At 59.2% G+C, this 57671-nt stretch carries 38 protein-coding genes (1 of these 38 cut by a window edge); 22 read left to right on the plus strand and 16 right to left on the minus strand.

Annotated elements, in window-relative coordinates; all coding sequences use genetic code 11:
* The 5 genes from TBK1r_RS19520 to TBK1r_RS19540 all read left to right on the plus strand — a co-directional run.
* Positions 1 to 161 carry the 3' portion of a biotin--[acetyl-CoA-carboxylase] ligase gene (locus TBK1r_RS19520; protein ID WP_419580166.1) on the plus strand. 631 nt of this gene lie to the left of the window's left edge, so only the last 161 of its 792 coding nucleotides appear in the window; the start codon falls outside the window, past its left edge; its stop codon occupies positions 159 to 161.
* A 350-nt stretch (positions 162 to 511) separates the two neighbouring features.
* Positions 512 to 952, plus strand: a complete 441-nt coding sequence (locus tag TBK1r_RS19525) for a GntR family transcriptional regulator (RefSeq protein ID WP_145214306.1) — start codon at positions 512 to 514, stop codon at positions 950 to 952.
* A gap of 50 nt (positions 953 to 1002) precedes the next feature.
* Entirely contained in the window at positions 1003 to 1920 is a 918-nt protein-coding gene (locus TBK1r_RS19530; protein WP_145214309.1) for an ABC transporter ATP-binding protein, read from the plus strand.
* A gap of 138 nt (positions 1921 to 2058) precedes the next feature.
* Entirely contained in the window at positions 2059 to 4521 is a 2463-nt protein-coding gene (locus TBK1r_RS19535; RefSeq protein WP_145214312.1) for an ABC transporter permease, read from the plus strand.
* Entirely contained in the window at positions 4518 to 5852 is a 1335-nt protein-coding gene (locus tag TBK1r_RS19540; protein WP_145214315.1) for a hypothetical protein, read from the plus strand. The genes TBK1r_RS19535 and TBK1r_RS19540 overlap by 4 nt, the downstream gene beginning before the upstream one ends.
* 294 nt (positions 5853 to 6146) lie before the next feature.
* On the opposite strand, the gene TBK1r_RS19545 is transcribed toward TBK1r_RS19540, so the two are convergent.
* Complete coding sequence (locus TBK1r_RS19545) at positions 6147 to 8513, minus strand: DUF255 domain-containing protein (protein WP_419580167.1); 2367 nt, start codon at positions 8511 to 8513, stop codon at positions 6147 to 6149.
* Between the two features lie 232 nt (positions 8514 to 8745).
* Positions 8746 to 10527, minus strand: coding sequence for a biosynthetic-type acetolactate synthase large subunit (ilvB, locus tag TBK1r_RS19550; protein ID WP_372897683.1), 1782 nt, complete (start codon positions 10525 to 10527; stop codon positions 8746 to 8748).
* Between the two features lie 145 nt (positions 10528 to 10672).
* Here ilvB and TBK1r_RS19555 point away from each other — a divergent pair, with 145 nt between their 5' ends.
* Both TBK1r_RS19555 and TBK1r_RS19560 read left to right on the plus strand, forming a co-directional pair.
* Positions 10673 to 11065, plus strand: a complete 393-nt coding sequence (locus TBK1r_RS19555) for a fluoride efflux transporter FluC (RefSeq protein ID WP_145214321.1) — start codon at positions 10673 to 10675, stop codon at positions 11063 to 11065.
* Positions 11062 to 14124: a hypothetical protein gene (locus tag TBK1r_RS19560; RefSeq protein ID WP_145214324.1), complete on the plus strand. Its 3063-nt coding sequence runs from the start codon at positions 11062 to 11064 to the stop codon at positions 14122 to 14124. Before TBK1r_RS19555 ends, TBK1r_RS19560 begins: the two co-directional genes overlap by 4 nt.
* A gap of 324 nt (positions 14125 to 14448) precedes the next feature.
* Here TBK1r_RS19560 and treZ read toward each other — a convergent pair whose 3' ends face one another.
* Entirely contained in the window at positions 14449 to 16242 is a 1794-nt protein-coding gene (gene treZ, locus TBK1r_RS19565) for a malto-oligosyltrehalose trehalohydrolase (protein WP_145214327.1), read from the minus strand.
* A 165-nt stretch (positions 16243 to 16407) separates the two neighbouring features.
* Here treZ and TBK1r_RS19570 point away from each other — a divergent pair, with 165 nt between their 5' ends.
* The 4 genes from TBK1r_RS19570 to TBK1r_RS19585 all read left to right on the plus strand — a co-directional run bounded on the left by TBK1r_RS19570 (position 16408) and on the right by TBK1r_RS19585 (position 22236).
* Positions 16408 to 17559, plus strand: coding sequence for an endonuclease/exonuclease/phosphatase family protein (locus TBK1r_RS19570; RefSeq protein WP_419580168.1), 1152 nt, complete (start codon positions 16408 to 16410; stop codon positions 17557 to 17559).
* 88 nt (positions 17560 to 17647) lie between these two features.
* Complete coding sequence (locus tag TBK1r_RS19575) at positions 17648 to 18850, plus strand: glycosyltransferase (RefSeq protein WP_145214330.1); 1203 nt, start codon at positions 17648 to 17650, stop codon at positions 18848 to 18850.
* Positions 18851 to 18990: 140 nt separating this feature from the next.
* On the plus strand, positions 18991 to 19974 hold the full coding sequence (locus tag TBK1r_RS19580; RefSeq protein WP_473772440.1) for a DUF1186 domain-containing protein: 984 nt from the start codon (positions 18991 to 18993) through the stop codon (positions 19972 to 19974).
* 234 nt (positions 19975 to 20208) lie between these two features.
* The gene (locus TBK1r_RS19585; RefSeq protein ID WP_145214337.1) at positions 20209 to 22236 is read left to right on the plus strand and encodes an outer membrane protein assembly factor BamB family protein; all 2028 of its coding nucleotides are present in this window, start codon (positions 20209 to 20211) and stop codon (positions 22234 to 22236) included.
* A 258-nt stretch (positions 22237 to 22494) separates the two neighbouring features.
* Here TBK1r_RS19585 and TBK1r_RS19590 read toward each other — a convergent pair whose 3' ends face one another.
* Both TBK1r_RS19590 and TBK1r_RS19595 read right to left on the minus strand, forming a co-directional pair.
* Complete coding sequence (locus TBK1r_RS19590) at positions 22495 to 23886, minus strand: DUF1501 domain-containing protein (protein WP_145214340.1); 1392 nt, start codon at positions 23884 to 23886, stop codon at positions 22495 to 22497.
* Between the two features lie 10 nt (positions 23887 to 23896).
* Complete coding sequence (locus tag TBK1r_RS19595; protein WP_145214344.1) at positions 23897 to 26710, minus strand: PSD1 and planctomycete cytochrome C domain-containing protein; 2814 nt, start codon at positions 26708 to 26710, stop codon at positions 23897 to 23899.
* Positions 26711 to 27088: 378 nt separating this feature from the next.
* Here TBK1r_RS19595 and TBK1r_RS19600 point away from each other — a divergent pair, with 378 nt between their 5' ends.
* Positions 27089 to 28210, plus strand: coding sequence for an aminotransferase class V-fold PLP-dependent enzyme (locus tag TBK1r_RS19600; protein WP_145214347.1), 1122 nt, complete (start codon positions 27089 to 27091; stop codon positions 28208 to 28210).
* A gap of 24 nt (positions 28211 to 28234) precedes the next feature.
* Here TBK1r_RS19600 and TBK1r_RS19605 read toward each other — a convergent pair whose 3' ends face one another.
* Entirely contained in the window at positions 28235 to 29218 is a 984-nt protein-coding gene (locus TBK1r_RS19605) for an amidohydrolase family protein (RefSeq protein ID WP_419580169.1), read from the minus strand.
* A 24-nt stretch (positions 29219 to 29242) separates the two neighbouring features.
* Between TBK1r_RS19605 and TBK1r_RS19610 the strand changes: the two genes are divergently transcribed.
* Both TBK1r_RS19610 and TBK1r_RS19615 read left to right on the plus strand, forming a co-directional pair.
* Positions 29243 to 30415: a M20 family metallopeptidase gene (locus TBK1r_RS19610; RefSeq protein ID WP_145214350.1), complete on the plus strand. Its 1173-nt coding sequence runs from the start codon at positions 29243 to 29245 to the stop codon at positions 30413 to 30415.
* Between the two features lie 185 nt (positions 30416 to 30600).
* Positions 30601 to 33531 carry a tetratricopeptide repeat protein gene (locus TBK1r_RS19615; RefSeq protein ID WP_145214353.1) on the plus strand — a complete coding sequence of 977 codons (2931 nt, stop codon included), beginning with the start codon at positions 30601 to 30603 and terminating at the stop codon, positions 33529 to 33531.
* 28 nt (positions 33532 to 33559) lie between these two features.
* On the opposite strand, the gene TBK1r_RS19620 is transcribed toward TBK1r_RS19615, so the two are convergent.
* Entirely contained in the window at positions 33560 to 35731 is a 2172-nt protein-coding gene (locus tag TBK1r_RS19620; protein WP_419580170.1) for an acetylxylan esterase, read from the minus strand.
* A 192-nt stretch (positions 35732 to 35923) separates the two neighbouring features.
* Between TBK1r_RS19620 and TBK1r_RS19625 the strand changes: the two genes are divergently transcribed.
* On the plus strand, positions 35924 to 38248 hold the full coding sequence (locus TBK1r_RS19625; RefSeq protein ID WP_419580171.1) for a PSD1 and planctomycete cytochrome C domain-containing protein: 2325 nt from the start codon (positions 35924 to 35926) through the stop codon (positions 38246 to 38248).
* A gap of 34 nt (positions 38249 to 38282) precedes the next feature.
* Positions 38283 to 39677, plus strand: coding sequence for a DUF1501 domain-containing protein (locus tag TBK1r_RS19630; RefSeq protein WP_145214361.1), 1395 nt, complete (start codon positions 38283 to 38285; stop codon positions 39675 to 39677).
* Here the strand turns inward: TBK1r_RS19630 and TBK1r_RS19635 are convergent.
* The 6 genes from TBK1r_RS19635 to TBK1r_RS19660 form a co-directional block, all read right to left on the minus strand.
* On the minus strand, positions 39667 to 40179 hold the full coding sequence (locus tag TBK1r_RS19635) for a hypothetical protein (protein WP_419580172.1): 513 nt from the start codon (positions 40177 to 40179) through the stop codon (positions 39667 to 39669). The genes TBK1r_RS19630 and TBK1r_RS19635 overlap by 11 nt on opposite strands.
* Positions 40082 to 40459, minus strand: coding sequence for a hypothetical protein (locus TBK1r_RS19640; protein ID WP_145214367.1), 378 nt, complete (start codon positions 40457 to 40459; stop codon positions 40082 to 40084). Before TBK1r_RS19640 ends, TBK1r_RS19635 begins: the two co-directional genes overlap by 98 nt.
* Before the next feature lie 881 nt (positions 40460 to 41340).
* Positions 41341 to 41532, minus strand: coding sequence for a hypothetical protein (locus tag TBK1r_RS19645; protein WP_145214370.1), 192 nt, complete (start codon positions 41530 to 41532; stop codon positions 41341 to 41343).
* Positions 41533 to 41589: 57 nt separating this feature from the next.
* On the minus strand, positions 41590 to 43338 hold the full coding sequence (locus TBK1r_RS19650) for an amidohydrolase (RefSeq protein WP_145214373.1): 1749 nt from the start codon (positions 43336 to 43338) through the stop codon (positions 41590 to 41592).
* 277 nt (positions 43339 to 43615) lie between these two features.
* Positions 43616 to 44869: a DUF790 family protein gene (locus TBK1r_RS19655; RefSeq protein ID WP_145214376.1), complete on the minus strand. Its 1254-nt coding sequence runs from the start codon at positions 44867 to 44869 to the stop codon at positions 43616 to 43618.
* Positions 44866 to 46311, minus strand: a complete 1446-nt coding sequence (locus tag TBK1r_RS19660) for a DEAD/DEAH box helicase (protein WP_419580173.1) — start codon at positions 46309 to 46311, stop codon at positions 44866 to 44868. Before TBK1r_RS19660 ends, TBK1r_RS19655 begins: the two co-directional genes overlap by 4 nt.
* Before the next feature lie 725 nt (positions 46312 to 47036).
* On the opposite strand from TBK1r_RS19660, the gene TBK1r_RS19665 reads away from it, so the two are divergent.
* The 5 genes from TBK1r_RS19665 (at position 47037) to TBK1r_RS19685 (ending at position 54425) form a co-directional block, all read left to right on the plus strand.
* Entirely contained in the window at positions 47037 to 48950 is a 1914-nt protein-coding gene (locus tag TBK1r_RS19665; RefSeq protein ID WP_145214382.1) for a DUF1592 domain-containing protein, read from the plus strand.
* Positions 48947 to 50287: a DUF1552 domain-containing protein gene (locus tag TBK1r_RS19670; protein ID WP_145214385.1), complete on the plus strand. Its 1341-nt coding sequence runs from the start codon at positions 48947 to 48949 to the stop codon at positions 50285 to 50287. Before TBK1r_RS19665 ends, TBK1r_RS19670 begins: the two co-directional genes overlap by 4 nt.
* Complete coding sequence (locus TBK1r_RS19675) at positions 50284 to 52638, plus strand: HEAT repeat domain-containing protein (protein ID WP_145214388.1); 2355 nt, start codon at positions 50284 to 50286, stop codon at positions 52636 to 52638. The genes TBK1r_RS19670 and TBK1r_RS19675 overlap by 4 nt, the downstream gene beginning before the upstream one ends.
* Before the next feature lie 81 nt (positions 52639 to 52719).
* Positions 52720 to 53595 carry an MBL fold metallo-hydrolase gene (locus TBK1r_RS19680; protein ID WP_145214391.1) on the plus strand — a complete coding sequence of 292 codons (876 nt, stop codon included), beginning with the start codon at positions 52720 to 52722 and terminating at the stop codon, positions 53593 to 53595.
* Positions 53596 to 53636: 41 nt separating this feature from the next.
* Positions 53637 to 54425, plus strand: coding sequence for an SDR family NAD(P)-dependent oxidoreductase (locus TBK1r_RS19685; RefSeq protein WP_145214394.1), 789 nt, complete (start codon positions 53637 to 53639; stop codon positions 54423 to 54425).
* Between the two features lie 285 nt (positions 54426 to 54710).
* Here TBK1r_RS19685 and TBK1r_RS19690 read toward each other — a convergent pair whose 3' ends face one another.
* Entirely contained in the window at positions 54711 to 55139 is a 429-nt protein-coding gene (locus TBK1r_RS19690) for an Hsp20/alpha crystallin family protein (protein ID WP_145214397.1), read from the minus strand.
* A 131-nt stretch (positions 55140 to 55270) separates the two neighbouring features.
* Complete coding sequence (locus TBK1r_RS19695; RefSeq protein ID WP_145214400.1) at positions 55271 to 55699, minus strand: Hsp20/alpha crystallin family protein; 429 nt, start codon at positions 55697 to 55699, stop codon at positions 55271 to 55273.
* Positions 55700 to 55732: 33 nt separating this feature from the next.
* Between TBK1r_RS19695 and TBK1r_RS19700 the strand changes: the two genes are divergently transcribed.
* Positions 55733 to 56431: a hypothetical protein gene (locus tag TBK1r_RS19700; protein WP_145214403.1), complete on the plus strand. Its 699-nt coding sequence runs from the start codon at positions 55733 to 55735 to the stop codon at positions 56429 to 56431.
* A gap of 120 nt (positions 56432 to 56551) precedes the next feature.
* Here the strand turns inward: TBK1r_RS19700 and TBK1r_RS19705 are convergent, their stop codons facing one another.
* Positions 56552 to 57580, minus strand: a complete 1029-nt coding sequence (locus tag TBK1r_RS19705) for a hypothetical protein (RefSeq protein WP_145214406.1) — start codon at positions 57578 to 57580, stop codon at positions 56552 to 56554.
* Positions 57581 to 57671 lie beyond the last annotated feature (91 nt).

The following is a 57671-nucleotide window of genomic DNA, read 5'->3' on the forward strand; positions in this document are numbered from 1 at the left end:
GCGCGCTGGCCGGTCACGACCTCTCGCTGAAACAGAGCAACGAAACGATCACCGGGTACTGCACCGGCATCGCCGACGACGGATCGCTGGAATTGATCGTCGACGGCAACCGGAGACACTTCCGCAGCGGCGAAGTCCAACGCGTCCGACCGGCGTGCTGACGGGCGAGGATATGGGTCTTGTAACCTTCAGGCATGGTGCTGGCAAACTTCAAAGGCGGCGAATGGTGATCGGGTGAGCAAGTATCGGTGGCCGCCGAGCGCAACGGCATGACCGTTCGATCGAAAACACCAAGATCCCGGACGTTAACGTTATTCTCGCCGGCGTGTGGCAAGCGCCACACCGGGTGCGTCGGCAGAGCCGTCGAGGATGGCAAGCAGGATGCTTACCCCACTTCACCCTTGTTCTCAGGCCGCCAATCGATTTCCAAAAATGTCGTTGACAGGCCGCGCGAACCACCGTACTATCTAAATAGCACACTCAATCACTGGTTCCTCCTTCAGGTCCAGCCATGTTTTTTTCGATCGACGTCCACAGCGACGTCGCGATTTATTTGCAGCTTGTTCGGCAAGTCAAATTTGCCATCGCCGCGGGGACGATCCGCCCGGGACAACTGCTTCCCAGCGTCCGCGCGCTCAGCAACCAGGTCGCGCTCAACCCCAACACGGTCGCCCGGGCTTTCAATCAGTTGCAGGCCGACGGCGTGATCGAGACCTTGCGGGGCCGCGGCATGGTGGTTCGCGACGCGGCGGTCGAGATCTGTCGCAGCGAGCGCGAGACGGTGTTGAACGAACGCATCGGATCGGTGTTGGCAGAAGCCTGGCATGCCGGGCTATCGAAAAAGCAAATCAAGACCTTCGTGGACGATCACTTGCGGCAGTTGGTCGACACCGAACCGGCTGTCTTGGTGTCGTCGACCGAGCCGAGTGACAACGGCGGAGCCGAAGAATGAGTAGCCAAGCACCAGTAGCTGACCACCTTCCCGAACCCAACGAAACAACCATGGAACCCGTCATCACCACCGACGCCCTGACGATGCACTTCCGTCGCTGCGACGCCCTGATGGGCGTCAGCTTGGAAATCCAGCCGGGAACGGTGTTTGCACTGTTGGGCGAAAACGGTGCCGGCAAGACGACGATGATTCGCATCCTAACCGGATTCCAAAAACCGACCAGCGGCTCGTGCACGGTTTGTGGCGTCAACCCGCTGCGCGACCCGCAAGGCGTCCGGCGTCAAATCGGTTACGTCTCCGACGCACCGGCGCTCTACGACTGGATGACGGTCGCGCAGATCGGCGGCTTCACGGCGTCGTTTTACGACGACTCGTTCTTGCCGAACTATGAAGCGTCGATCCGCCGCTACGACATCCGCCCCGAACAAAAGATCCGCCATCTTTCCAAGGGCCAACGCGCCAAGGTCGCGCTCTCGCTCGCCCTGGCCCATGATCCGTCATTGTTGATTTTGGACGAACCCACCAGCGGGCTTGATCCGAAAGTACGCCGCAACTTCCTGGAATCGATGATCGACCGCGCCGCGACGGGGCGAACGGTTTTCCTGTCCAGCCATCAGATCAGCGAAGTCGAGCGGGTCGCCGACACGATTGCGATCCTGCACCACGGCCGAATCCGGTTGCACGGCCCGCTTGCGGAGCTTCGCGAATCGATTCACGAGGTGGTCATTGACGTCGACGATCCACTGCGATCGATCGCGCCGCCCCCGGAACCGGCCGAAGTGTTGACCGAAGAGACGTCGGGCCGCTCCCGTCAACTGTTCGTCCGACACTTGTCACCGGAAATGATTCACGCGCTACGCGAAACGCCGGGCGTCACGGAAGTCCGAACCCGAATCGCGACGTTAGAAGAGATTTTTGTCGCCTGCACGTCCCATCGAACCGCACCGGCAATGACCGCGGCGATCTGAAGCCTTCGCTGAAATCCGCCGGAACGCGGACGCGTCCGCGGCGGCCAAACGAGCACCCCTTTGACCAGTCCGTGGGCTCGCGCCCATCGACTGATGCCACCGCCGGCCCAAGGCGGAACACCTCCGACTGATCTGCCCATGAGCACCGAAGCAACACTCACAGCACTGACGACGACGCGGCACGAAGCTTCTTCGACCGCGTGGTTCTGGTGGAAAGAAACTCGACAGCTTGCGCCGTTGGTTGCACTGCTGGCCATCGTTTCGTTGTTAATCGTCGTCATCAACGCAGTCCTCGGCGCTGCGATGGGTTGGCTCCGGCTGCAACTACCCCATGAAGTGACGATGCTGGTGTTCCCGGGGCTGTTCGCGACCGGCGCCGGCCCCTTGTTGGTCGGCCAGGAACGCTCTCAACGCACGATCGACTGGTTGGCCTTGCTGCCAGTTTCATCCAAACGGATCGCCTCGACGAAATTGCTGGTCGGTATGATTGGCCTGGCCGTGATGTGGGTGTTCGCGTTGCTGGTGATCCTGGTCTTTGAACTCGGTCAACGCGACACGTCGCACTGGACGATCGGCGGTCAAACCGGCTATTCGGGAAACCCGTTCAGCTATCCGGTTTGGATCTCGCATTCGTTGTTCGTGTTGTTGGCAGGCTTTTATGTCGCCTGGCGGATCAAGAATCAATTTTATTCCTTGATCGCTTTGATTCCGTTGGCGTTCTCGCCGCTGATCGCGACGTCGCTGGTCTCCGAGTTTGCTAATCGCCCGATGGCGGCCGGGCAGCTGGATTGGATCAACTTGGGATTCACGTTGCTGGGCATCGTGATCGTGACTCCGATCACCTATCGAGCCGCGATCCGAACCCTGGGCGCCGCGGAAGCCCCCTCGGTGAAGCCGCTGTTGGACGTCTCGCCCCATTCTCCGGCACGCGAAACGAACGATGCCATCGCGCCCACGTTCGGAACTCAAACCGCGCCGATCATTTGGCAATCGATTCACTCGGCCAAAGGCATGCTGGCGATTTTGATCGGCATGTTGCTGATCAGCTTCCTGGCCGCCGTTCAACTGGCGGCGGTGGATCGGTATCGCGGGATCATCGGACTGTTGCCTTGGCTGTTATTGCTGGCGCCCTTGGCTGTTTGCTGGCTGGGGATCAGCGTATTCAAACACGACGGGGCATCCGAGCGGGTGCGTTTCCTGGCCGACCTCGGGGTCTCTCCCGGCAAGACGTATTTCGCACTGCATGTGGTACCGATTGCGATCCTGTGTTGCTCGCTGTTGGTGTACGGACTTTGGAATCTGACGGTCATTCACCGGGATAGTGTTTCCAGCTTTGCCGCGGGCTTACCAACGCTGGTGACGATTTCGATGTTCGTCGTTTGGATCTATTCGATCTCCCAGTGGGTCAGCCAGTTTGTCCGCACGCTGATCTTGTCCGTCATTCTTGCCCCAATCCTTGCGTTGATCACGGCTGGCTGGTTGGTGTTCGCGTACGTCTCGCTCGGCTTTCCGATTTACGGATTGATCCTCTGCGGGCTCGCTCCGATGGTGGCAACGTTCGTGATGATGCGGCGTTACATGGACACCGGCGACCGACCGTTGACGTTCGTGGTCGGCGGCGGCGTGGCCGGGTTGATCGTGTTGTTGCCGATCGGCTTTGCCACCGCACACGTGCTCTCTGTCCCCACCATGGATCCAACGCTGCGGGCGGAATTGCTCGGCGAAGCCCAGCGTGACTCCGGGCGCAACGCCCGATATGTCGTCGTGCCGGTCACCGGATTCGCGGACGACTTCGCGTTTCGGCATGATCCGCTGGGCGACAAGATGAAGGACCTGCAGGACCACCTAGGCCAATACAAGCTGGATCCACAGAAGAGCGTTGCGTCGCTGAAGTCTAACGCGGGTGCGGATGTGGTTGCGCACATCGGTCCGTGGGAGTACACACGCTGGCATGGAAACATGATGCGGGCACGAATCCAGTGGCGACAGCAACAGGACGATCCGGCGTGGTCCGAAATGGCCCAATGGCTGGACGCCTCGGCAACGCTGCTGCCGGCGGTCCGTCGCAGTACGTTGCTTTCGGGCCAGGAAATCGCTGATCGCTTGGAAGTGCTGATGATCGACACGCTGCAAACCGACGTGCCCGCAGAACGCGCCGACGAGCCTGCCGTGCAAGCGGCCACGCAAGCCATCGGAACGCCGGCCGGTCGAGCCGCCGCGCGTCGCCGTGCAGTGGTGGTGACCTGGCAACACAATTTCCAAGACGATCGAGGACGCTATCTGAATCACCATCTGACCGTGCTGGAGCATCAGCCGCCGGGACTCGTCGGTTGGATGCAACCCCGTTTCTACGACTCCTTGGTCACCGCCATGCTGGAAGGGATCGACGCCGCGGCCAACCGCAGCGACGACATCGGCTGGCGATGGGAACTTCACCAGCTTCATCAAACCGGGGGCGAGTTCCAGACCAGTCGCTACGGAGACAACCTGCGTTCGCTGCCGGCGATCGAAACGATGACCGTCGATCGCGTCAACGGATACGGCCAGCTCTGGGGCCGAGACTGGGAATACGTCGAATTAAAGATCAGGACCCAACCATGAGTGCTTCCCGAAAAACATTTCGAGACCGAACGATGATCGCAGTGGCGATGACTCCGCCGATCGCGCTGCTGTTGTTCTGCGTCTCCGCAGCCGCAACCTGGAAAGCCGAATCGGCAAAGATCAGACCGATGCTGGAGCAGTCGTTTCCGCCGGAGCTGATCGATTCGCCGGTCGCCCAGGCCGCCGACTATGCGGATCGGACGAGCAGGGAGCACACCCATTCGAGTCGCGAACTGGCCAGTGCAGTCAATGCGATCAACGAACAATATCACCTTTTGTTCGAAGTGCTCGACGAACAGGACGACCTCTTTGAGAATCTCGACGAAGAGCACCCGCTCGACACCTACCTGGACGACTACTTGGCCGAAGCGGCACCGTTGCTGGAAATCATCAAACAGCTCAATCTGAACGAGGCCTCGATTTGGTACGCCAACGAATTCGGCAACCCCAACAGCTATTCCAGCGGACTGATCAACTTCCGCGGATTGCCCGAACTGTTGCGGATGGAATTTCGCGGCGCGGTCCGTGACCAGCAGACCGACCGTGCGATGGAAGCATTCCGACTGTTTCAGGGACTCGGTATTGGACCAACCGACCAAGTCTCGCTCCGTCTCCTTCCTTTGGTCACGCAATCGATCGCCACGGGAATTTGGAGTGAATCCGAACTGGATGAAATCGTCCAACTGGTCAAGGCGTCACCGGATTTGAACCAGGCGTGGCAAAGCAGCATTCGCTCGACCACGCTGGCGCAGGCACCTTGGTTGCTGCGTGGCGAAGTGGTCGAGACGTGGCGTCGTGATCCGACACCGAAAACGTTTGCCCCGAGTCTGCGACTCCAATGGCTCCAGCGCCAACAAGCATTCTCACGTGTCGGCGGGATCGGAACGTTTGACGCGATCAAACGTGTCATGAAATTGCAAGAGACGTTTCGTCGGGAATCTGGCTCTGGGTTGGACCTGGCGCTCCAAATCCCCACCTACAAACAATCCTACAGTCCGGGTCAATCGAAGGACTACTTGGCGACCGTCTACACCCGAGTCGCAAACGAGCGCCGACACGCGCGAACAGCCGCCGCGGTGGCGAAGTACAAGCTGAAGTTCGGCCAATACCCGGTGACGCTCGACGATCTGATCAAGGTGAACTTGCCCGCCAGCGCCGCGCTTGACCCGTTGGGTGTCCCATTTCACTTCGAGTCCGATGGAGAGACGTGCGAATTGGGAAATGCCGCGATCTGGTTCACCGATAGCCGCGGATACAGCGGTTCGTTCGAAACCCGCGAAGGAACACTCTCCGCGATTCTGAAACAGTTTGTGGTGCTTCAGTTTCGGTAGTCACCGTGGCGGGCTGTTGATCTGATCGTCACCGAAACAATCGTGAGCCGATGGCGCTAGCCACGGGCCTCCAAGGGCAACGTCGCCACCACTAGGCCCGCGGCTAGCGCCGACGGCTCACTAAATCAACAGGCCGCGAACCGTCCGGTTTGACATTGAAAGACCGGAGGGCTCGCGCCCTGCCGCTAACAAAAGCCCCTCGTTTATCCCCAAAGTATGTGGCATTGGGCGCTAGCCTGGGCCGAGCTACTTTGGCAGTGCCGATCCATAGCCTGGGGCAAGCAAACCGAGCATTTAGTCCCTGCGAATCTCCAACCCCAACTCAATCGTCGTTTTCTCCGGCTCCAAACACCTCGAGTCATCACACGCTTGCGAATCGACGACCACGGTGAACGTTGCCGCTCCCGCCTTCGCGCCTTCATCGATCGTGACGGGAATTTCGAAGCTGATGTTTCCCGCGTAGGTGTTGAGCTTGGTTTTCAGGATCGGATCGACGCGCGACTCCGGTTTCGGGGCGATGACCTTGCCGATCGTGATCGCGGCATCGCTTTGGACGGAGACCTTTGTCGGAATCAAAAACTCCGCATCGGGATTCACTGCGTAGAGATGCCAACCTTCGTCGATGTCCAGCGTCACCGTTACCATCAGCGCCTCGCCCGGTCGGACCTGAGACTTCGACAATCCGACCGTGAACGTGATCGGATCGACTCGCTTGGTGCGTTCGCCGTTAGCAGCTTCAGCGGTGACCGCTGAGGCGGTGGCCAGATAGCGAGACACTCCGATCAGCAGGTGCTCGGTCGTGTGCGGCTGCTTGGCCATCACACCGGAAAAGGACTGCAGGGTTCTTGCCGCGGATTCACGGTACTTGTCCTGGCCGGTCAACTCGGCCAGATCGATCAGCAACTGCGCCGCGATGCCGTTGGCGTTGGGCATGTTGCCGCCACCGCCAAGGTTTTTGGAACGCACGATCAAGGCTTCGTGCGAGTCTCCGGTGAAGAAGAACCCGCCATCGGCGTCGTCTTCAAATTCACCGAGCATGAAATCAGCCAGCCCAGTCGCTTCGTCGAGCCAGCGCCGTTGATCGGTCGCCGCGTGCAGTTCCAACAGTGCCTTGCAAAAGTAGACGTAGTCGTCCAGATAGCCGGGCAACTTGGCCGTTCCGCTGCGGTACGTGCGGAGCAACTTTCCATCGCGAACCATCGATTCGAGAATGAAGTCGGCTGCCGCGGCGGCGGATTCGATGTATTTTGGTTCGTCCAAAACTCGACCGGCGTGTGCCAATGCATCGATCATCAATCCGTTCCAGCTGGTCAGAATCTTGTCGTCCTTGTGCGGCTGGGGCCAAGTCAGCCGATCGCGCAACAGCATTTCCTCAATCGCTTCCATTCGATCGATCAACCCTTGCTTGCCTAGCGGATGCGATTGGGCGATCGCTTGGAGAGGCTGATTCAGGTGGGGGATATTTTCGCCGGTCTTGTGTCCGGTCGACTCTTCCAAGAAGTTGCCTTCGGGAACGATGTTGTAGACTTGCGAAAACAGTGCCGCGTCTTCTTCGCCGAGCACTTCTTTGATCTTTTCGGCGGTCCAGACATACGCTTCGCCTTCCTTTCCGACTTCACCGGAATCGAGCGCGCTGTAAAACGCTCCTTCGGGCGATGTCATTTCACGCCGCACCCAACGATCAATGTCTTCGACGGCGTCACGGTAGCGCTCGTCGCCGGTGATTTGATAACCGTCGGCATAGAGACGCATCAGTTGTGCGTTGTCGTAGAGCATTTTTTCGAAGTGCGGCAGCAGCCAATCGGAATCGGTCGCGTAACGGTGAAAGCCGCCGCCGAGGTGATCGTGCATGCCGCCGAGCCACATCGCATCGAGTGTTTTGGTGATCGGCTCCAGCAACGACTTGTCACCGCTGCGTCGGTATTGGTCGATCAGCAAGGCCAACGTGCCGTGGGGAGGAAATTTTGGTGCCCCGCCGAATCCGCCGTTTTGAGCATCGAACTGTCCGACCAGTTTCGCGCAGGCCTGGTCCACCAGTTCCAGCGACAGCGGGACCGCTTGGATGGCCGCGGTGGTGCTGGACCGCTTCGCCGCGTCGGCCAGCGCGTCGGCTTGGCGATTGACGTCGTCGCGGCGATTGACCCAAAACTCGTTGATCTGTTTCAGCACCGAGATGAACGTCGGCTTGGGAAAATACGTCCCCGCCATCCAAGGCTTGCCGTCGGGGGTCAGCCAAACGGAATTGGGCCAGCCCCCGCGGCCGGTCATCATCTGTGTAGCCAGCATGTACTGCTCGTCAATATCCGGCCGCTCCTCACGATCGACCTTGATGGCGACGAAGTACTTGTTGATGACCGCCGCGACTTCGGGGTCCTCGAACGATTCGACTTCCATCACGTGGCACCAGTAGCAGGTTGAATAACCGACCGACAGGAAGATCGGTTTGTTTTCCCGCTTGGCTTTGGCGAACGCTTCTTCGCCCCAGGGGTACCAATCGACCGGGTTGTGGGCGTGCTGCAGCAGGTACGGACTGGTTTCGTTGATCAACTGGTTCGTGTGCATGGGCTCGGGCTCCTGCGTGGAAACCGGTCGTCCGAGAGCGAGCAACGCCATCACGGTGGCGAGCAGAGGGATGCGCATGCGTTGACGCCGATCGATCATGACCATCACTTCACAAAGTCGTCCAGAACGGGTGGGGACCACTCATTGTAGCGGCGATCGTCGACCCCATCGCGCCCAGCGGGACGCGTGAGCGACCGGCACCCCAGCGGGACGCGTCAGCGACCGGCATCCCAGCGGGACGCGTCAGCGACCGGCGCGTGGTGAACTCTACACCCACACGCGCCACTGGCTCACGCCACGTCCGGAGACGCGGCATCGGCTTGATCGACTGCTACTGCAGGATCATGTCGTCGACGGTCATGCCGCCGGGGATCATCGGCAAGACGTGCTCTTGGTAGGGCACTTCGACGTCCAGGACGTAGGGGCCGGGATGGGCGATCATTTCACGGATCGCACCTTCCAAATCGGCTTTCTTTCTCACCGTCGCCGCACCGCACCCATACCCTTGCGCAATTTTCACAAAGTCGGGATAACGCTCGGTGGCGTAAGAGAACCGTTCCGCGTCGCTGTTGCCGCTGGCTTCGTTGTGACTGATCGGTCCCAAGTAGGTGTGGGCCCGATTTCGATCCATGAAGCGATCTTCCCACTGAACCACCATTCCCAGGTGCTGGTTGTTGAGCAAGAAGACTTTGACGGGCAATTCTTCGCAGAAACACGTCGCCAGTTCTTGGACGTTCATCTGAAAACTGCCATCGCCGTCGATGTCGATGACCAATGAATTCGGCAGCGCCGCTTGAATCCCCATCGCACACGGCAATCCGAATCCCATCGTGCCCAGTCCGCTGCTGGAGTGCCAGGTGCGGGGGCGTCGGAATCGGTAGAACTGTGCCGCCCACATCTGGTGCTGTCCGACGCCGACGGAGATCTGGGCGTCCATGTCCGCGGTGATGTCACTGAGCGTGCGGATCGCGTGTTGCTGCAAGATCCCGTCGAACTCGGTGTCGTACTTGAAGGGGTACTTCGCCTTGAGTTCTTTGCAATGCTCGCGCCAGGGTTCGATGTCGCACTTGGTGACGGTCTTGTTCAGGGCGTTGAGCACTTGTTTGACGTCGCCGCGAACCGGGATGTGGGCTTCCTTGTTCTTGTTCAGTTCGGAACCGTCGATGTCAACGTGGATGATCTTGGCGTCCTTGGCGAACGCTTCGACTTTCCCGGTCACGCGGTCGTCAAAACGAACGCCCAACGCGATCAACAGGTCGCAATCCCGGACGGCATAATTGGCGTACGCCGCGCCGTGCATCCCCAACCAGTCCAGGGAGTTTTCGTTGTCCGGCGGTACCGCACCAATGCCCATCACGGTGGTCACGGTCGGAATGCCCGTCTTGTTGATGAACTCGTTGAGCTCTTCGCTGGCGTTGCCCAAGATGATTCCGCCGCCGGCGTAGATCATCGGACGACGGGCGAGTCGGATCGCGGCGGTGAGCTGACGAATCGTCTCGCTGGCCACCGGCGGGGGCGCCGCTTCGTAGCCGGGCAGATTCATCGGCGGATCCAAATCCAAGTTGCTCGTCACGTCGGACAATTGGACGTCCTTGGGCAAATCGACCAACACCGGCCCGGGGCGACCGCTACTGGCGATGTGGAACGCCTCCTTCATCACTCGCGGCAATTCGCTGATGTTGGTGACCAGGTAGTGGTGCTTGGTGATTCCGCGGCAAACCTCGACCATCGGTGTTTCTTGGAACGCGTCCGATCCGATCGCTCGGGTGGGAACCTGGGCGGTCAGACAGACCATCGGAATGCTGTCCAGTTTGGCGTCAGCGATGGCGGTGACCAGGTTCGTGGCGCCCGGACCGCTAGTAGCCAGCACCACGCCGACCCGACCGGTCGAACGGGCGTAACCTTGGGCGGCAAACGCCCCCCCCTGTTCGTGACGCGGCAAAATTGTCCGGATCGAATCGCCGTAACGCGTCAGGGCCTGGTGCAACGGCATGCTGCATCCGCCCGGATAGGCGAATAGTACATCGACCCCGTGATCTACCAGTGATTTGACAATGATGTCGGCTCCGGTCATCACGCGGTTTTCAGTGTTGGCAGCTTTTGCGGTGCTCATGAGTGGGAAATTGCTAGGACGAAATGGAAATGGAGACGTCGAAAGTAGAAAAACTGACATTTACGTGGCAGGGAGAACTTCCGAACCTAGCTGCTAACGTAAGTGGGGGCCGAAGCTTAGGCAATGCGAAAAACACCCGGCAAAGATGACTAGTTGGTTCAATTTGGCAGCAATCGCCTTGGGCGGAGCGATCGGATCGCTCTGCCGATACGGCCTGACACTCACCGCGGCGGCGCTGCCGGGCGGGTCGACGATGCTGGGAACCACGATCGCCAATCTCGTCGGATGCGGCCTCTTGGGGGCGTTGTCTTCCCTTGACCCGACGCAATCGGAGTCCATTGAGCGATTAATGCTTGCCCTCCGGGTCGGATTCCTGGGCTCGTTGACCACGTTTTCCACGTTCACGGCCGAGTCGTCGATGCTCGCCGGCGAGGGACGCTGGGGGGCATCGGGCATCTACGTCCTGGCCAACTTGATCCTCGGCTATTTGGCGCTGATTCTCGCGGGCCACCTGGTCAGGTGGTGGATTCAAACATGAACGGCGGAACTTTGATGCACCAGACAGACCACAACCATGGACGCCGCCACCCTCATCCGAGGGCGGAGACACCCACCGCAGCCCCCCTTCCCACCACCGCCGTTGCCGGTCGCCTCGGCATTCCACGGCCTCCCCGCGAGTGGGCCACTTGGATCGCCGCGATCCTGTTGTTCGCGCTCGTCGGCACGCCGTCAGCCCTTGCCCAGCCAGCTCCCAACGGCCCCGACACCCTGCGATCGCTGCCGCCCATTCAAGCCATCCCGATCACGTCAGGCGCCGGCTCCAAAGGCACCGCCCCGACCGCGCTGACGTCTCCGCCCTATTGCGATAGCGACACCCTACGAGCCTCCGCGACGATTCGAGCCTTGCAGTTTTGGGGCCAGGATCGTGGCGTTGCAGTCGGCGACCACGGCAGCATCGTTGTCACTGCCGATGGCGGACGATCATGGAAGGAGGTGGAAAGCGGGGTGCAGTGCCGACTCAATGACGTCCTGTGGGTCGATGACCGTCGAGTCGTCGCCCTCGGCGGCGGCGTGGACGTGGTCACCCGAATCAGCCGCGGCGTCATTTTGGTCAGCCAGGATGCCGGAGCGTCGTGGCGTCGATCGGGCGATTCCGAGCTGCCGTTGCTGCACTCGATCGAACGCACCCGTGGTAACCACTCCGGCGACCGGCGTGCTTCCATCACCGCCGTCGGCGCCCCGGATCCGATCACCGGCGCCACCTCGTTTCAGTCGCGCGACGGCGGACGAAGCTGGCAATCCATGCTCGACCCGCAAGCGACTGCAACGACCGACTCACTGTCACGCAACACACTGCCACGCAACGCACTGTCAGGCTCGTCGATCCGGCCGACCGCGACCGCGGAACAGTCGGCGAGCTTGTCCGACCGAGTCAACACGCGATCGATCATCCGCGCCTCGTGTCGTCTGGACGATCAAACGACCTTGTGTGCCGGCGACCATGGAAACATTTTTCGATCGACCGATGGCGGACGAACCTGGTCGGTCGTGCGGTCGACCGACGCGCCGCAAGGCCCGCCCGGATCCTGCGCGATGTTGGTGATCGCCGCCAACGAAGACCAGATCCCGTGGACGTTGATCGGACGCGAAACATTGGAAAAACGATTGCGTTGCAATCTGATCGTCGGGACGCGCTCCCCACCGACGTCTCATTCATTGGACCAAGCCGCGATGAGACTCGGTGTCGCGGCGGTGGACTCGTTTCCGGCCGCTGACGAAAACGATTCGCTGGTGACACTGCGACGTTGGATCGACGTCCACCAGCCACCGATCCTTGCCCTCAGCGACGCACTGCCTGCGGAAACCAAAACGGCGCTGCTGCAACACGCTGTCGCCGGCGGTACCGAAAAAGTGGTCGAGTTCGCATTGCACGGACGCGGCGAGACGCTTTTGCACGACAGCGCGATGCTTCCCGACAGCGGCGTGCTGGCGGGTGACTTCGCCGCAGACGGCTTGATGTTGGTGTCTGATTTCGAACTCGCCACCGGCGCCGAAGCCGCAGAGAACCCTTGGGTCGCCATCAACACCCGTTACAGCGGAGGTTCCCAACTCGCACGCGGCGACAGTCTAGGTCTGGGCGTTCGCCTGAACCGTGGGCATCGCTTGCCGCCGCGCCAGAGCAAAGCCAGTCGCCGAAGATTGAACATCATCCAAGGGAGACTGAAACAGCAGGCGGCCATCACCGAGTTGCTGATGACGCAAACGGGCGCATCACAACAGGTGACGCCCGATGAGTTCGCCGAAGCGCTGAGCCGACTGCTGGATCAAACCAGCCGCGAAGATCAATTTCGGTCCGCCTGGTCGATCGCGCGACGGTCGATCGGTCAACCGAACCCGATCGCGGTGTGGAATGAGATCGCGCGCCGATTCAGCGATTCCTCCGCCGCCCAGCTTCTGGGACTCCACGCCCGCGCACGCCAACAGAGCCAGGAATGGGACCGGCATCGGGCGCTGATCAACCGCCTGCGTTCGGCGGGCGAACCGACCGCCTCGGGCGAACCTGCCGCAACGCCCTTCAGCAACGTCCAATCGCTGCCCGACGCTGCCCAAGAACTGTTGCCGACCGGCGGCGGTCATGCAGCTATCGTTTCGCCGTTCCAATCCAACCGCAGTGCGACCCCGGATTCGCAACCGGCCGTGATCCAAGCCTCCGCGGCACTGCCCCTCGGCAATCACCGATTCAACGGCCTGCACCGACCCAATAGCCTGCTCACCCCCTTTCGCCAGGCATCCGAACACACGGCGGATCACCAAATCGATCTGGCCTGGCAAATGCACCCGGTTCGCTTGATCGTCGAAGACGCGTTGGCTCGGCACCCGCGAAACGCAACCGAGCAGGCCGCAAGCGAGCAGGCCACAACCGAGCAGACCGATGAAGCCCCCACCGAAGACCCCGTGGCCGAACACGACTTCTCCGCCGACGTGCGTCGTATCGCCGATCACCGGTCGCCCTGGTCCAGTTTGCTTCAGCCGTCTTCACGCCAAACCGCGATCGCCGCAAGAACCGTTGAACCTCCGCGGTTGGACGGCCGGCTCGACGAATTGCTCTGGAACGCCCCAGGGATCCGATCCGCGCAAACACGAGGCCGGAGACCACTGACGCTTCGGTTCGCTTGGGACGAACAGTATCTGTACGTCGCGGTTCAGGGTCCCGCCGAACACTTCGTCTCGACGGATGATTCCCAGCCGGTGGGACGCCGCGATGCGGACCTGACGCAATCGGATCGCGTCACGTTGGGCTTCGACATCGACCGCGATCTGCTGACCGCGATGAACCTCAGCTTCACCCGCCGGGGGCAAACGCACGACGACTTGGACGGCTCGGACCGCTGGAACCCCACGTGGTACGTCGCAACCCATGCGTCCGACGACGGCGTCCTGACCGCCGAAATCGCGATCGAACAACGCAGTCTGGCGGTGTCGCTGCGAGAGGGAGACACCTGGTTCGTCGAAGCCCAGTCGCTCGCCGCCGGCCGACCGAGACGCTACCACCTGATGCCCGATCCGCTAACACGCGTGCGCGTCGATTTTCGCTAAGACGGCTCGCGCCGTTCCGCCATCTTCATCAGTTTTTGTTAGCGGCAGGGCGCAAGCCCTCCGGCAGTTGTTGTTAGCGGCAGGGCGCGAGCCCTCCGGTCCTTCAAGCTGCTTTGCAACTGCCACCGGACGGCTCGCGCCGTTCCGCTAACACTGGTAGTTGTTGTCATCGGCATTGGCTCTACGCCAACTGGCGGATCCCCTACTAACCGCTAACCGCTAATTGCTAATTGCTAATTGCTAATTGCTAACTGCTAATTGCTAATTGCTAATTGCTAACCGCTAACCGCTAACCGCTAATTGCTAACTGCTAACTGCTAACTGCTACCCCCAATAAACCCTGGCGTGGTTGGAATGCAAACCACCGTCCCCCGACTCTGCACGCGAATCCAGAATCAACTCGCCATCGAAATCAACGTCGATCGCATCATCTGGTTCGATCAGCGGTGAAAGCCGAACGGCGACGGTTAGCATCTCGTTGCCGTCGGCATAGCGAAGCAGGTACAGACTCTTTTCCAAGTCGGTTTCGACCGTCAAGTTGGCATCGACCAGCAAACCACTTGCACGACACCGTTTCCGCCATTCGATCAACCGGCGATACCACTGCAACGTCACCGCATCGCCGTCGGCACGGGAACCAATCTTGGCGGCACTGAACGAAGCGGGATCGGTTGGCAGGACGCCAAAATCCCAGTCGTGTTGCGGATACTCACGGCGACGCCCCTTGACGACCGCGTCGCGCAACTCTTGATCGGAAAAATCGACGAAGAACCGAAACGGATGTTCGCATGCGAACTCTTCGCCCATGAACAACATCGGGATCGCCGGCAACAGCATCATCAGCGCCGCGGCTGCTCGCTGGGCGTCGGCGGACGTGAGCTGGTGCAAGCGGACACCGAGGGGATGGTTGCCGATGAAATCGTGGTTCTGAATCGAATACACCAAGGCATGCGTGTCGACACGGCTGGAGGGCGTCGATCGTCGGCGTTCGTTTCGCAGCGTGCCTTCGTAAACGTATCCGTGCCGCAACGTGTGGTCCAAATCGGTTTTGGCGACGTAAGGACGATGGCAAAGCTGTTCGCCGGGGCGGAGAACAGAGAACGTGCTGTGCAAAAAGTCGTCGCACCACATCGCGTCAAAACCGATCCCGCCGCTCTCACGTGGGACCGTCATCTCGGGATCATAGACGTTGGATTCGGCGATCAGCATCACGTCGCGTTGATTTTGCCGCGACCAGAACGCCACTTCGTCACGGATCTCGGCGGCCACATGTGGCTCACGATCATCCGCCATGCAATGAATCGCGTCGACGCGCAACCCATCCAGGTGAAATTCGTCCAACCAGTACACCGCGTTGGCGGCAAAGAAGCGTCGCACCGCGTCACCGTGAACGGGATCATCGAAATTCGGAGCATCGCCCCAAACGGTCCGATGTTTCGACGAAAGGTAAGGACCAAATTCAGACAAATAGTTGCCTTCCGGTCCCAGGTGGTTGTAAACGACATCCAAAAACACGGCCAAGCCCGCCGCGTGTGCGGCGTCGACGAAGCGGCGAAAGTCGTCTGGAGTCCCGAAGGCGTTCATCGGGGCAAACAACGCGACGCCGTCGTAGCCCCAATTCCAGCGGCCGGCTGATGCCGCGACCGGCATCAACTCGATCGCCGTGATCCCTAATTCCACGAGTTCAGCAATTCGATCGATCGCCGCGGCAAACGTTCCTGCGTCGGTAAAGGTCCCGACGTGAAGCTCGTAAATGATCAGCTCGTCGCGCCTCGGGGCGCGATAGTCGTGGTCGGTCCAGTCAAAGCTCGGATCAACGACCTCGCTCGGTCCGTGAACCCCTTGGGGCTGAAATCGTGACGCCGGATCCGGTCGCCGCGGCCCGCCGTCGACGCGATAAAAATAACGCGATCCCGCCGTGACTCCGGCGACCGTGGCGTGATGATAACCGACCGAATCCTTGGTCATTTCGATCGCTTGCGGCCCATCGACCACGTCGATGTTGACGCGATCGGCCAGCGGCGCCCAAACCGAAAAACTCGTTGACCCATCGGCCAACGGTCGAGCCCCCAGGTGTTGGTGCACTTCGATCGCAGGGCAATTATGAATATCAATCATCGGTTCTGATTCAGCGTGATAAAATTGGAACCGCTCTCTTAGCGTCAAGCAGCGTCCGGGGTAGGCTACGGGTAGGTCCACCCGTCTGTATCCATGGCAAACGGCATCGCAAACGTCGTTGACGGTTTCGCGACCCGCACACGATTGAGGTCCAAGCGACAAACAATGTATCGAAAGACCACGTGGATTCGAATGACCCTCGCGCTCTCGATCGCGACCTTCCTGGTGCCCGAGGTGGCGGCCCAAACGTCGTCCACGGAGACTCCGATGACGGAAACGTTACGCATCGCGACCTTCAACGTCTCACTGTATGGAAAACGCCAAGGGGAAATCCGGGAGCGACTTTCCGCTCGCGACGACCGGCAAGCCAAACGGATCGCGAGCATCGTTCAAACCATACGACCGGACGTGCTGCTGATCAATGAACTCGATCACGAACCCGATGCGGCGCCGGCCAGGCTGCTTGCGGAAAACTATTTTGCCGTCGCCCAAAACAATGCCAATGGCGATGGCAAACTGCCCCCCGTTATATTCCCGTACATCTACAGTGCCCCCAGCAACACCGGAATCGATTCGACATTGGATTTGAATAACGATGGACAATTGGGTTCCGGAAACGACGCCTGGGGTTACGGCATTTACCCCGGCCAGTACTCGATGACCGTCTACAGCCGTTTTCCGATCGACACCGCATCGATTCGCTCGTTTCAAACACTGCGTTGGAAAGATCTGCCCGGCGCGATTCGTCCGGTGGATCCCGCCACCGGGCAGCCCTATTACGACGACGCGACGTGGTCCAAGCTGCGGCTGAGCAGCAAGAATCACATTGATGTGCCGATTCAAATCGGTGATCGCGTGCTCCACGTCCTCGCCAGCCACCCGACGCCGCCGGTGTTCGACGGGCCCGAAGACCGAAATGGGGCTCGCAACCATGATGAAATCGAGTTTTGGAATCACTATCTGTCCGACGATGATGCCGCCGACACGTGGCTGATCGACGACGACGGCCGCGCCGGCCCACTCGATGCCGACGCAAGTTTTGTCGTGATGGGCGATCTGAACGCGGACCCGATCGACGGCAGCGGCCGCCGCGAAGCGATCACCCGACTGTTGAATCATTCCCGCACCCGAGACGTCCAGCAGAGCAAGACCGCCGATTTCGGACGCAACGGATTGATGCGAGTCGACTTTGTCCTGCCCAGCAAGGATTTGAATGTCATCGACAGCGGGGTGTTCTGGCCGACCGGCGATGACCCACAGAGCACGTGGATCAAAGCCAGCGATCACCGACTGGTCTGGATCGACGTGAAACGATAAACAGTGGGGTACGCTGCCAGCTTGCCGTCGAGCGTAAATCGCAAGCTGGAAGCGTACGCCACGTTTTCAAACGAGAAATGGAAACCGCATGCCGAATCAGCGCAAACGAGTCTTGTTGATGGTCAGCTCGATGCGCGGCGGCGGCAGCGAACGGCAGGTGTTGCTGCTTTCGCAATCGCTGGATCGATCGCGATTCGAACCGCATCTCTACTTGACCGAAGCGGCGGGTGAATTCCTGGATCAGGTTCCGTCGGATGTCCCGATCCATTCCTTTGACACCTGCCCGGATTCCGGTGGCGTCTATTTCCCCGGCCGACAACTTCGTCGACAGACCGCATTTTTGCGCGGCGTGATTCGCGACCACAAGATCGACGTCGTTTACGATCGGACGTTTCACATGACATTGATCGCCGGCAAAGCGGCAGTTGGCATTCGCAGGGTTTCGACGATTGTCAGTCCGCCGCACCTGGCGCTACCGCTGGTCGAAAAACGCTTCGTCGCACTCAAGCGTCGGCGGCTGGCGGAGGCCTATCGCCGTGCGGACGTGGTCGTCGCCGTCAGCCGACAAGCCGCGCTGTCGGCGGAATCCTACTACGGCCTGACCACCGATAGCGTTGTCGTTGTCAAGAATCCGGTTGATGTAGCAAACCTTCGCAAGTCCGCCGGCACGCCAACACAACCGTCCCATGATCAAACCGTGTTGGTCTGTGTCGGCCGGATGACCGAGGAGAAAGGGCATGCCGATTTGATCGATGCGTTGGCGATCGCGAAATCGCAGTGGCCCGCGACGCGTTCCCCCTGGACCGTGCGGATGATCGGCGACGGCCCGCTGCGTCGTGAATTGGAGGCACGCTCCCGATCACTCGGTTTAGCTGATCAGATTCAATACGTCGGCAGCCTCGCCGGTGCGGCGGCGGAGATCAACGCCGCCGACGCGTTGGTGTTGCCGTCCCGATTCGAAGGCATGCCGAACGTGGTGTTGGAAGCGATGGCGCTCGGCACACCGGTGATCGCGACACGCGCCGGAGGAACCATTGAATTGCAGCACGACTCCCCGACGGCCTTCTGGGCAGAACCCGGCGATCCGCCGTCACTCGCCCAAGCGATCCTGCAATTCACAGCCAACCCCCAGCAAGCCGAACGACAACGACTCGCAGCGCAGCGTCTGGTCGACTCCGACCATCACCCAGACGCAATCACCCAACAGATCGAAATGCTGCTATCCCCAACGCACACTCCGAATCATCCACCAAAGCATAATACGTCAGTGGTGAGTGATGACGGCGAGTAGTCGAACCACGAAATACACCAACAACACGAAAGGCATTTTCAAGCGTCACCTGCTTCCAGGTCTTTGGCTGGATGCCGATGTGCTACACAATGCGGACATGAATAACCCATCGAGACATTGAAACAAGGATTGAGCGAATCGTGGACGCTGCAACATCCAGCCTGGAAAGCAAGACAGATGCGGAGCTACTAGACGAACTGAGAAACGTCCCCATGGACGTTCTGCCAAAACCCCTGCTGCGTGAACTCCAATCTCGCGGCGAATCCGTGGTCCCCGGATTGATCGAAATCCTGCGAGCCGAAACCGAAAACGCGTCGAAAGGGATCACGATCGAAACAAATGGTGCATGCTTCGCTTTTAGTTTGCTCAGTGCCATCGGTGACGCGCGCGCCCTACCGGCAGTCATCGACGCGATTTCATTGCCGCAAGAAGCCATCCATTCGCTGCTCGGTGATCTGATCCACGACGATTTGCAACGGCTGATCGTCAAACTGATCGGTACTGATTTCAATCAAATCGGACAGCTGATCGAAAACCAGGACCTGTACGAGTACGTGCGATGGTCGTTGGCCTGCACCTATTTCTTGCTGTTCCGGCGAGGACGCCTGAGTCGCGAAGAAGGCGCCGAGAGGCTCGAGCGACACCTGAATCGATTGATTGAATTCCCCTGCGACGAGTTGAATGCCGGTCTCTGTATGGAGCTGGCTAATTTTGGTATGCCGGCATCCCTGGAAACCATTCGGCGAGCCTATGCGTCGGGGATGGTCAGTGAGGGGATCGTGTCGCAGGAAGAGGTTGAGGAAACACTAAACGGTTTTGACGAAAACTCGATCCGCGGGTCAGATGAAATGCCGCCATTAGAGTTTGATGTCGCGGAGGAACTGAGCGGGTGGGCCTGTTTCCAACCGACAAACCGACCGAATAATTCAGTTCCACAACCGTCCGTCACAAAGCCTCAAGCCGTCCCGATTTCTATGACGACGAACGATGCTCCGCGTCCCGCGCCACGTCCGCCCGTCGGGACCATTCGGAATACCGATAAAACGCCCGGACGCAACGATCCTTGTTCATGCGGAAGCGGGAAGAAATATAAAAATTGTTGTCGGCTGAAGTCGAGGGGCTAACGCGACCTGCCACCAGCAAACGACTTAGACGAGCAGAAGGACTCCCATCCGAGAAGGCATGGTCATAAGTGGTGTGTTTAGCCTTTTGGCGATTCCCGGTCGCTGCCACGCAGCGACAGTGGGCGGCTAAAGCCTGCACACCAACACTCATGACCGTACCATGGACCTCCTTCTCCTTAATCGTCCGCCGCCGATCCACCAGGGCGAGTTTGCGTTGTGAAAAAACTGCGAAACATGCATTCCCGATGGATCGGATCGGCCTCGGTCATCCTCATCGTTGCCTGTGCCTTGGTTTGGTTCACAACTTCCAACACGCAATCTCCGGTCGACTCGAGTGCATTTCTTCCCCAAGGGGCCGCAGACCTTGGTTGGCCGACCATCCGGGGCCCCCATCTGAATGGGCACAGTGACGAAATTCATCTGGCCGACGCGTGGCCGAACCACGGCCCGCCGGTGCTGTGGCGCCGTCATCTTGGCCAGGGCTACTCCTCCTTCGTGGCGTTCGACGGCCGCGTGTTTACACAATACCAAACACTCGCGGGGCAATTTGTCCTCTGCTTGGATGCCACCACCGGTTCGACCCTTTGGCAGCATCGATACGATGATCCTTACGAACTCGATGGAATGTATCCCGGACCACGAAGCACGCCGACGATTGACGAGAAACACATTTACTTCACCAGTCCCGACTTGACGGTCGGATGTCTGAATTGGGAAGGCGAGGAACTCTGGACGGTCGATCTATCGCAACGCTTTGAGTCGCTCGGCACTGGATTCGGATACGCCTGCAGCCCAATCATTGCTGGCGAGAAAATCCTACTTCCGGTCGGAGGCAGAAACTCCGCTATGATCGCATTGGACAAACGGACCGGAGAGCTGATTTGGAAATCAGGGGATGATCCGGCCAGCTATTCGTCGGCGCTCCCTACAACTGTTCTCGACAAACAGATGGCCATCGGACTTTTGCAAAATAGTTTTTGTGGATTTGATCTACATTCGGGGTCGCAATTGTTTCGCGTCGCGCTGTCGCGCGGCTATGACGAACATTCTGCCTGGCCGATCCTGCGGAACGATCTTGTCTGGATCTCATCACCCTTTCAAGGCGGCAGCCAGTTGTATCGGATCACACCCGATCAGTCGCCAGCGATCGAATTGATCGGCGAATACAAATCGATGTCCAATGATGTCGCATCCAGTGTTTTGGTTGGCGAGTATGTCTATGGTTTTGATTTAAAAGAATCCCAGTCGAATGCGCGACATCCTTCGCGGGGAAGTTTTCGCTGCGTGAATTTCTATACTGGCGAAATCGCTTGGTCCAATGGAAACACGAAGCCGCGCCGCAACGTGGAATTCGAGACGATGAAACAGTCGCAAACGATCGGCCATGCGTCGGTGATTGTTGCCGACAAAAAGCTGATCCTGCTCAATGACACCGGCGATCTCATCCTCGCTAAAGCGTCGCCGGAGCAATACACTGAACTGGCAAGGGCACGTGTCCTTGCTGGTAAAACCGCGTGGGCGACACCAGCGTTACACCGCGGGCTTCTTTTTGTTCGCAACCATTCAGCAGCAGTCTGTGTCTATTTGGGCGACGACGATCGGGGCGATGCGGCTATCTTGCAACGGTCTGTCCGATTGAGGTCGAAGCCAGCCTCCGACTCCGAAAGGAATTGGATTGGGATTCGGTCAGAGGACACACTTCGAATGCCGACCGTTCGGACGATGGCTTACAGTTGGATCGCGACAACGGTATCAATGGCCTGTGCAGCGATCTTGACCGCGATTGCCGTTTTGATAGGTCCGCGAACCCTGCGTTTGCATTGGCATTCCGTTTTCTTGACGCTCAGTATGACTTCCTGCATGGCAGCGGGACCGCTGCTTTCCCATGCGTTCAATGAATTCATCTTTACCTGGCCCGGATGTCTTTACCTGGTGTTTCAGCATGCGATATTGGTAGCGCAGTTCCGGCGAAGCGACCAGCATGCTTCGCGATGGCATGGCCGAGCCACCGCCTTCGGGTTCATCGCGATGTGCTACGTTTACTTTGTGATCTGCCGTGAGCACAACCTTGTTTCGGCTTGGGTGTTTCTCTGTGCGTTCCCGGTCGCCATTCCGAGTGCACTTGCGACACGATGGTTTCACAACCGGGATGGGTTCGGAAATCTTGTTGCCGGGTCGACCGCGTTCGTGGTTTCACTCTCCGTCTATTACGCTGGCGCCGCGGCAATACTTTGGTGGCGCTACGGACTGCCCCTAAACTAGCATTCCGCCGCACCTTGGTTTTCGGGTAGGCGGTAGTGGACGAGGCGACGAGTCCTCTGTCGTTGGCATATTGGCAAGGACTCGTCGCCTCGTCCACTACCCGAAAATTGAGCTGCGATAGACGACGAGTGCTTCAACCACATCTAATTTGGGTTGTGGTTGTCGAGCAGAAAAGTGGCCAGGATTTGCGATCACTAAAATGACGAAGATCGCGATCGCGTCCATTACCCGATGACAACTGTGGAATGCTGATTTCCATCAAGCAAAGATGTCTTTCGCCACCACGCCTTCGACATCGGTCAAGCGAAAGTCTCGTCCCGCGTAGCGATAGGTCAGTCGTTCGTGGTCCAGCCCCATCAAGTGCAAGATGGTCGCGTGCAGATCGTGAACGTGCATTTTGTTTTCCACGGCGTAGTAACCGTAGTCGTCGGTCGCACCATACGCATAGCCTCCCTTCACCCCGCCGCCGGCCATCCACATCGTGAACCCGTGCGGGTTGTGGTCGCGACCGTTGCTGCCCTGAGCCGTCGGTGTGCGTCCGAATTCGCCGCCCCACAAGACGAGCGTGTCTTCGAGCAGCCCCCTTGCCTTTAAGTCTTGCAGGAACCCTGCAATCGGCCGATCGACTTCGGCCGCGTTCTTGGTGTGACCTTGATACAGCCCCGAGTGTTGGTCCCACTGCACGACGCTGTCACTGTGCGTCACCTGGACAAACCGAACACCTTGCTCGAGGAACCGTCGGGCCATCAAACACTGTCGGCCAAAATCTTCGGTGACCGGATCATCGATCCCATACAGACGCTGCGTCGCCGCGGACTCTGACGCCAAATCCTGAATCTCCGGCATCGCGGTTTGCATGCGATAGGCCAATTCGAACGAGTTCAACCGTCCTTCGAGCGCTTGGGCGCGACCGGCCATTTCGAGATGCTCCCGATTCATCGACGCGATCAAGTCCAGTTGTCGACGCTGGAGATCGGGAGCGATGCGATCGTTTCGAATGTGCTTGACCTTGGCCGCCGTCGCCGGCAAGCTGGCATTGCCGATCGGCGTGCCCTGGCAATGCGCCGGCAAGAACGCAGTGCCCCAGTTATTGACTCCGCCGTGGGCCAACGTCGGACAAATCGTCACAAAGGCCGGCAAGTTTTCATTCTCGGTCCCCAGCCCGTAGACCAACCAAGACCCCATGCTGGGCCGGACGAATTGATCGCTGCCGGTGTGCAGTTTCAACAGCGCCCCGCCGTGGGCGGGATTGGTTCCATGCACCGATCGCAACACGCACAGGTCATCCACGTGACGGGCGACATTGGGAAACAGCTCGCTGACCGGCAACCCACTCTCGCCGTATCGCTTGAACTTCCATGGCGACTTCAACAAGTTACCCTGCTTGGCGAACGTGACATCGGGCAAATCAAACGGCGGCGCTTTGCCATCATCCCGGTCCAATTGAGGCTTGGGGTCAAAGGTGTCGACGTGCGACGGACCGCCTTTCATGAACAGAAAAACGATCCGCTTGGCGCGAGCCGGAAAATGGGGCCCCTTGGGAGCCAATGGATTTTCCGCGGCCAAGGCTTCCTGACCCAACATCGCGGAAAAGGCCAAGTGACCGAATCCGATCGCCGAGTTTCGCAGAAGCTGTCGTCGGGATTGCATCACAATGAACCTAACGTAGATAAATGAATTCGTTGCTGGCCATCAGACTTTGACAGAACAGCGACCAGGCTTGCTCGTGCTGTCGGTTTGCGTTCGCATCGGCACCGTCGGTCAACTGCGAGATGAACCGAAGCACGCGTTCGGTCTCGCGTGGCGACGGATCACGTCCGACGGCCCGTCGATACGCATCGGCGACACGGTCGGTGTCCTCCTTCGACTGCGACAGGACGGACCTCGCCAGCGCATCGGCCGACTCCATTACCAAAGCGTCGTTCATCAACAGCAGGTTCTGTGGCGCAATCACGGTGGCGTTGCGTGAACCGGTGGGCATCGTCGGATCCGGGTAATCAAACTGTGTGAAGAACGCGTACAGGTTGTTGCGGATCACGGGCAGGTACAACGCACGCCGAACGCTGTCGTATTTGGTGTGGTCTTCGGACGTGTGGTTGAACACGAATTGTCGATTTCGCAGCGGCAACGTTTTTCCGCCGATTTCAAGATTCAAACGTCCGCCGACCGCCAAGATCGAATCGCGGATCTGCTCGGCTTCCAGTCGCCTCAAGTTCGCTTTCCAAAGCAGCCGGTTTTCCGGATCGATCGTCGCGTAACGCTGTTCCTCCGGATGCGACGACGCGAGCCGATAAACGTTGGACCGAAGAATCAGACGATGCAGATCTTTGATCGACCAACCGCCGGCCATGAATCGTCTGGCCAACCAATCGAGCAAGTCCGGATGCGACGGGCGATCGCCCAGACGTCCAAAGTTCTCGGTCGTCCGCACCAACGCCTCGCCGAAGTGCCATCCCCAGATGCGATTGACGATCACGCGGGCCGTCAAGGGATGCCTTGTGTCGGCCATCCAACGAGCCAATTCCAGTCGACCGCTTTGCCCGCTAGGAAAGATCGGCCGGACCGTGGAGTGTCGCATCACTTCGGGAAACTCTCGCGCGACCGGGTCGCCCAGGTTCTTGTAACTGCCACGGATGTGGATCGGCAACTCTGCCACCACCGTTCCTTCGCCGACCCCCATCGCTGCCGTTTCGTCGGCGGCGACGCTTTCAAAGGCCCTCGCCTCATCCATCAACCGGTAGTATTCCGCGAGCGTTTGCTCGTCGAAGGCGAACGCTTCTTTGGAGGGAACGGCCAACAACCCCGAGGGGTCCAACAAGGCGGATCGGGCGGCCAGCAACGTCGGATCGTCCAGCGTTTTCGTTTTCGGATCCTGCTTCTTCGCCTCGGCAGACGCCTTTTCCGCGCTCTCAAACAACTCGCCATAGTGCCGACGGATCTCGTCGACGTTTCCTTCGGCGGCCAATTGATGCCACCGGACCAACAGCGGATCATCCCGATGGAAATCCAAATGCATGCGGCAGTGGTGCAGGATCCTGGGATGCAGCCCGAGTGGCTCGGCAATGTCCGCGACAGTAGTCAGGGGCGCGGAGACCTCGAATTGTGCCGCGGCGGCCAGATAGTCGGCCACCTTGTCTCGAGCTTCGGCTTGAATCTTGGCGATCGCCGCGTTCTTAAAACTCGCCGCCGCTTTTTTCTTCTCCGCGATCTGGGCGTCGATTTCCTTCAGCCGCGCCGCTTCCTCGTCCGACGCAAAGGAGTGCTCATACCAATGTTTGATCGCGCCGGTGTTCGTCTCACCGAGCGTCTTGGTGCTCTTGAAGATCGCGGCCAGCGCGTAATAGTCGGATTGCTTGATCGGATCAAATTTGTGGTCGTGACACCGGACACAGCCGAAGGTCATTCCCAGGAACGCTTTGCCGAGTGTGTCGAGCTGTTCATCAATGATGTCCATCTCCAACTTTTGCCGATCCGGTTCGGCCAGCACCTTGGCGCCCAGCGATAGAAACCCGGTCGCCGTCTTGGTTTCACGATTCGCTTCGGGCAGCAGGTCACCGGCGACTTGCTCGATCAAGAAACGGTCAAAGGGTTTGTCGTTGTTGAAGGCATCGACGACGTAATCTCGATAACGCCACGCTTGCCCGAACCCCAAGTTTTCATCCAGTCCGTTGGAATCGGCGTAGCGTGCGACGTCCAACCAATGCCGTCCCCAGCGAACACCGTAATGCGGTGAATTCAAAAGTCTTTCGACGACCTTATCATACGCCGTGGGTGATTCGTCGGCGACGAAGGCGTCGATCTCTTCGGGCGTGGGCGGCAAACCGATCAGGTCTTGGGTGATGCGGCGAATCAACGTGATCTTGTCCGCCGCCGGTGCAGGCGACAGGCCGTTGTCGTGAAGTCGCGCTAACACAAACGCGTCGATCGGGTTTTCGGTCCACTGCGTCTCGGCAAGCTTGGGAATCGCGGGATCACGCACCGGCCGAAACGCCCAGAACTGCCGGCCCTCCTCGATGCTCATCCCCGACGGCCCGCGATCTGGGGCTGAGCTTGGCGGCGCCGGCTCACGCGGATCGGGGGCACCGTCGGCGACCCATTTCGTCAGCGCCTTGACGGCCTGTTCGGGCAACCGATTTCGGGGCGGCATTTGCAGATCGTGGTTCTGATACCCGATCGCTTCGATCAGCAAACTTGCAGCGGGGTCGCCGGCGACGATCGCCGCCCCCGAGTCGCCTCCTTCAAGCAGCCCGGCGCGGGTATCCAGCCGCAGCCCACCCTTGACGCTGCCTTCGGCGGAATGACAGTCATAACAGTGCTCGACCAAGACCGGCCGAACTTCTTTTTCGAAAAACGCAATCGCTTGCGGTGACGCATCTTGGCCAACTCCGATCGATGCCGCGAAGGCGAAAACGACCGCGGCGAGGCGACCGGTCAAGCGTTTCAACGCGTCCAGCAGAGAACTGGGCAAATGCATGGTCAAGGTAGGCAGGGGAGAGAGTCAGAGGCGGGCGGGAAGTTCATTGTAGCCATTCGCCACCCGGCCGTCATCAAAATACCTTTTCGGCTAGCGGGGTTCAACAAACGACGCGGCGCGATCGGATGACGCAAACGGAGGCGTGAATTGGGCGAATTGTGTTAACCTGTTCAACCCCGTTGGGGTTGGCGGCCTGATGGTGATCCAATCTTGGGGTGCGCTACCGCGACCCCAAGCTTTGATGTGGCACGCCGCTGGCGTGAAAGCGCGACGTGGTTCGCGCCAGCGCGAGCTGCCCTCTCATTGATGTTAACTTAGCGGTATTGGGCTAAAGCCTGGACACCAACCTTTCCCCACCAGACGCAACCGATTTCCCCCATGCTGACCGAGTCCTCGCGACAACGCGACTTCCCCGGCCTTGCCGGCAAAGACTATTTCAACACGGCCGCCGAAGGCATTCCCCCCACCGCGGTGCTAGATGCGCTTCAAACCTATGGCCAAGACAAATTGCTGGGGATGGACGGACGCGACTGCCACGCCAAGGTTTGGGAGAGTGCCAAACAGCAAATCGGATTGGCCTACGGTTTAAGCGCCGGCGAAGTCAGCCTGTGCTCCTGTTCGTCCGAAGCGTACAACCTGGCCGCGATGGCACTGCAGTTGCGCGAAGGCGACGAAATCGTGATCAACGATCTGGATTTTCCCGCCGGCGCGACGCCTTGGTTGCACGCCAGCTGTCCCGCGACCGTCAAAGTCTGGAGGGCTCGCGACTGGTCACTTCGCATCGAAGACCTGATTCCGCTGCTCAGCCCCCGCACTCGGATGGTCACCACATCGCTGGTCAGCTTTTTCAATGGGCACAAAATCAATCTGCCCGAGCTGACGCGCGTCGTCCGACGTCATTGCCCCGCACTGATCTCGGTCGATGTCACGCAGGCACTCGGCCGGATCCCGCTCGATCTGAGCGATGTCGATTTGATCGTCAGCTCCACGCACAAATGGATCCTGGCCACGCACGGAGGTGGCTTGGTCGGGATTCCCTCCGCCAGTGCCGAACGATTGACCGCACCGGCGGGTGGATGGTTTCATTTGGAAAACGCATTCGATGCCGATCGATTTGAACGCGTCGTTCCCAAACACGGCGCTGCAAGCTTTTCCGTCGGGATGCCCAATTATCCCGCCGTCTACGCCATCGATGCCGGGTTGAAATACATCCAATCGGTGGGCGTCGAACAGATCGATGCGCATTGCCGACCGCTGGTTCGACACTGCATGGACGAACTGAAACGATTGCCCGTGCAATGCATCACCCCCGACGAGCCAGACCACTTGGCCGGCATCATGGCGTTCATGCATCCCGATGCGGACCGGATCTACGCCGCGCTGCACCAGCAGAACATTCACGTGATGTGCCACGCCGGACGCCTACGAATCGCGATCCACGGCTACAACGATCCGGCGTCGATTGAACGATTGATCGATGCGCTCCGCGGTGCCCTTTGATCGGACAGCGCGACGTTGACGTCGCTATGAAAAGAACACCTTCTCGGCAGTCTTTCGCAACATCCAACTGCGATCGCGATCGCTCAAAAAGTCCAACTTGGATCGAATCAAATCCAAGGACTCGTGATACGTATGCCCGTCCTGTACCTGGTAGGGGCAATCGGTTGCCCACATCAACCGATCGGTTCCAAAGGCATGGGCCAGTCGGTGAATCATCGCGCCCAGATCCGTGTACGGCGCGGTTTTCTTACCCAACGCGTAGAACGCTGATGTTTTGACGTAGGTGTGTTGGTGTTCTGCCAAACGACACAGGGCATCAAGATCTTGATCGTGTATCGTCCCGTCGATCCCGATGCGGGCAAAGTGATCGATCACAACGTTTGTCTCAGGATACTGCCGACACATCTTGTCGACCGACGGCAAATACTCCGGATTGATCAACGGACAGATCGCCATGGATTCGTCCGCCGCGCAGGCCCACATCTGTTTCATCCCTTCGCCGGTCAGCCAACGGTCGGGATCCTTTTTTCCCGACACGATGCGGAACCCCCGCACCCCTTTGGACTTCAGCGATTTCATGGTTTCGACCGGATGATCCTCGGGATCGATCACCGCCACGCCCGAAAACCGGCCGGGATGGTTTGCGATCACATCCAACATGTACGAATTGTCAAACCCATAGAAGCTCATTTGAATCAAGACGATACGACTGACCCCCAGCGGCTCGGCAAGTTGCATCAGCTGTTTGGGAGTAAAACTCGGCGGCTGCATCGCCGAAACGTCATAGCGATCGTCCAGCGGATACGTTTTTGTGTCCGGCGTCCACACGTGCACGTGCGCGTCGATGTACCCTTTATCATCCGACGATTCCGCCGCAACGGATTGGCGTTGCATTGCCATCGTGCCGGCCGCTGCCGCGACACCCGCGATCCAATGACGCCGCCCTATCGATGGACACGGTGTCGCGCGGTCCCGTTGCCCAGTGTCGGCTAAATCGAATTGACTCATGATGTTTCCTGCGAGGCTCCCTGGATGGACGACGATACACCGCTAGCGATCTTGAACCAGCTGATTCGGATTCCGAGTCAAAACCCGATGGGACATGACCATCGGGGACCGGAATGGTGCGAACAAGGCGTCAGCGATTGGCTTTGCCGATTTTTTGCAAGTCACAACATACCTCATCGCTACGACCAAATCGAACCGGGCCGTGGAAATGTGATCGCCAAATTGGCGGGCCATCCCGATCGGCCCACGATCTTGCTGGACGCACATCAAGACACCGTTCCGGTTGCCGGCATGACGATCGATCCCTACCAGGGTATCGAGCGGGACGGCCGCATCTGGGGCCGCGGAGCCTGCGATGTGAAAGGCCCGATGGCGGCGATCCTGTCGACCGTGGCACGTCTCAATCGCGAACAAACTCGATCCCACGCTAGCCTGGTCGTTTCGATGACCTGCGATGAAGAACTCGGACAGAAAGGGGCGATCGATTTGGTGAAACGATTTGACTCCGGTGACAGCTTCTTAACGCCCACGCCCGATCTGGCGATCGTCGCGGAGCCGACGGAGTTGAACGTCGTGGTCGCGCACAAGGGTGTCTTGAGATGGAGAATCCAAACGACAGGCGTCGCAGCCCATAGCAGCCGACCCTCGCTCGGGCAAAGTGCGATCTACTCAATGGCACGCCTCATCAGTGGATTGGAACAACTCGCCGATGAACTCCAAACCGCCGGCCCCGACCATCCATTGTGTGGTCGCCCTACGCTCAGTGTGGGAACGATCCATGGCGGCGAAAGCGTCAACATCGTTCCAGAACGCTGCGTCATCGAAATCGACCGCCGCGTCGTCCCGGGAGAATCGTTTGAAACGATTTTGCATCAAACCCGACAGGCATTGAAAAACCGATGCGGAATCGAGTTCGAGATGTTGCCGCCGGACACGAGCTGCGAACCGCTTCGGGACGGAGAAAACGGAACGCTCGCCGAGACCCTGGTCCGACTGACCGGACAGGTTGCGGGGTCGTCCCGAACAATCGGCGTCGCGTTCACGACCCAGGCTCCCAAATTCGCCGCCGCGGGCCTGCCCACCGTGGTCTTCGGCCCCGGCTCGATCGATCAGGCCCACACCAAAGACGAATGGATCGAAATCGAACAGCTCAATCAGGGCGCCGAGATCCTGTATCAAGTTGCCAAGCAGCTGTGACGTCCTTGTCCCAACACGGATCCCCCGACTCGGTTTGGGAACACGCGTTCCGCCGAAACGACACCTCGCGGCACCCGGCCGGCGGCGGCGAATGACGTTGGATCAAACGTAATCATGCTAGAATGCACCGAGCGTCGGCCTAGAATAACGGCTGTCGCCTTTTCGATTTTGTGGAGCCCTGCATCATGTTCACCGTTTCCTGCCATTGCGGCCAACGTGTCCAGGTGCGGCCGTCAAAGGCGGGGGCGACGATCGAGTGTGAATCCTGTGGCAAATGCTTCAACGTCCCGTCATTGGGCGAGATGAAACGCTGTCAGCAGCGCGACGAACCGATTCAGGGACAACCGATCGCCCCGGTGGAGACCGCGGCGGACAACCAACTGTCCGAGATTCCAACTTCTTTTTACGTTCATTTCTGCGGCGAAGTCGGATCGACCGGACGCGTCTCGACAACGGCCATCGAAAACTATTCCGGCATCGTTGTCGAGGCGATCGATGCGGTCCTCAATGAATCGCAATCGGACGAATCGCAATCGGACGACGGGTTCGAGCTGATGGTGTCCCTGGCAGTGCTCCCCGGCGCGACGCGGCTGATGCAGATCGAAACCGCGGCGACTGACAGCGACAAGGACGACGACGGGGCGCGGCGGCGTGTCGTGGATCAGATGACTCGACGGATCGAATCCTTTGCCGTCCCGGATGTTCAAGACGGGCCGGTCGCATTCCTCGTGTATCGCCGCATCAATTCGGCCGCCTGCACCAAGATCGGCATCAAACCCTTCAGCCTCTATCAGAACGAAATCGAAAAATGCGGCATCGATGAAGCATTGATGCGGGCGGCCAAGCTGACCGACCCTGCCCAGGAAACGTCTCACCAGGCAGCCTCTTGGTGGAACGCGTGGGTCGACCGCCTGCGACAACTGATCTCCCAACCGTCGGCACCAGAGGAACCGCCGCCGACGCCCGAACAGAAGTTTCGGGAGATCGGCGTCTGGATCGAATACACCGAAGAACTCTATGCCAGCACCTCGGACGCGGAACTGAAACGGCTGTTACGAAAAAGCCCCTTTGAGCTGGCACTGCACGTCGCGGTTGCGACCCGCCATGCGGGGAACGAGGAATTCGAGAACGCGATCGAAGCCTACTCGGGCGCGATCGCCCTGGCCCCCGAGTGCGCTCCGTTGCTGGGACGCCGCGGCTGGTACCACCTAGTTGTCGGCAACCATCAAGCCGCCCTGATCGACCTGAACCGAGCGATCGAACTGGCGCCCTTCGCCCCGTGGTTCTACTTTCATCGCTCCAAAATCTTCTCGGGGCTGGAGGCCTGGGACCAGACGCTTTCGGATTTGGACACCGCCGTCCGATGGGCACCACGTGAACCGGCCTTCCGATTTCGTCGCGCCGAAATCCTGCTCTACCAAGACCAGGGCACGCGGGCGATCGAGGAACTCAATGAGATCCTTCAGCTCGATCCGCACAACGGCGCCAGCCACGCCATGCTGGGATGGTTGTACCAGCAAGACGAACATCGTGACGAACCGCGAGCACTGGAACACTTGACCCGCGCGATTGACGTGATGCCCGGTGCCGTCGCGCCTCGGCTGCACCGAAGCATGCTCTACACATCGCAAAATAAGTTCGCGCTCGCACTCGATGACTGCGACAAGGCGATCGAAATCGATGCGGACGAGGGACAGTCCCATGCACTCCGCGGGCGAATCCTACAAATGCAAAGCGAATTCGAGGAGGCCATCGACGCATGCAATCGCGCGATCGAACTGGGCGTCGACACGCCGGCGGTGTTCTTGACACGCGGATTCTCCTACGCGGCAACCGACCGACGTGACCTGGCCCTAGCCGACTGCCACGCGGTGCTGGAGTTGGACCCGGAGAACCCGATCGCGTTGCACTTGCTCGGATCGCTCAGTCTGCAACAAGGCGAACTGGAAACGGCGATGGAAGCCTTGACCGAAGCGAGCCGACTGGCGCCCCAATGGACCGAGCCCCGCGAACAGATCGCGTTGTTGCACCGCATGAATGAAAATCCGCAGGCGGCCATCGAAGAGCAGTCGGCGTTGATCGAGCAAGAACCCGAACAACCGGCCCATTATGTCAACCGAGCGTTCGCGCACACTCAAGCGGGCAACCACGACGATGCCCTCCGTGACTACCAGCGGGCCTGTGAACTCGATCCGGAAAATGAACATATCTTTTTCCTCCGCGGCTGCTTCTTCATGGATCGCCAGGAAGACGAATTGGCGTTGGAAGATTTCAACCGCACCCTGGAACTCTCGGGCGTCTACGACGGCGCTCGGCTGCGGCGGGCCACGGTGCTGATGCGTTTGAAACGCCACGACCAAGCACTCGAAGACTACGAGAAACTGATCGAAAAATTCCCCGACGATCCCTACGCCTACTCCGGACGCGCCTACGCCCATCAGATGCAAGGCGACGAATCAGCAGCCGAAGCCGACATCGATCGCCTGGCCGAAATCGCACCGGAAAGTGCCCAGGAAGCGGCGATCCAGTCGCTGCACGCGAAAGTCAATCGCCTGGAAAGCGAAGAACGCTATGACGACGCAATCGGTGTCGCCGAAGAAATCATCGCGATGGCGCCCGAACACACCGCCGGGTACCGACTGCGTGGATGGATTCGCTGGTACACCGAACAACACGTTGAAGCCTGCGATGACTACACGCAACTGCTGGAAATGACTTCTGAACAACCCGATGCAGATCTCTTGAGTTCACGCGGACAAGTTTACGCCGAAATGGGCGAGTGGAATCTTGCCTTGGATGACCTGGACTCCGCGATCGAGTTGAGCCGAACCGAAGGGTTGCACCAAGTGCTCGCCTTCGCACTCAACGGCCGAGCCTTTGCACTGGCCGGACTGGATCGAATGGAGGAATCCGAACGCGACTACCAGGAATCCGTCGGCTTGTGTCCGACCAATGCATGGGCCTACTACAACCGCGGTATCGTCTTGTACCAACGCGGCGATCACGATCAAGCCAAGCCATTGCTCCAACGGGCGCTCGAACTGAATGGCCCACCGCTGACCCAACGCAAACGACAACGCGCCAAAGCCGTGCTCGGCGGGCTGACAGACGGCTGATCGCGGCCGGCGCGAACGAGCAACCGGATCAACGCACGGCCCAGTCCCCGATCGCCGACAACAGTTCCTCGCCCGTTTGATGCCAACGAACTCCCTTCGACGTCCCGCTCGCCCGCTGCACACGATCCACAATCGGCAAGTCGGGTGAAACGATGTCCAACGCCCCGGGAACACACAGCGATAACAATCCGTCGACATCCAGGTATTTGACCGCACCGGGGACGAACATCGGATCGTCTTGCCGCTGCAGCGACGCGAACCGAAACCCTTTCAAATCGATGAAGGTCCTGCCGACCGCGTCACCGGCTTGGCTGCGCGCTGCCGCAGCGATCGCGCCGGCGTGATCGCCGATCCCGACCAGATGAATGTGCCGATTGCCCGTCGATGTAGCGTGTTGGATGGCCGACAGCACGTCGTGGACCCGCTGAACGAACAGGGGATGGTTGTAGCCATAGGTGTACCCGGCGAAACGATGCCAAGCCTGTTCGCCACCCCGCTGGTACCACATTCGTTGAGTGTCGAGCGACTCGCCGCCGGAAACAAATTCGCCCTGCCCGATCAGATCGACGGAGACGACGCGGTATCCGGCGCGGGCGATCTTCGCGACCAGCGGGTTGAGGCGATCGCCATCCCAAAGGCCTTGTTTACCTTCATCCGTGATCCACACGATCGTTCCCTTCGCCCCGGAATCACCGACTTCAACGATCGGCAACTGCTCGCCGGCGTGATCGAGCAGCCCCACCGTGATCGACAATCCCTCCTGCTTGATGGCCTTCACTTGATGAAACGAAGTCGCTTGAACCTGATCCAACCGGCGTCCGAGAATCGTTTCCCAAGCACCTCCGACCACACGTTGATACTCCTCAAGTTGGTCGTTCGTCGTGGGAATCAACGCGTCCATCTGTCGCCGAGAATCTTCCGTGGCGAGTTGTAAGATTCTGACTTCGTGGGGATCGCCGATCGCGTCACCGCGGGGCGCCGGATGCTCGTCCGTCCACACCGTGGCTTCCGAACGGGAAAGCGGCACGTAGTCTTGTTCCAAAATCGGCTCCTTGAACCCGAGCTGGAAGTGCCGATTAAAAAACGCGTACATCACCGCACGATTGACATGGTTGTAATTGTGTTTGAAGTGCAGATGGAACGCCGCGGTCAATCGATCCTTGTGTCCAAGATCGGTATACAACTGACGCAAGTCCGGGTAGCCCTTGGTTTCCAATTCGACCGTCCAATCGTCGGCGGCGGTCAGCCCCAGCGGTCGCGGCGCGATCGCCGCGGCGATGTCGACGTTGCCCTGATCGATCCGCATGTACGGCGCGTTCTCGCACGTGCATCCGCCTTGCATCGATGTCGACACCATCACGCACGGCATCGCCGCGGCGATGCGATCGTCGATCGCACCCAAGATCATAGATTGTGTTCCACCGCCACTGGCACCGGTCACACCGATGCGGGTCGGGTCGGTTTCGTCCAGCTCCAACATAAAATCGACCGCGCGAATCGAGTTCCAGGTTTGCAGTCCCATCATGTTTTGCAAACGAAGCTCCGCCTGCGCGCTGAAGAACCCCCAGTCGGTCGCGCGATCCAGATGTGCCGCTTTGTCGGGGCGATGTCCGATCTGGATCGAATCGGCGTTTCCCGTCATGTCGTAGACGAACACCAGGCATCCCATGCGGGCCAACTGAACCGCGCGAGCCTGGATCGGAAATCGTCCGCCGACTGCAAAGCGTTCGGCGCCGCTGGCCAAGTCGGCGCGGATCTGAGCTTCACCGGCGTCGTAAAACCGACCGTCGCTCCAATGCCCGTGCGGCGACAAGATCGCCGGAAACGGACCCGACTTGCCTTTCGGGCGATACAGGCTGCCGGTCACAAAGTGGCCCGGAATCGATTCGAAATAAACGCGATCCACAACGTAGTCGTCTCGCTCGACCCGGCCGTGGATCACGGCGTTCAAGTCGGGTTTGCTGGGCATCGGCCACAGCCCTTGCGATAACAAGATCCGTCGCTGAATCTCCGCACGTCGCTGCGGCCAGGCTTCAGGATCCTCAACCGGCTTGAACGGAAAGTAGCTGTTCAGGTTTCGCAGCTCGCCCAGTCGCCGGTCGGCTGGACGCGTCGCCTCGGGCAGTGCCCGGAGCCCATCGGCCGAGGCAGCGATCGTGCAGGCAATCCACAGCAAACATGTCAAACAATATCGCATCATTTTGGCAGGGGAATGTCGGGAACAAATGGACAGACGCCCCATCAGCATACTCAAATCAAGCGTCCAGCTTGCAAGTGGCGTACGCTTCCAGCTTGCGACCCAGGCCCAACGCAAGCTGGAAGCTTACGCCACGGTTTTTGGTAGAGTACAATGGCGGACCCCGCCTTCCTCCCACCTCCCGCGACGCCCGCCATGTCTCGCATAGCGAAGCGACTGATTGTTCTGCTCGGACTCCTGGTCGTTCACGGAACAGTCAACGCCGACGACTACGAAACGTTTGAGCGCAAGGTCCGCCCGTTGTTGGTCGAGCACTGTTACGAGTGCCATTCGGCCGGGGCCAAGACACTCCACGGCGGCTTGCGACTGGACACCGCCGAAGGCGTCCGGCAGGGCGGTGATAGCGGTTCGGCCGTCGTCGCCGGAAAGCCCGACGAGAGTCTATTGATCGAAACGGTGCGTTACGACGGTGACATTCAAATGCCGCCCGACGGAAAGCTCGATGCGGACGATCTGGCCACGCTGACGAATTGGGTCAGGCAGGGCGCCGCTTTTCCACCGTCCGAGCAAACCGAACAAGCCCGTCACGGCGCGATCGATTTTGACGAGGGGCGGCGATTTTGGTCGTTTCAACCCGTCCAACGTCAACCGCTGCCGGACGTCGGCGGATCCGATTGGCCGCAAACGCGTTTGGATTCGTTTGTCCTCGCTGCGATGCAGCGGCAAGGGTTGGCGCCGACCGAACGCGCCGACCGCGTGACACTCCTGCGACGGCTTTGCTTCGACCTGACCGGTCTGCCGCCGACTCCGGCCATGGTCGGTGACTTCGTCCAGGACGAATCCCCCGACGCGTACCGACGGCTGGTCGAGCGACTTTTGGACTCGCCCCAATACGGCGAAAAATGGGGCCGCTGGTGGCTGGACATGGCGCGGTACACCGATCGCACTGCGAGCTGGCTGTACCAGACCGGGCAATCGCACTTCTATCGTGATTGGGTCGTCGACGCGCTGAATCAAGACATGCCCTATGACGATTTCGTTCGCCGCCAGTTGGCCACCGATCTGATGCCCGAGACGGAGCCGAGCGACCTGCCCGCCCTCGGTTTCATCAGCCTCAGCCCGACCTATTGGAAAGAACTGAAACTACCCTGCGAGATCATCAAGGTGATCGTCGCCGATGAATGGGAAGAACGCGTCGACGCAGTATCGCGAACCTTCTTGGGGCTGACCGTCGCCTGTGCCCGCTGTCACGATCACAAATTCGATCCGATCAGTACCGAAGACTACTACGCGTTGGCCGGCATCTTTGCCAGTTGCCGCCAAGTCGAACGGCCGCTCGTTCCCGAAGAAGAATACGAACCGGTGCGACGGGCGCGTGAACGAGTTGCCGAGCTGGAAGCCGAGATCACCAAACGAAAACGCGAAAAACCGCTGCCCACCGAAACGATCGAGAAACTGACCGCGGAAATTCAATCGATCAAAGCCTCGACGCCACAGTACGACATGCCGATGGCGAATGCGTTGTCCGAAGAATCGCTGTTCGTCGTCCGCGCCGGAAAGACAGCACAAGACGGAACGAAACTGGAGTATCGTGCACAATCACGCGATCTGCCGGCGTTCATCCGTGGCAATCCCAATCGCCCCGGAAACATCGTCCCGCGGCGGTTCTTGACCGTGCTCGCCGAACAACCCGAACCCTATCAAAACGGCAGCGGTCGACTGGAACTGGCCGAATCGATCGTGACCGAAGCGGCTCCATTGACCGCGCGTGTGATCGTCAATCGCATCTGGCTGGCCCATTTCGGAACCGGGCTGGTCGACACACCGAGCAACTTCGGCACCCAAGGCAGCCGCCCGTCACACCCGGAATTGCTGGACGATCTGGCCGCCCACTTCATCGATTCGGGCTGGTCGCTGAAACAGCTGCATCGCCAAATCCTGCTCTCGGCCACCTGGCAACAATCGTCGTCGGCCGCGGCGGAATCCTTTCAGCGCGATCCGGAAAACCGTTGGCTTTCTCGCATGAATCAACGTCGATTGACCTTTGAAGAGTGGCGGGATTCGATGCTGATGGCGACCGATGAGTTGACCCAGGTGATCGGCGGTCCGTCCATCGACCTGGATGCAAACGGGAATCGACGACGCACACTCTACGCAACCGTCCATCGCCGCGACATGTCGCCGACGCTGATGGTCCACGACTTTCCCGATCCGACCCAGCACAGCCCCAAGCGGACACCGACGATCACGGCACTGCAAGGGCTTTACGCCCTCAACGGTCCGCTGCTGCTGAATCAATCGCAGTCGCTGGTCACGCGGTTGGAACGCGAAGTCCCGCACGATCCAGCCGCCCAAATCGATCGGCTCTATTGGCTGCTGTTCTCTCGACCACCCGACGATCGAGAGCTGCGGATCGGAATGCAGTTCTTGAAACCGGCAGACAACGATTCACCCGCCACGCGTTTGCAACAATACGCCCACGCGCTGCTGGTTTCCAACCAGGCCCTGTTTGTCGAGTGAGCCCAACTGCGTGACCAGACGAAGAGACCGACCGATGCCAAACGAAACGAATTCAACGATCGATCGCCGCCAGCTACTGGGACAACTCGGTGGCGGGATGGGAATGCTGGGTGCCGCCCATCTGTTGGCATCGGAATCGAGTCCCAACGCGGGTCCACATTTCCCCGCCAAAGCGAAACGTGTGATCCACCTGTTCATGAACGGCGGGCCCTATCAAGGCGACTTGTTCGATCCAAAACCCTTGCTCGAAAAGTATGCCGGAACGCGACCACCCGGCGCGGACCTTTTGACCGAGCGGCCGACGGGAGGCTTGCTGCCGTCACCGTTTCAATTTCGCCGACGCGGTGAAAGCGGCATTCCCGTCAGCGAGCTGCTGCCCAAACTCAGTCAGCACATCGACGACATCTGTGTGCTTCGCTCCCTGCATGCCGACAATCCCAATCACGGGCCGGCGTTGCTGCAGATGAACAACGGCACGATCACGCCGACGCGTCCCAGCATGGGAGCCTGGTTCCTGTACGGCCTGGGCAGCGAGAACGCAAACCTGCCCGGCTATGTCGTCTTGTGTCCGGGACGCCCCGTCCGATTCTCGATTTTATGGAACAGCGCGTTTCTGCCGTCGGAATACCAGGGGACCTACATCAATCACTCGACCATCGATCCGGAGAAGATGTTGCCCCATCTGCGGAACGTTCGCTGGGACCGCCAGACCCAACGCGAACAACTCGATCTGTTGCGGCAACTCAACGCTGAAACAACCGCCGCGCAAGCTTCCACGCATTCGGCGCCCCATCGCGACCGGTCGATGTTGGACGCCCGCCTGGAGTCGATGGAAACGGCATTTCGCATGCAATTCGAAGGCAGCGAAGCGTTTGACTTGAATCGTGAAACGAAGCAAACCCGGGCGGCGTACGGAGACGGACATTTTGCCAACGGCTGTCTGCTGGCGCGGCGTTTGGCAGAACGCGGTGTCCGCTTTGTCCAAGTGTATTACGGCAACGGGCAACCCTGGGACACGCACAGCGGGCATGACGGCACGGTGCCCAAGCTTTGCAAAAATATCGACCAGCCGATCGCCGCGTTGATCGCTGACCTCAAGTCACGCGGCATGTTGGAAGACACGCTGATCGTCTGGGGCGGAGAATTCGGACGGACGCCGACGTCGGAAAACGGCAACGGGCGCGACCACAACCACCATGGCTTTTCGATGTGGATGGCCGGGGGTGGAGTCAAGGGAGGCATGACGTACGGCGAGACCGATGACTTTGGGTTCCGAGCGATGGTCGACAAGATGCACGTGCACGACCTGCACGCAACGATTCTGCATTTGCTGGGACTCGATCACGAGCGGTTGACCTATCGTCACGCCGGCCGCGATTTCCGCCTGACCGACGTCCACGGCCGCGTCGTCGACGAGATCATCGCGTGATCTCTTCTACCGGAAGAATCTCGCGTTTGAGGGCGTAGTATCCTTCCCAGTCCTCATTGTAAGTCATGGATTCTATCGATCTCTCAAAGCGAAAACGATCACCAACTTGCAGCCCAAACGGATTGCCGACGAAACAATTGTCGAAGAGCAATTGGATTTCCTTGTCACGGCTCAAACAACGCATGCCAAACGTGTAGTCGTCGAAGGGTTCACCCGTTTCCTCGATCTCGCCCCACATGTGCCCAAGTTCTACTGGGTCGTCCACAACCATCCAAACCCCGTCGGGCAATGCTTCCCGCGTGAAGCTCCCGCGTTCGCTTGCTCGTTGATGACAACCGGCGAGCAAGGCGAGCAATGTCACGACAATTGAAAGTGGTTGGTTCACGGCAAGGACCAGTCGTTCGTTAATTCGTGCCGGCGTCGTCCAGCGGGTTCCTTTTTCCGTCCTGCACGACGAATAGATGGCACCGCTCCAGATTCCTGCGTAGGCGATCGCGATCATCCGCCGTCAAGCCACAGTCTTCGAATGCAATTCCCACCCAGCCGCGCATCTCGTTGGCGATCTTGAGTTGGTCTAATTGTCCTGCAGTGGGTATGGCTGTCAATGTAATGCGGTATTCAGTACCGAGTGGCCAAAAAGGAATCGAGCCATTGCGCCCACCGATTTGTGACACGGCAATGGAAAGCCGTTTCTCTTTTCGGGTGACATTCCAGTAGTCGATCGCAAGTGCAGCAGCAGCCATCGCCGCAAGAATCAAAAGGTATTTCAAGAATCGTTTCATCTCAGGAAAAACCCGTCGAATGAACGTTGCAGATCACTTAATCGTTCAGTTGGCCAGAGTCGACATTGTGGCTGTCTGCGGCAATGCACACACACTCGTCATTCTAAAGTATCTCAAAACGCGTTGACATTCTGGGAAGTTTCTCCGTTGGTGGCAGAAAGAATTCTAGCCGATCGTAGCGGTCGAGTGAGCCGTTGCCGGCGGCGAGTCGACGAGCCGAAACGGAAATGAACAAGGAGGTCCCTCCGCCCCACGCCCCCGCTTCTCCCCACGCCCCCGGACGGGCTCGCCGGGTCACGCCAACGGCGTGCCACAGCAGAGCTTGGGGTCGCGTTAGCGCACCCCAAGATCCGGCTGTGAAGCATTGATTCCCTGCGTTTGACGAGGTGTTAGCGGCAGGGCGCAAGCCCTCCGGTCCCTCATCGTTCCCGAAACACCGGAGGGCTCGCGCCCTACCGCTAAGAAATGCTTCACAGCGTTGCCCAATCGGGGTTGAACAAGACAGGCTCATGCGAAGCGCCCGCCTGCCCCACGATGCAAAAGCCCAGCGGGCTGACAGAGTGCTTGCCGGGCCCGTCAGGACCCGGAATTCGAATGCAACGCCGGCGCAGGCCTGGAAGGCCGACACAGTGTGTCTGCTGAGCCGCGTGTGTTGCTAGAAGCTGGGAAATTGTGTCGGCCCGCTGGGCCTCAGCGACTCCTTAAAATCATTTCCGGTGGCTCACGCCACCGGCATCCGCTCTGCCGGCCCTCCGGGCCTAAAGGACCTCGCTTGTCCGTGATTTCAGAGATCCTGCGAGCACGTCGCGTGCGGCCTCGGACGCATTCGTGATGTGCCGGCGGGAATCGGGTCGGGCATCGAGAATGACTGTTTGTCAAAACTACTCTTCATCGAGTACTTCGCCGAAGTGTTTCATCACGAAGCCGCCGGCGAATTCGGCGAGCGATGACCAGCTCGATCCTGTCAGACTGGTGTCCCACAGACTCGTGGTGGCCACGTCGACGACCGCGAATCCGATCAGCGCAACCCCCGTCCATGCAATCGTCTTTGCCAGCCACATCGGAATGACCATCGAAACTCTCGTCGGTACGTGTTGAAGGTGAAAAGCGGGGGCAGGGTCACGGTCCGATCAATCCAGTGATCGGTTGCTTTGCGACTGCGATTGAAACACTCTCTGACCGTCCAGCCAAGTGGACTGAACCACGGTGTCGCGGATTTCGTCGTCGCGGCAAGTCAGCAGGTCGCGGTCGATGACCACAAAGTCCGCTCGCTTGCCGATTTCCAATGACCCGATCTCCTCTTCAAGCCGCATCAACCAGGCGTTGTTGATCGTGTAAAAGCGTAGCATCTGCTCGCGAGTGAGCGCTTGTTCGCGATGGATCGGAGCGTCGTGCCAGCGGGCGGTTCGGGTCACGGCGACCCACATCCCTAGAAACGGATTGTACGGATTCACGCTGCGAAGCGATCCGATCTTTTGCATGTGATCGCTGCCACCCCCGGCGACCACCCCCGCGTCGAACAGACTTCGCAACGGGATGAAATGCTTGAGTCGATTTTGACCGAACTGGGCCACCAGCGTGCGGGCATCCAAGTACAACCACGCCGGCTGCAAATCGACGCCGACGCCAAGTTTCGCCGCACCCGCAATGGCTTTTTCACTCATGAAACTGCTGTGGGTGATCGATGACCGTGTCGGGGCGATCGGGATGTCGTGATTGACTCGGCCATAGGCAGCGACGAGTGCTTCGACGGCGGCGTCGCCCTGGCAGTGCGCGGTGAATGCCAGCGAACGACTGGCGCACAACCGAATTAATTTTTCCAACCGATCGTCGTCGATGAACTGCATGCCACGATAACGCGGATCGACAATGCCATAGATGCTGCTGGTCCCCCAGGGGCGAGTGAAGTAGGCGCTGCCGGTCAGCATGCCGCCGTCTTCGAACACCTTCACGCCGATCACACCGAGCCTGGGATCGGGCGACTTGAACAGCGGGTCGGATGCGATCTCGTCGAGCCGTTGTTCGATTTCCGCCAGATCGGCATTGGGGGTCAGCGAACGTGACAATCGCGTCCGCGTCGTCAAACGTCCCGATTCCAACAGTCGGGCGTATTGTGCCCGAGCAGAATCACTGCAGTTGCGATCGATGATCCCCGTGATTCCCCAGCGGTTGTAGTCGCGGATCAACTCCGCGAGTCGATCATCGAGTTCATCTTGCGACAGCTGCTTGCGGCTTTGATCACGACGCGTTTTCAAGACCGACGATGACTGACGGATCACTCCAGTCGGCTCGCCGCTGGCGGGATCGACCGCGACGTGCTGCGGATGCTTGGCGGCAAAGGCTTTGTCGATTCCGTTCTCCGCCAGCGCCAGCGAATTGGCGCTGCCGTCGGGGCCGGTGCGAAACCAGACCGGGTGATCGGGAGCGACCGAATCGAGTTCGGCGCGTGTGGGAAAACGCTGTTCTCGCAACCGCGTGATAAAAACTTGCTGCAGCACAATCCATTCGCCCTTGGGGACGACGGCGACCCGCTGGCGAAGATAACCCAATACGTCCTCGATCGTTTCCATCGGCGGAATCTCGTGGTCCGCTTCGTATTGGCTGGCACCGGTCGGATGGACGTGGGAATCGATCAGCCCGGGCAGCACCATGCGGCCTTGCAAGTCGACGACGTGCGTCTGGGGATCCACATGGCTGGCGATCTCTGCGTCGCTGCCCAGCTGAATGATTCGTCCATCCCGGACCGCCATCGCCTCGACGACGCGAAACCCCGGATCGACCGTCACGATCTTGCCGCCCCGTAGAACCAGATCAGCCGCGCGGGTGCAATGCGATACGAGTAATAGCGTCAATACGACAAAGGCAGCTCGACGGGACATCAGGGTTTCTCGCGGATTGGGGCTGTGTTTGCGTGTTACGGAGAGGGTCAAAAAATGGGGTGGTCAAAAAATAAAGACAACAAAGGACAACTGAGGCGCGAGCGGGCAATCAATTTTTTGACCAATCCATTTTTTGACCAACCTATTTCCTGGCCCCTATTCTATCGCCACGGACGTATGAGTCGGTTCGGCGCCCCATGCATTCGGTGCGTCCAAAGTCTCCTCAGCGGAAGAGCGATACGTTTTGCAAGGAACACTGAAAATCGCCGCGCATTGCTTAACCGATCGCGTCGATCCATGTCTGGGGGCTCGCCGAAGTGTCAAAACTGACCATTGGCAATTGTAAATCAGCCAACCCTTCTCGAAGGTTGGACTCAATCTTTCCCGAAACGATTAGCAACCATTTCACCGTATCGCCCGCATGACCTTCGCTCGGCGTCATTCCAGCGAATTCCTGCAATCGGCAACACTTTTCCTCCAGGTACTCCGGCGTCCAGAACCCGACGACTTCGACGTACACCAAGAGGCCGCGCTGTTGATGATGCAACGTGAAATCGGGCGTCATCACGGTTTGCCCGCGGACAAGCAACAGGGACTCGCGTTTCCAAGTCCAGCCTTCCACCGGTGCCTTCTGCCAGGCGGCATCGACGTCCGCCTCCAATGACGAATCGAAGGCATCCGGAGCACTGAGTGCGGCTGACAATCCATCGGCCGGGGAAAGTTCCATCCGAAAGCGTTGCTTCCGTGGCCCCAGAATCTCGGCCGTCATGTGCCATCCACGACAGGCCAACAGCTTTGCAGCCAGCGCCGCGAACCGCACGCCGTAGCGAGTCGATTGACGCAAGCTGCTTTGCGGGCCGTCGAAGATAAATCGGTAGCGCGGTTGTTCGGCCGACCAAATCAGATCGATGCGGTGCATCAGCCCGGCCAGCTTGGCGTGCCGGACGATCGTTTTCAAGTCGTCGGTGGCGTCGATACGGACGCGTGTCGCACGATACAACGCGGCTTGGGTCTGCGCGACGTTGTAAGCCGAAAGCAATTGTTGCGGCGTCCATTCTGAATCAAAGGCCTGCAGTCGCTGTAGTTCCAGGACGTCGCTGAACAAATCCGCTTCGATCTCTGGCCACGTCCGACCGAGCTCTTTGGCCAGTTCACTGCGGACTTGGTGCACGTCATGGTCAAAAATCCCCTCGCGATGTTCCACGATCGGATGCCGGTCGGCGGCGAAATCAAAGACCTGACGTCGCAGCTGTAATGCCGCTTTGCGGTTGGAGAGGTATTCGGATTGATCGTCCAGCAACTTGCAGAACGCGGCGATGCGTCGTGGCGGACAACCGGACAATCGATTCAGGCAGGTTTCGATCCGTCCGTGCAGCACCTGTCGCGGATCACCGATTCCGTCGCGATAGATCCGCAGCATCTGCTTCGCCGCGGCGACATAATCGGCATCGGTGCCGCGGCGGAGTCGGTCGGGCCGGACGATCATCCGTTGAAAATCGTAGTGGACGATACTGTGTTCGCTACGGATCATCGTTTTTGCCGGTAGGCTTCGTTCCGGCGACGATCGCGGCTACGGGTGACTTCACGTGTGTCTTCGACGACGACTTCGTAGAGTTTTGCACGCCGACCGCCGCGCCCCTTTCGCAGAACACGTCCCAGTCGCTGAATGGCCTGACGCTGGCTGGACAATCCGCCCAACACGATCGCCGTTTTGACCTCCGGCAAATCCACGCCTTCGTCCAACACCCGATTGGCCACCAAAACACGGTAGCGTCCTTCGGCGAAGCCTTCCAACCATTGCCGGCGTTCTTTCTTTCCACAGTGGGACAGCAAGCAGGGCACCAGGAATCGCGTCGAGATCTTGCGTGCCATCACATTGGATCCCGTGAACACGATGATCGATTCGTCACAGTGGAGCCGAAACAAGTCTTCCAGCATCCGCAGTTTGGCATCGGCGTGTTCTTCGATCTGTCGTTTTAATCGAAACGCTCGCATCGCAATCACGGCGTCGCGGGCGCGGTCGGGCTCTGCTTCGGTGGCTGCGGAAAGCGCGTAGGTGTCCTCCCATTTGAACTTTGGATCGATCGTCTTTTGCTCGAAGACAAATTTCTGGATCTGCTGCCCATAGTCACGATAGCGATGTTGTTCCTCGTCGGTCAGTCGGACGGCGATGCGGTGCACGCTGTAATCGGCCAACGATGTGCCGGAGGCTTCGGCGATGGATTGTTGGTACAGCGTCGGCCCGACCAATTCATGTAAACGGGTCATGCGTTCGTCGTCACCGGGAAGCGTCGCGGTCAAACCGAGGCGATGGGCCGCGATCGACATCCGCGCCGCGTCACTCCGCCAGGGGCCGGCCAGGTGGTGAACTTCGTCAAAGATAATCAGCTGAAAACGATCACCGATGCGTGGCATGTGGATCGCGGCGCTGTCGTAGGTCGTCACACTGATCGGGCTGACGCGATGGACGCCGTCACCGATCAATCCCGCGTCGATGCCAGTCGCTTCCAAGATCTTGGCATGCCACTGATACATCAGGTCGCGGACGGGAACGACGATCAGAGTGCTGCACCGATTGCGGATCATCAATTCGATTGCGACCACGGTCTTTCCGGTGCCGGTGGGCATCACGATCAATCCGCGCCGACCGCCGGTTTCGAAGGCCTCGACCGCTTGCTGTTGATCGCCCCGAAGCGTCATTTGCCGCAGGTCCTTGATCGACAACGAGCGAAACTCCGCCGCCCCGGCGTCGCGTCCGACCTGCCAATCGAATCCGCCGGCCAGCGAGTGGTCCAAGGCTCGCCGGATGGCATCGGCGTGCATCGCATCACCGCGAAAGCAGTCTTCACGCTCGTCCCAGACCAGCGAAATGTCAGCAAGCGTCTTCTCGACAAATCGCGGCGACAAACCGAACAGCCGTACTGTCCCCTGATGAAAATCGACGGCCGGTCTGGATGGGTCTGCGACTGTCATAACAGGGTTCTGCGAAGCGGATGACCGGCGACTGAGCGGCTTGTTGATTTTAGCCCGCACGCGTTGGCAAAGGGCCACGCGGCGCCCCTCGCTGACGCGTCGCACCTGACCTGATCGCATTGAATTCAGAAGATCGACTCAATCTACAAGCCGTAAGGGCCAGCGCAGGCAGAATGATACCCTCCAGGCCGCTGCTGTCTGCAAGTTCAATATTTGGATGGAGGTGGCAGATCGGCTAGACTGGGGTGACCATCCTGCACCGATTTGACGGATTTGTATGATCGAACCCAATGGACGCGAAACGAACGCTGAGTATTCGAGCCCGGTGCCGATACTCAACAGCGGCGACGTTTTGGACTCGGATGAGTTTTTCAGGCGCTATGCTGCGTCGCCTGGGAATGTCGCTGCCGAACGGATCAATGGGAGGGTCTATTTGATGTCGCCCCTGCGTGCGGCCAGTCATGGTGATCCGCATGCCTTGTTTGCGACTTGGCTGGGCACCAGAATCCGACGTGATTTGCGTTCCGCTGTCCGAGCGGTGATAATGAACTGCGTCTGGCGGGGGACGTGAAGACAATGACAGGCGACACGCGTTGATTTCACGTCCCACGCCCGGCGATTCCTGCCCCGCCGCTCTCCCGGCGATTCGTCCCAGGATGTTTGATTCGGTCAAGATGCCGATGCCAAGCCGAGGGTCACCCGCCGAATAGACAATCCCCCGCCCCATGACTGTTTTGCAAAGCACCACTCGATGGATCTGGTTCGCCTCTTTGTTGGGGCTGACGACCGGGATGGCGTTGGCGGAAGATCATCCATCGGAAGAGACAAAAGCCGAATTGGCGGCGGAGAATTTTCAAACGAACATTGCTCCGTTTCTCGAGAACCACTGCGTCGTCTGTCACAGCGGGGATGATTTCGAGGGCGAAGTCAGCTTTGATCGCTTCGAGGACTCGGCCGACATCCAAGAGAATTACGAGTTCTGGGAGAAGGTGTTGCGGTTGGTCGTCGAGCACCAGATGCCACCGGCCGACCAAACGCAACCGACCGATGACGAAATCGCCTCACTCGGCCGAGCGATCGAATTGGAGTTCGATGCCTTCGACTGCACGTCGGTCAAGCATCCCGGCCGTGTCACGATTCGTCGCTTGAACAAATCCGAATACGACAACACGATCCGCGATTTGCTGGGTTTGGATTTACGTCTGGCCGACAACTTCCCTTCCGACGACGTCGCCCACGGATTCGACAACGTCGGCGACGTGCTGACCATCCCTCCGATTCTGTTCGAAAAGTATTTGGAAGCCGCCGCGACGATCGCCGAAAAGGCGTTGGCCGACGAACAAGCAAGAAAACGAGTGCTGCCGCGGGAAGCGGCCAATGACGACGAACAGGTCGCGGTCGCGCGCGAGAACGTTCGCCAATTCGCCTCCCGGGCCTTTCGGCGACCGATCACCGAAGACGAATCCGAACGGCTATTCGCGATCATGCGGAACGCCTTCCAGCGAGGAGCACCACGAGACGAAATCTTCCAGACCATCGTCGCCGCGATCCTGATCCATCCGAACTTCTTGTTCCGCGTCGAACAGGACCCAGACCCCGACGATGAAGACGGCATCCGCGCGCTCGACGGTTATGAACTGGCAACGCGACTGTCGTACTTTTTGTGGAGCAGCATGCCGGATGAACGATTGTTCGAACTGGCCGCCTCCGGCGAACTGACCAACAAAGAAGTGTTGTCGGCGGAGGCGAAACGGATGCTCGCCGATCCCAAGTCGCGGGCCTTGGTGGACAACTTTGCCGGACAATGGCTGCAGCTTCGCGACGTGTCACTGTTGATGCCCGATCCGGTCCGGTTCCCCGATTTTGATGAACCGCTGCGTCAGGCGATGCGCCGCGAGACCGAAACGTTTTTCGAGCAACTGATTCGTCAAGACCGCAGCGTGTTGGAGTTTTTGGATGCGGATTACACGTATGTGAACGAACGCCTGGCGCGGCACTACGGGATCGATTCGATCCAAGGCGATTCCTTTCAACAGGTTTCCCTGCCGGCGGGGCGTCGCGGCGTGTTGACCCATTCGAGCATTTTGATGCTGACGTCCAACCCGACGCGAACGTCACCGGTCAAACGCGGCAAGTGGATTTTGGAGAATTTCCTGGCCGAACCGCCGCCACCACCGCCGGCCGATGTGCCGGACCTGGAGGAGGGCGGAGAGGTCCTGGGGTCGCTGCGGGAGCAAATGGAACAGCATCGCGCCAACGAATCTTGTGCGGTCTGCCACCGCAAGATGGACGCCCTGGGCTTCGGGATGGAGAACTTTGACGCCGTGGGCGCGTATCGCGAACGCGACGGTGCCTACAAAATTGACGCCTCGGGCGAGTTGCCCGGCGGAGTCGGGTTTGACGGGGCCGATGAGCTGATGCAGATCTTGGTGCAGGAAAAAAGACAGCAATTCTGCAAGTGTCTGGCCAGTAAATTGCTAACTTATGCGTTGGGGCGGGGTTTAACCTCCTACGACCGGTGCACCGTCAATTCCGCGCTGGCGGCAATGGAAAACGATGGCTATCGATTCAGTTCACTCGTCCAAGCCATTGTCACGAGTGATCCCTTTACGATGCGTGAGAGGAAGCGAGACCAATGAGTATCCAAACGAGCCGACTGTCACGACGAACCGTCCTGCGTGGGCTAGGCGTTTCACTGGCATTGCCGTGGATGGAATCGACGGCGCCGAAAGCCGCCGCCGCCGCCGCCGCGACCACTCCAAACCGCATGGCATTCATTTTTGTGCCCAACGGCGTCCACCTTCCCGATTGGACGCCCCAGTTGGAAGGCTACGGGTATGACTTGCCCTACATTCTCTCCCCCCTGGCACCGGTCCAGGATGACGTGCTGGTGATCAGCGGGCTGACCCATGACAAGGGGCGTGCCAACGGCGACGGACCGGGTGACCATGCGCGAAGTGCATCGGTCTTTTTGACCGGAGCACAGCCGCGAAAAGAAGGCGATTTGCGTTCGGGGATTTCCGTCGACCAGGTCGCCGCCCAGGCGGCCGGTCACGCGACCCGGTTTCCATCGATCGAACTGGGAATCGAACCGGGACGCAGCGCCGGAAATTGCGACAGCGGTTACAGCTGTGCCTACTCGTCTAACATCGCCTGGTCGTCCGAGTCAACGCCGGTCAGCAAAGAGATCAACCCGCGGTTGGTCTTCCAACGATTGTTCGGCGACGGAACGCCTGTCAATGCCGATCAAAACGCACTTCGTCGCGAGGCGTTGCGCCAAAGCGTTCTCGACTATGTCGCCGAAGACGCCAAGCGGTTGCAGTCCAAACTCGGACGCAACGATCAGCGCAAACTCGACGAATACCTTGATGGTGTTCGCGACGTCGAAAAACGCATGCAGCGCAAAGACGATGATTTCGATGTCTCCGAAGACGTCGACTATCCGGTCCCCGAGGGCACACCGAAAGATTACGGCGAACACATTCGATTGATGTGCGACATGATGGTGTTGGCCTTCCAAACCGATCGGACCCGCATCGCGACGTTCATGTATGCCGACGCAGGCAGCAATCGAAGCTATCGTCACATCGGTGTCGGTGAAGGGCACCACAACCTGTCTCATCATGGTGGTGATGCCAACAAGCACGACAAACTTCGAAAGATCAATCAATTCCACGTGGCTCAATTGTCATACTTGTTGCAAAAACTGAAATCGACACCCGACGGTCAGCAAGGTTCGCTACTGGATCACACCTCGGTTTGCTACGGCAGCGCGATCAGCGATGGCGATCGGCACAACAACGAAAACCTTCCCATCCTGCTGGCCGGCGGCAACCAGATCGATTCGGGACGACATGTGCGTGTCGCGCCCGAAACCCCGATGTGCAACCTGTTCATGTCGATGTTGGACCGATTCGGAACGCCCGTCGATTTCATCGGCGACAGCACCGGACGCATTTCGGAGCTGCAGCTTTGAACGCGACCGCGCAACGATTGCTGTCAGGCATGTTCGTGCTGGCCGTTTGCGTCGCGTCCGCCACGGCTGATTCACCGACCGATGGCAATCAAACATCCGAAATCGATCAGCTGGCGTCGGCGTTGTCCAGTGTCGAAATCGACGAGCGGCGGGACGCGGCCTATGCGCTCGCAAAACTCGGCCCCGATGCTCTGCCCGCGATCGATGCGTTGATCAAGGGATTGGGCGATCGCGACGATCAAGTTTGGATGCAATCGGCGATGGCGGTCGCTCGTATCGGCCCCCAGGCAGAACCCGCGATCGACGCCCTGGTGCACAGTTTGGGCGATGATGACGAACAACGGCGCTACCGTTCCGCCTGGGCGCTCTCACGCATCGGCACCGCGACAATTGAGGCGCTGGTCGCCGCCGCCGGAGATGATTCGACGCGGCGGCGAATCGCGGCGCTCGACGCGATGGGTTGGATGGCGGCTGATGCCGATCGTCTGCTGGAAAGTTTGGACGATGCGGTCCGCGACCAGAATCCCGACGTGCGACGCCAGGCAACCGCGTCCCTGTCCCGGTTGGGTCCGGTAGCTGCCGATTCGCTCGGAGCGGCGTTGAACAGCGATGACGAATCGGTCCGCGCCATTGCGGCCGAGGGACTGGCCAAAACAAAACAACGCGCCGCCCCCTACCGAGATCGTTTGATCGAATTGCTCGGCGACCCGGCCTCGGCGGTCCGCGCCGCAGCGATCGTCGCCGTTTCCGTCGCGGCGGAGCCGGATGATCAGATGATCCAATGGATCATCGATGCCGTGCTGGACCCCGACGTCCAAGTGCGCAGCGGCGGCGTGATCGCGCTTCGAAATCTGGATGATGCGTCGGATCGAGCAGTCGACCGATTGATCGAACTGCTGGAACAAGACGACAGCCAACAACGTGACGCCGCCGCGTTCGCGCTCGGCACCTTGGGACCTCGCAGCGAAAGGGCGGTCGGCCCGCTTGTCGCCGCACTCAAACGAGACTCAAACGCCGATGCAGAAACCGATTCCGACCAACCGATGCCGATCGATGAAGCGCTGCGACGAATCGGATCCGCATCGGTTCCGGCACTCTTGAACGCGGCGTCCGATGCCGACCATTCTCGCGTCCGATTGGCCAAGGCGCTCGCGCAAATCGGCCCGGTCGCGACGCCACCCCTGCTCAACGCGTTGCGAAATGAAACGGGTGCGGCAAAGACGATTGCGGCACAGGCGATCGGCAAGATGCGTTCGGTTCCGGCAGCGGCGATTGAACCGTTGGCGGACTGCCTGGATGATGTCGATCCGAATCTGCGTGAAGTCGCAGCGGCGTCGCTGGGGCGTTATCCGCAACTGGACGATGCCGTGGTGTCGCGGCTTCGAACACTGTGCCAGGATCCCGAACAAGGGGTGCGAGCGGCAGCGGTGTTGGCCGCGGCCAACGTGGATCAGGACCAACCACGCGTCACGAAATTGTTGCTCGACGCGCTCGACGATGACGATCCCGAGGTGCGACGCAGCGCGATCGGCGGTTTGACCCGAATGGAATCGAAATCCACCGCAGCGATCGATGCGTTGATTGTCGGCCTGGACGATTCCGACGCGAACGTGCGCCGTGATGCGGCGATCGCGATCGAAACGGTCGGGGAGTCTGCGAGACGATGCTCTCCGCGGTTGATGCAATTGCTCGGCGATCAGAACGCCTCGGTGCGTTCCGCGGCGGCTGCGGCACTGGCCACCACGGCGGAACCCTCGGCAGAACTGATCGCGGCGTTGGGCAATGGTCTGTCAGATGCCGAAGATCTGGTCGTGCTCGCGTCGCTGCGTTCGGTCACGACGTTGGGCGACCAGGCCGGTTCGTTGTCCGACAACGTGATCGCCCTGACGAACCACTCGTGGTCCGATCTGCGTGCCGCCGCGTTGGCTTGTCTGGCAAAGATCGAATCGGATCGGGAAAAATCGGTGCCGCTGTTGATCCAGGGGCTCGACGATGTGGATTGGGCGGTCCGTCGCGATGCCGCGGTGGCGTTGGGTGATTTGGGTGCCGATGCCAAGTCCGCCGTGCCGGCACTGTTCAAGTTGTTACCAGTGCCCGACGACACGAATTTTGCCAAAGACGCCCTGCGTTCGATCAATACCGCCGGCCCCGAAGCCGTCCCCGTTCTACTGGAAGGCATCGAATCCAACGATCGACGGCAACAGTACTATTCGCTGTACATGCTCGGCAAAGTCCGTCCCCGGGCGACCGAAGCGCTCCCGATTCTGAAGCGATTGCTGGACGAAACCGACAGCCGAGGCATGAAGCGGGCGTATGAACGGGCGATCGACGAGATCAACGGTCGCGAGTGACTGACCAGTGAAGTAAGCATCCTGCTTGCCACTCGGGTATAAACGCAAGCAGGATGCTTACGCCACTCGAGAAATCGTCCCATGAGTTCAGACCATCGCCTCACGATCACGGGATATTCCACCGCGCTGTTTTCGACGTGGTATTTCGTCGACGAACTGGGTTGTCTGTTTGATTGTGGCGACGGCGTGTCTGCGGGGCTGCTTCAAAAGTCCAGGAAAGTCAAACACGTCTTCATCTCGCACGCCGACCGCGACCACTTGGCCGGGTTGCTGCAATTCAATCAGCTCAATGCGCGACCGGAATTGTCGATCTATTACCCACGCCATTCGGGATCGTTTCCCGCACTGGCCGGGTTCATGGGGAAATTTGATCCACAGATCTCTGGGGCGAAGTGGATCCCGCTTGATCCGGGAGACGAGGTGCCGCTGCGAAGTGACTTGGTGGTGCGCGCGGTCGCCAATCGTCACGTGCCGATCCTGCCCGGCCGATCGAAAAGCCTGAGTTACTTCGTCGAAGCGATCAGCAACAAACTCAAGCCCGAGTACGTCGGCTTGTCGGGCAAGGAAATCGTTGCGATCAAGATGGAGAAAGGGAAAGCGGCGATTGTTGAACCGATCCGGCGGACAAAACTGGTCTATTCGGGCGACACGCCGATCGAAACGGACGGGCGGTACGACGATGCCGACGTGTTGATTCACGAATCGACGTTTTTAACCGAGGAAGAAATGAACCCCGCCGATCCGAGCTTGAATCGGCACAGTTCTCTCGATCAGGTGATGCAGATGGTATCCCAGAGTCGCGTCAAGAGGCTCGTGCTGGGGCACTTTTCGACACGTTATGATGAGCGACAGATATTGCAGGCGGTCGCACAGATTCGAGAACGCTATCCGATGGAGATCCCCATCAAGGTGATCCTGCCGGGTAAGATCGGTCGCGACATCTTGGCCGATGCCTGATTGATTCAATTGTCGCCAAAAACTTCATGAAGGAGTTCCGCATGCCTGAAACAGCCGTCTTGCCGGGAATCAAACTGTTTGATCTGACCAACCAGGTGGCCATGGTGACGGGGGGATCGAAGGGACTGGGATATGCGATGGCGGCGGGACTGGCGTCGGCCGGTGCCAACATTGCTTTGTGCAGCCGAAACGCCGCCGAAGCAGAACAAGCTGCGACGCAGATCGGCGACCATTACGGGGTGCGAGCGATCGGCGTACAGGCCGATGTGACCGACCCAGGCCAGATCGAATCCTTTGTCGCAAACGTGGAACAAGCCTTCGGCGCGGCCGACATCCTGGTCAACAACGCGGGCGTCAACATTCGTGGCGCGATCGGCGACTTGACCTACGAAGATTTTCGCAAGGTCCAACAAATCAATGTCGACGGAGTCTGGTCGGTCTGCAAGGCCGTGATTCCCAACATGAAACGACGCGGTCGTGGACGGATCATCAACTTGGCCAGCACCTTGGGACTGGTCGGTCTGGCCAACCGCACCCCTTATGCGACCAGCAAAGGCGCGATCGTGCAGATGACACGCGCCCTTGCGTTGGAACTGGCCGACGACGGCATCACAGTCAATGCGATTTGCCCGGGCCCCTTTTTGACGCCGATGAATGAACCGATCGCGGAGTCGGAAGAGGCAAAGAAATTTATCGTCGGGGCGGTCGCATTGAACCGCTGGGGAAGGATGGAAGAGATTCAAGGTGCCGCAATCTATCTGGCCAGTGCGGCATCGAGCTACACCACCGGCAGCATGCTGGTCGTCGACGGCGGATGGACGGCGCGCTGATCGATTCGTCGGCTCCCCGCCTGCCCACGCGGCCACGATTCGCGTCGTTCGCGACGCCCGGACGCTGGCGCGAACCGGCTGATATCAATCGATGATCAGCCGCTTGGCGCGAGCCTACGGGCTCAGGCGAGAGGCCGTAGTCAACGGCGAACCGCAAACGTCCGCGTCAACGGACGCCTGCGGTTCGCCGTTAGGCGAACGTTGTTTCGCCTAACGGTTTGCCTGATCAAGCCGCTTTGACTTCGATCCGCTTGGACGGTTTCGATGCGTCTTTGGGCAATCGAATCAGTTGGCTTTGACTTGGATGCGACGCGGCTTCGCGTGATCGGACTTCGGCAGGTGCAGCGTCAACACGCCATCATGCATTTCAGCCGAGATGGCTTCGCTGTTGATCGCTTCACCGATCGTGAACGTCCGGTGGAAGTCGCCCACACCGTATTCGCTGTAAAGGTATCCTTCGCCATCATGCCAGCGGTCCACCTTTGCGTGGATCGTCAATCGACGGTTCTCGAACTGAATGTCCAAGTCGTCGGTGTTGACGCCGGGCAGATCGCCGTACAGGATCAACTCCTCGTCGCCTTCCCAAATGTCGAATCGGGGTTGGAAGGTCGATCGAGCTTGCTGACCGTTCTCGTTCAGGTATTCGCTGACACGTCGGTTACCGTTCTGTTGTAGGGTTTCGTTTTGATTCGTGGTTGTCATGGTGGTACTCATCGCACACCTCCATTGAGAATCACAGTGTTTCTGAACAATGAATCACGCGTCGCAGACATCGGCGGCTCGCCTTGCCGACGAACCGCCTCCGCGCTTGTCGCTCAACGCGCTGCATCAATTTGCCTTGGCTTCTAATTTGCCTTGACTTCGATGCGTCGCGGCTTGACGGCTTCACTTTTTGGCAGCGTGATATGCAGCACGCCGTTTTTAAACTCAGCCGATACATTTTCGGCATCAATGTCGCCGGGCAATTCGACCATCCGGCTGAACTTTCCATAGCCGCGTTCTTGACGATGCCAGGTTCCGCCTTCATGTTCTGGCGGCTTGCGTTCGCCCTTGAGGGTCAACTGGTTTCCGGTGACATAGATTTCCAAATCATCCATGCAGAATCCGGGCAATTCGGCTTCAGCGAACAGGTTGTCGTCGTCTTCCCAGACGTTCAACGCAGGGTAACTTCCGACACCCATCACGCTGCCGTTGGTGCCACGGCTGAACAGTCGGTCCATCTCGCGGCTGAGCCGATTCAGCTCAGTCCAAGGTTCCCATCGAGTCGCTAACATGTTTGTACCCTCCTTTCAAACGGGTTCAAAAGAATGGTGTTTTCTCAACGAGTGAATGGGTTTGATTCACCCGAGTGCCTTTTTGACAGTCTCGCCTGTCCGCCGGCTTATATTTGCAACGGCCGTACCAATTCTGAACCGGCGTCCGAAGTGGTTTGGATCAATCTCGGATCGGCCGACGGCCTGCGATCCGGTGTCACGTTCTCGGTCTACGAAACGCGTGATGACGCAATCATCGAAACGCAACCCAAAGCAACCATCGAAGTCGCGCGGATTGCCGGCGAGCATCTTGCCGAAGCACGCGTCACCGATCTCGACGACAACCGGTTCCTTTTTCAAGGCGATGCCATTCACTCACCGATTTGGAACGCCGGCTCGACAGTCGGAGTCGCCATCGCGGGCCGGATCGATTTCGATGCCGACGGGCAATCCGACTTCGATCGACTGCGACAGATCGTCGGTCAGTTCGGTGGATCGATCGATTTTGTGCTGCGTCCCGACGGTGAGGTACAGGGCGAGTTGACAGCCGACACTCGCTACTTGATCGTCGGAGAGAGCCCCGACGAAGACGCTGCGAAACTGGTCGAAATGGACGTCAGCGACGTTCAGATTCGATACGAGCAGGCGATTCATGAAGCTCGGACACTCGGCATCGAACGGATCGGCCCCAAGGAGTTTCTCGACCGACTCGGCTGGCGACCGCCACGAATCGAACAACTGACCCGCAAGTAGCGCTCGAACTCCATTCAGTCTTCGAATTGGGTTGGTCGAGCGGAAAGAGGTCAGGTTGAAACTCTCGGTGAGGTCCGCTACCGCAATAGTAAACGTGGCCCGAGCACGAGCCGCCTGGCTTCAATCAATCCATTTCACCCGACAGTCGGCATTCTCAACGAGTGAAAGTTTTGCACACACGTCTTTTGCGATCGAATCGACGATGGCCTTTGGCAGATCACCTTCGACGGTGACCGTCAACTGATCCATGTCGTCGGTATAGCGGACGCGCACTCCGTCGATGGTGATCTTCTTGGTCCGCCAATCGTCGTCGTCTTCTGGATCCGGATCGATTGGCGTGTAAGGCACTTGTGGTCGGTAAAGCGAATCGTAGGCCTCCATGTTCGGCTCCGCACCGATCTCGTCAGCCAGATCGTCCTCAGGGTCCAAACCGGCCCTCGGGTACTCCAACGCGAACTTTCGCATGTCGTAGTTCCAAAGATGCAAGCCGCTCCCGTCATGACGAGCCACCTGGAATCGAATCCACTGCCGTTTGGTCAATCGATCCCAGCGGAATTCGGCGAGAGACAACGACCAGTCATCAATGTTCTCCAGGAACCCATCGTCGGACAACACCTTGCCACCACGGACAAGGATCGACGATCCATCATCACTGAGCGTCGCTTGGTGATCGCTGATCCACCCCGGCTGTTCACCGGTTGAATGAATTCCACTCATTGCCAGTGTCTCAGTGTCGAGCCGATAGATCGGCGTGTGACCGACAGCTCGCTGATCGCAGTAACCAACGTTCCCGAGGATCAGAATACTTTGACCGTCATTGATGGCCGTCGCCGAATGAAAGTCAGTCGGCCGAAAGACGGATTCGGGGTACCCGAAGATTCGCACGTCACCATCGACAGACTCGATGATGACATCGTTGTAAATAAAGAAATCGGGATCGTAAAAATCTTCGTGCTCGCCGGCGATCCAAAACACTCGCCCGTCGGCCAACTCGGTTCTTGATTGCCCCATGCGGCACCCTGCCCAGCGTGGTTCGCTGGGAAAATCCACGCGGCGGAGCATCTTTTGTAGGCGGCTTCGAAAACGCTCGTTTGCGTGATAGGGGTCGACACGACCGCGAAAAAGCCAGCGCCAGACAGGATTGGTCATGTCTTCAGCCGGTGAACGGCCTCGAACAGCCTTCTGCCAACGACGAAAGAGTTTCGACGTCACCTCGGGTCCGGGCTCACGATCCGCGTCT

The organism is Stieleria magnilauensis, from assembly GCA_007753675.1.
Classification (GTDB): Bacteria; Planctomycetota; Planctomycetia; order Pirellulales; family Pirellulaceae; genus Stieleria; species Stieleria magnilauensis.

Excerpts from the sequence above, each read along its gene's own strand:
- TBK1r_RS19645 (WP_145214370.1), bottom strand. The coding sequence starts at position 41,532 with ATGGTCATTCCGATGTGGCTGGCAAAGACGATTGCATGGACGGGGGTT.
- TBK1r_RS19585 (WP_145214337.1), top strand. The coding sequence starts at position 20,209 with ATGCATTCCCGATGGATCGGATCGGCCTCGGTCATCCTCATCGTTGCC.
- TBK1r_RS19690 (WP_145214397.1), bottom strand. The coding sequence starts at position 55,139 with ATGAGTACCACCATGACAACCACGAATCAAAACGAAACCCTACAACAG.
- TBK1r_RS19640 (WP_145214367.1), bottom strand. The coding sequence starts at position 40,459 with ATGAAACGATTCTTGAAATACCTTTTGATTCTTGCGGCGATGGCTGCT.
- ilvB (WP_372897683.1), bottom strand. The coding sequence starts at position 10,527 with ATGAGCACCGCAAAAGCTGCCAACACTGAAAACCGCGTGATGACCGGA.
- TBK1r_RS19630 (WP_145214361.1), top strand. The coding sequence starts at position 38,283 with ATGCCAAACGAAACGAATTCAACGATCGATCGCCGCCAGCTACTGGGA.
- TBK1r_RS19555 (WP_145214321.1), top strand. The coding sequence starts at position 10,673 with ATGACTAGTTGGTTCAATTTGGCAGCAATCGCCTTGGGCGGAGCGATC.
- TBK1r_RS19705 (WP_145214406.1), bottom strand. The coding sequence starts at position 57,580 with ATGACCAATCCTGTCTGGCGCTGGCTTTTTCGCGGTCGTGTCGACCCC.
- TBK1r_RS19655 (WP_145214376.1), bottom strand. The coding sequence starts at position 44,869 with ATGATCCGTAGCGAACACAGTATCGTCCACTACGATTTTCAACGGATG.
- TBK1r_RS19575 (WP_145214330.1), top strand. The coding sequence starts at position 17,648 with ATGCCGAATCAGCGCAAACGAGTCTTGTTGATGGTCAGCTCGATGCGC.
- TBK1r_RS19525 (WP_145214306.1), top strand. The coding sequence starts at position 512 with ATGTTTTTTTCGATCGACGTCCACAGCGACGTCGCGATTTATTTGCAG.
- TBK1r_RS19540 (WP_145214315.1), top strand. The coding sequence starts at position 4,518 with ATGAGTGCTTCCCGAAAAACATTTCGAGACCGAACGATGATCGCAGTG.
- TBK1r_RS19625 (WP_419580171.1), top strand. The coding sequence starts at position 35,924 with ATGTCTCGCATAGCGAAGCGACTGATTGTTCTGCTCGGACTCCTGGTC.
- TBK1r_RS19615 (WP_145214353.1), top strand. The coding sequence starts at position 30,601 with ATGTTCACCGTTTCCTGCCATTGCGGCCAACGTGTCCAGGTGCGGCCG.
- TBK1r_RS19530 (WP_145214309.1), top strand. The coding sequence starts at position 1,003 with ATGGAACCCGTCATCACCACCGACGCCCTGACGATGCACTTCCGTCGC.
- treZ (WP_145214327.1), bottom strand. The coding sequence starts at position 16,242 with ATGATTGATATTCATAATTGCCCTGCGATCGAAGTGCACCAACACCTG.
- TBK1r_RS19670 (WP_145214385.1), top strand. The coding sequence starts at position 48,947 with ATGAGTATCCAAACGAGCCGACTGTCACGACGAACCGTCCTGCGTGGG.
- TBK1r_RS19620 (WP_419580170.1), bottom strand. The coding sequence starts at position 35,731 with ATGATGCGATATTGTTTGACATGTTTGCTGTGGATTGCCTGCACGATC.
- TBK1r_RS19650 (WP_145214373.1), bottom strand. The coding sequence starts at position 43,338 with ATGTCCCGTCGAGCTGCCTTTGTCGTATTGACGCTATTACTCGTATCG.
- TBK1r_RS19680 (WP_145214391.1), top strand. The coding sequence starts at position 52,720 with ATGAGTTCAGACCATCGCCTCACGATCACGGGATATTCCACCGCGCTG.
- TBK1r_RS19595 (WP_145214344.1), bottom strand. The coding sequence starts at position 26,710 with ATGCATTTGCCCAGTTCTCTGCTGGACGCGTTGAAACGCTTGACCGGT.
- TBK1r_RS19545 (WP_419580167.1), bottom strand. The coding sequence starts at position 8,513 with ATGATCGATCGGCGTCAACGCATGCGCATCCCTCTGCTCGCCACCGTG.
- TBK1r_RS19685 (WP_145214394.1), top strand. The coding sequence starts at position 53,637 with ATGCCTGAAACAGCCGTCTTGCCGGGAATCAAACTGTTTGATCTGACC.
- TBK1r_RS19535 (WP_145214312.1), top strand. The coding sequence starts at position 2,059 with ATGAGCACCGAAGCAACACTCACAGCACTGACGACGACGCGGCACGAA.
- TBK1r_RS19610 (WP_145214350.1), top strand. The coding sequence starts at position 29,243 with ATGGACGACGATACACCGCTAGCGATCTTGAACCAGCTGATTCGGATT.
- TBK1r_RS19660 (WP_419580173.1), bottom strand. The coding sequence starts at position 46,311 with ATGACAGTCGCAGACCCATCCAGACCGGCCGTCGATTTTCATCAGGGG.
- TBK1r_RS19605 (WP_419580169.1), bottom strand. The coding sequence starts at position 29,218 with ATGAGTCAATTCGATTTAGCCGACACTGGGCAACGGGACCGCGCGACA.
- TBK1r_RS19600 (WP_145214347.1), top strand. The coding sequence starts at position 27,089 with ATGCTGACCGAGTCCTCGCGACAACGCGACTTCCCCGGCCTTGCCGGC.
- TBK1r_RS19570 (WP_419580168.1), top strand. The coding sequence starts at position 16,408 with ATGTATCGAAAGACCACGTGGATTCGAATGACCCTCGCGCTCTCGATC.
- TBK1r_RS19700 (WP_145214403.1), top strand. The coding sequence starts at position 55,733 with ATGGTGTTTTCTCAACGAGTGAATGGGTTTGATTCACCCGAGTGCCTT.
- TBK1r_RS19665 (WP_145214382.1), top strand. The coding sequence starts at position 47,037 with ATGACTGTTTTGCAAAGCACCACTCGATGGATCTGGTTCGCCTCTTTG.
- TBK1r_RS19635 (WP_419580172.1), bottom strand. The coding sequence starts at position 40,179 with ATGATCGCGATCGCCTACGCAGGAATCTGGAGCGGTGCCATCTATTCG.
- TBK1r_RS19695 (WP_145214400.1), bottom strand. The coding sequence starts at position 55,699 with ATGTTAGCGACTCGATGGGAACCTTGGACTGAGCTGAATCGGCTCAGC.
- TBK1r_RS19560 (WP_145214324.1), top strand. The coding sequence starts at position 11,062 with ATGAACGGCGGAACTTTGATGCACCAGACAGACCACAACCATGGACGC.
- TBK1r_RS19590 (WP_145214340.1), bottom strand. The coding sequence starts at position 23,886 with ATGCAATCCCGACGACAGCTTCTGCGAAACTCGGCGATCGGATTCGGT.